This is a genomic window from Paenibacillus sp. JT22N15 (assembly GCF_059383755.1).
On the sequence record NZ_JBXENV010000024.1, the window covers coordinates 1 to 57,671 of the forward strand.

Sequence of the window (57,671 nt, forward strand, 5' to 3'; positions counted from 1 at the left end):
CCCCTTGAAGACGACGAGGTTGATAGGTTCGGGGTGGAAGCGCAGCAATGCGTGCAGCTGACGAATACTAATCGGTCGAGGGCTTATCCTAACAAACACGCTAAAGTTTCAGACTTTGTCTTTCGCATCCAGTTTTCAGTGTGCAACACACATAGGAAACTTTAGCTTCATATTACAAGCCTGCCACTAATCATGTGGCAGGCTTGTTTATTTTTACACAAAAACGAATATACCATTTGCCTAACTTTATACATAGCCGATATTGTATGAAAACACTCGTTAACGTTCAATAAATAGCTTAAACCCCCTTGAAACGGGCGTACAACAGCATTTAAGGCTGTTTTCCAAACCGTTAACGCTTTCAGGCAACGGCTGACCGTCTAGCCCTTGTGCTAAAATGAACGGGAAAGATGAAGTTCATGTAAATAGAGAGAGGCAGGGGCAGTATACATATGCGAACATGGCCGAGATTGGACTATTTTTTCAGCAGGGGAGCGGCTATTCCACCAGAGAGAAGGCTAGGCAGGGAGGCTATTATCTCGATTGTCATTCATGGTTGTTTTCAATTTGGTGCATCCATGTCTGGATTGTTTCTTAATTTGTACTTGTGGCGGTTAACGCAGGATTTAACGGTAAATGCGCTCTACAACATTATTGTATTTCTAATGACACCAATTACGTTTGCAGTTGGGGGTTGGATCGCGAAACGCAAAGACCGAATGGTGACGTACAGGATTGGCATCGTTTTAATAGCTGTCTTTTATTTAATGGTCGTTATTACGGGTGAGCAGGTCGTTAATTATTATGTTTTGTTCGCCATATGTAATGGTATTGCAGGGGGACTATATTGGACCGGATATTTAGTCATCCAATATGATGTTTCTACAGAGGCGAATCGGATTCGTTTTCTAGCGCTGAATATGATTGTGTTCAACACGGCGGGATTGCTGGGCCCGGCGCTGGCCGGATTTATTATTTCCCGTAATGAAGGGCTGCAGGGATATGTTATTATTTTTTTACTCGCCTTCGTTATGTTTGTTATAGCGGCCATCGTGAGCTTCCGGATTCCCATTGTGAAATCGCATCACCGTGCTTATTATTTAAAATTTATGGGGCTTGCGATGAATAAAAACAGGCGGTGGTTCAAGGCGCTCGTCAGCTTTTTTATACTTGGGCTTTTTCAAGGGATTATGTTGTTTTTACCGAATATTTTATTGTTTCAGACGGTGGGGCGTGAAGATCGGGTCGGTTACTTAGGCGTAGCCTTTTCAGCACTTACCGTTATGACGGGGTATGTCATATCTAGGAAAGCACAGAAGGAGCAAGTCCAGAGATATGTGCTATTTTCTACAACAGGAGTCGCCATAGGGGCTGCGCTGCTGCTAATTGCAGTTGATTTTTGGTCCGTGCTTTTGTTTATGATTTTGTTCTCCATCTGTAATCCGCTTGCTGTCAATACATTGACCTCTTATTATTATCGGCTAATTGGCACACTTCCTCTTAAAGGACAACTGCGTGTAGAATGCGTCGTTATGCGTGAGTTGTTTCTGAATGTCGGCAGAGTTGTGTCGATTGGCTGCTTGATCTTGTTTGCTGGCGATGTGACGTCTGTCTGGCTGCCGGTCGTACTGTTCGGGGCTGCACTCGCACAATATTTGCTATCTTTATTAATTAGCGAGAAGCAGCCCGATCAAGCAAAGGTATCTGAACGCGCAGGAGGCTAGACTGCCTTTCAACAACAGGCAAACGTAGCATAAGCTAATCGTCCTTTCGGCCATAGCTTTGGGCAAATCGCATAATCCGGTTGTAGGCGCGGCGATCAATCCATTTTAACGGACGGAATTGGGGATGGTTGGAATTGACCTCCAATATCCACAGGTGCGTGTTGCGGTCCAAGGCAAAATCGATGCCCATTTCAAACATGCCCGCTTTATGCTTGCTGAGGGCACGTGCTACTGTCAATGAGTGCTGTGTCAAATGGCCAATGAGCTCGCTGCTTTTGGCATCTTCATATCCTTTGCGCTGCACCAGCTTATGCATCGTCCAAATTTCGCCGCCCTGATGGTAGTTGGTGACGATTTTACCTTTGGCGCCTACTTTAATAAGGAAGCCGGTAAGATGCCATATGCCGCCCGGTTTTCGCTGAACCATGGCACGAATATCGTAGGGACGATTTTCGACTTGATCGAGGCTGACTGCTTGTTGAATAATAAGGCGGGAAGGCTTGGCAGGCAGCAAATGCTCATAAACGTCATCTAGACTGTGAAAAAATTTGGAAAGCTGCTTTTTGCTTTTTGTATAAAGGAGCTTGTAGCCGTCGTTTAGGGGCTCAAGCTTATGCACACCGACGCCAAGCGAGCCGATATTTGGCTTAATGTATAGCGCGTGATGGGCAGCAGCCATCATCTTCAGATTGGATAAGGTGAAGCTGGTGGTGCTTGGTATGAGCGGTTTAGTTGAAGCATTTTTTTGCAAAAAACGGCACACCTTCAGCTTGCCACGAATGGTCGCGCTGCGATACGTTTTCGTATACATCATTGTCACCTCGTAGCCAGTGTATGATAGCAGGAAACAACGAAATTGTACGGATAACTAGAATGTTTACGAAAAATAATGAAATCAGCAAAAGCCCTCAATCGCTTGTATCAAGCGGCGGAGGGCTTTTGCCTGAAGGGAGAAGGGCCCAAGGCTCATCCTTATATAGGCCGAATGACGAAAAGCTCACTCGAGGTTGTTGGAAATATGAGCTGCCCAGCAGTCGATTTAGGGTTGGAGATGAAAAGTTAAGCGCTTAGCTCCAAATCCACCTTAAGCATGAGCACATGGCTGACAATCGTTGCGCCGAATAGAGGAACGGAAAGTATTTCCTCGGCAATATTTTTGATTGCAAATAGTTGCTTAAATTCGGCGCTGTCTTCTGGCTGGACTAGGGAATATCAATTATGTAGCTGAGCCGTTCCTCGAAATGGAACGATTGGTTCATCACCTAGCTGCTCATGATTTCAATTTCCTCAGCAAGGGTAATAATAGGCTGCTTGAGTTTAATGGATGAGCTTAGTAGAGCACAACTATGAGAGTGATTAATATAGAAACTTGGCATATTGAAGCCTCGCAAGCATAGCGGTAAAGCACGTTTAGCCCGTAAAGCACCCTCCTAGTAATAAGTGACAATAGAGTGGAATTTAAAGGTTAATATGTAAATTAAATGAAGGTTGGAAGGGTACTAATAAAATTTGGTACTATGTCCAGCTATGCACCATCTAGTAAGATAAAGTAGCAATACACATTAAGATAGACAACAAGCTAATAGATGGCGGTGAGGGTTATGCATGCAAGAAACAAGCATAAGCAACAACGGAATGTACGAATATGGGGGACAGGCTCCTACTTGCCATCCCAAATGGTGACAGCGGAGCAGCTGGACGAAAAACTGAATAAGCCGCAAGGCTGGGTATATAAGAAATCAGGCGTGAAAATCAGGCATTATGCAGCTGGCGAAGCCGCGTCAGTCATGGGCGCAAAGGCTGCCTTTGCGGCTTTGGAGGATGCAGGACTTGAGCTTGACGACATGGACTGCATCATTTGTGCCAATGCGATTCCTGAGCAGCTTATCCCGTGCACAGCGGCGCTCATCCAAGATGAGATGTGGGCAGGCGAATCAGGTATTCCTTGTTTCGACATTAATACGACCTGCTTGTCGTTTCTAGCGGCGCTTGATATGGTGTCTTATATGATAGAAGCGGGCAGATATGACACAGTGCTGCTTGTATCGCCGGAAATTGCATCAAGCGGCCTTAATGACAAGCATCCCGAAAGCGCGACGCTGTTCGGCGACGGGGCAGCAGCGGTAGTCATTGGCAGAAGTGGTGAAGGCGAAAGCTCATCCATTATCGCCTCCCGTATGGAGACGTACGGATCGGGACGCGAGCTGTCGGAAATTCGCGGAGGCGGCTCAGGATTGCCTTCCACACAGTACGGGGCGGCAAATGCGGAGCAATATTTGTTTGCGATGCAGGGCGAGGCGCTGTTTCGCAAAACGTCTAAGCTGCTGCCCGACTTTATCCAGCGGCTGTTTCAGGAAGCGAGCATCGACATGTCCGAGCTGAAGCTCGTAGTTCCGCATCAAGGCAGCGCCCTTGCCATGCGGCTGCTTCAGAAAAAGCTTGGCATTGCGCCCGAGCAGTTCATGAACATTATTGAAAATCACGGCAATATGATTGCGGCTTCTCTGCCGATGGGCATTCATCTGGCCATCCAGCAGGGCCGCTTGCAGCGTGGTGACCGCTTTGCGCTCATTGGCATTTCAGCGGGCATTTCGTTAGGCGGGATGATTATTGAATATTAAAACAGGCCAAGAGCAGGGAATACGCACCGGGCGGCGCATCCTTATTACGGGAGGCAGAGCGCCAGCTGCGCTGGATTTAGCCCGTCAGCTGGCGGAGCAGGGTTATGAGGTTTATGCAGCGGACAGTATGGCGAGTCCGCTCATTCGCTTTTCAACCTGCATTAAGCGTTATGAGATGCTTCCAGCGCCACGAGTGGACGAGGCGGCATTTGGCACAGCGCTTGCGGTAATGGTGGAAAAGTACAGCATCGAGCTGCTTATTCCAACCTGCGAGGAAATTTATTATATTGCCAAGCTGCGCGGCAAGCTTGGAAGCTGCATGGTTTTTACCGATGAAGCGGAGAAGCTCACCGCCCTGCACAGCAAATGGGCGTTCATTGAGATGGTTCGGGAGGCGGGGCTTGCCGCCCCAGAGACAAAGCAGCTGCGTTCCTACACTGAGCTAAAACAGCTGCATAATCCCGCTTCAGAGCAAATATGGGTGCTGAAGCCGGTCTATTCCCGCTTTGCAACGAAAGTGCATATATGGCATGCAAACGAGTCGCCGCCTCCTGCTGCGGAACTGCAGCTATCCGCAGATTCCCCTTGGGTAGCCCAAGCATTCGTAGCAGGACAGGAATATTGCACGTATTCAATTGCAAAGGATGGCAAGCTGCTTGCCTATTCCGATTATGCAGTCGACTTTACTGCTGGACGGGGAGCCAGCACCTTCTTTAAGCCATGCCATCAGCCGCAGCTGCGGCAATGGGTGGAGACGTTTGCCGCACATACGCAGTTTACAGGCCAAATCGCTTTTGATTTTATAATAGACGAGAGCGGCGCGGTATGGCCGCTTGAGTGCAATCCGCGAGCGACGAGCGGATTGCATCTGTTCGACAGGCGCGACCGGCTCGGCCGCGCCTTGTGGGGGACTGGCCAGCCCAGCAGCATCATTATGCCGCAGCAATCGCGGGGCAAAATGATCGCGGCAGCGATGCTGGCCTATGGGCTTTCGCAGCAGCGGCGCCAGCGTGGGCTATGGCGCGGCTCTTGGCACTGGCTGGCGAGCATGGCAGGCGGCCGGGATGTTATTTTCAGCTGGAAGGACCCTGGTCCATTTCTGATGCAAGGTTATGTTTGGTTTGATTTATGGCGGCGGGCACGCAAGGCGGAGCAGCCGCTTATTGCTTTTACAACTGCTGATATTGAATGGAATGGATGAGAAAGGAGAAGGCGAGGATGAACATACTGGTAACAGGGGCTACCGGATTTTTAGGAGAAAATGCGGTATATCGACTGCTGAAGGAAGGCCATACGGTGACCGCGGCCGGGCGTAATCAAGAGGCAGGCGGGCGGCTCAGCGAGGCGGGGGCGGCATTTTTACAGCTGGATTTAGCCTCCAGTGCAATGAGCGAAGCGATTGCCGGTCATGACGCCGTGTTTCATTGCGGCGCCTTGTCTTCGCCTTGGGGCAAGTATCGCGACTTTTATGCATCCAATGTCAGGGGCACGCGCCATGTCATACAAGGCTGCCTTGAGCACGGCGTCCAGCGGCTGGTGCATGTGTCGACGCCTTCGATCTATTTTGACTATCGCCATCGCTTTAATATTGCAGAGCATGAGCCGCTGCCGAAAGCAGCGGTCAATCATTATGCGGCGACGAAGCTGCTTGCCGAGCAAGAGGTTGACCACGCTTATCGTGAGCAGGGGCTGCGCGTTGTGACGATCCGGCCGCGAGCGTTGTTCGGACCTGGCGATAAGGCGATTTTTCCAAGGCTGCTGCGGGCAAATGACAAACGGTTTATACCAGTGTTCGGAAGCGGTCAGCCGCTTGTCGATATTACGTATGTGGATAATGTGACGGAGGCGCTCATGCGCTGTCTGTACGCCGATCCGATTGTGCTTGGACAGAAATACAATATTACGAATGGCGAGCCTATTCAGCTGTGGGAAGCTATGGCGAGGCTGTTTGAAATGCTGAATAAACCGATCCGGACCAAGAAGATTGCATACCCCGCGGCGTATAGTGCGGCCTCTTTGCTGGAGCTGGCGGCGAAGCTGCCGGGGCTTGCCAAAGAACCGCTGCTGACCCGTTATACGGTCGGCATTCTTGCGTTCAGCCAAACGCTTTCTATTGAGAAGGCGCAGCGGGAGCTTGGTTATCGGCCTCTCGTGAGCGTCGAGGAAGGGCTTAGGAGGTTCGCGGCCTGGTGGAAAGAGCAGGAGGAGACACGATGAAAATTACCTTTCATAATACGGGCTACTGCAAGCAGTTGGAGGCGCTAGCGATTAGCGGGGGGCGCTGGCGGCAGCAAGCATTTCCAGGTATTTTTGCTATAATGGAACATCCTGTGCTAGGGCCGGTATTATTTGATACCGGCTATTCGCCGCGCTTTCTCGAAGCGACGAAGCGGCTGCCTTATGCGCTTTACCGCTGGACGACCCCCGTTACGCTTGCCGGGGAACGCTCTGCGGCGGAGCATGTGCAGGCGGCAGGCTATTCGCTGCGCGAGGTTAAGCATATTATCGTCTCGCATTTCCATGCCGACCATGTTTGCGGCTTGCGAGATTTTTCCGAGGCGACGTTTATTTGCTCGCAGCAGGCATATGAGGCTGTCCAGCCGCTGAACGGATTTGCAGCGGTGAAAAAAGCTTTTTTGCCCGAGCTGCTGCCGCCTGATTTCGCCAAGCGGGCACGCTGGATCGAGCAGTCGAACGAGGTGGACCTGCCAGCGAAATATGCCCCCTTCCATAAGGGGTACGATTTATTTAATGATGGAAGCGTAACGGCTATCCGTTTGTCTGGCCATGCGGCCGACCAATTCGGACTCCTGCTGCAGGGAGATACGGGGCAGGAGCTGCTGCTCGGCGCAGACGCTAGCTGGTCGGAGGCGGCGGTGCGGGAAAGTCGCCCTCCTCATGCGCTAGCCTCCATTGTGTTCGACAACCGGGTGGAGTTTAAGGAAACGTTCGACCGTCTCGTCGAGCTGAAGCGGAGAAATCCGGAGCTCCAGCAAGTTTTCACGCATTGCGGGGAAACGTGGAAACGCTGCACCGCGTGGCAGGGGGCGAGAGCATGAGAGTATTAAGGCTGCTGGTTTATTATGTGCTGACACGGGTGCGCGCCCGGCGCTTTCGCAGCCGGAAGGCGCTGGAAGCCTGGCAGCACCGCAAAGTTGTGGCACTTGTGAGGCGGGTACGCCAGCAATCGCCCTTTTACCGAAGCTATTATCAAGGGCTGGATGCACAAAATTGGCGCAGCTTCCCGACGATCGATAAAGCGGTAATGATGGACCATTTTGACCGGTTGAACACAGCGGGTATTACGAAGGAGGAAGCATTCCGAATCGCGCTGCGCGCCGAGCGGGAACGGGACTTCTCCGCGCAGATCGGCGATATTGCGGTCGGACTGTCGTCAGGCACATCAGGCAGCCGCGGCTTGTTTCTGGTCAGTGCCAAGGAACGCGCAGCGTGGGCGGGAACGGTACTGGCAAAGGCGCTGCCAGCCTCGCTGCTTGTGCGGCAGCGGATCGCTTTTTTTCTGCGGGCGGACAGCCATTTGTACCAAAGCGTGCGCTCCAAGCGGCTGCAATTCCGTTTTTACGACATGATCCATCCAGTAGAGGACAATGTGCGATTGTTAAGCGAGCAGCAGCCGACGCTGCTGGTTGCACCGCCGTCCATGCTGCGACTGCTCGCTGAAGCGCAGCTTGCCGGAGAGCTGTTCATTGCGCCGGGTAAAGTGATCTCGGTTGCAGAAGTGCTTGAGCCGCTGGACAAGCGGCTTATCGAGCAGGCTTTTGGGGTGCGCGTCGATCAAATTTATCAATGCACAGAAGGCTTCCTCGCTGCCACCTGCTCACAGGGTACCCTGCATCTGAACGAGGATATACTCGTCATTGAGAAGGAGTATGTGGACGAGGAGCAGCGTATCTTCTCGCCAATCATCACTGACTTTTCACGGGAAACCCAGCCTATCATGCGATATCGGCTTAATGATTTGCTGACGGAGGCGACGCAGCCTTGTGCCTGTGGCTCCACTTTTACGGCGATTGCCTCCATTGAAGGCAGGACGGATGATTTATTTTATGGACGCGATGCGGATACACAGCGGTTTGTGCCGATTTTTCCCGATTTTATAAGGCGGGCGGTCATTATGTCCTCGGAGCGTATAAAGGAATACAAGGTCGTTCAGCAATCGGATCGGCAGCTGGAAGTAGCTCTGCGCGTCGATGGAGCGCCTGAGGAGCTTCAGCCGGAGCTTGCCGCTGCGCTGTCCAAGCTGTTTACTTCACGCGGCTGCATGGCGCCGCTAATTGCATTTGTCCCGTATGAAGCGGATGAGGGGCTGCGCAAGCTGCGGCGGGTGGAGCGAAAGTGGAAGGTTTAGAACAGATGAAGGAAAGAAAGGAGGGTCAGCTTTGCCCCTATCTAAGACGGTCGTTAAAGAGCTGAACCTAACAGAAATAACAGAGCTTGCCGCAACAAAAAAGGGGGAACGAAATAAAGCGGTTGAATATATGCTTCCTTTGATGCAAAACGGGGTAAATTTATTTATCCGCAACGTGCGCACGGAGCTGCGGCTGCTGCAGGCGGGCCAAGCATGGCTGCCCATGACGGTTAATGAGCAGGAATATGACAATTCCTATGTGTGCTCCCCTTATGGAACGTATGTCAAGTATGCGGAAGAAGAGCTTTATTTGTTGGAAAATCCGCTGCTGCGCTTCCTATGCGGCTCCTTGCTTAAGGCAATTGCACCGCTGCTCCGCTGGGCTCAGATTGACCGAAACGTTCATGTGAACAACTGGCTGCTTTCAACGAATTTGTATACCGAAATAAGCTCGGATGAGCTGGAGGGGGCTATACAGACGTTAACAGCAAGCTATCCGAAGCATGCGATTATTTATCGGTCGCTTAACAGGCGAACGAATGGGGAGCTGCTTGAACAATTGCTGCAGCAGGGCTATGTGCTGGTCCCGAGCAGGCAGGTTTATTTTTTCAATGGAGCTGTTCCGTTGTACTTGAAGAAAAAAAATACGAAGTGGGACGGCAAGCTGCTCGCCCAGTCTGACTATCGTATCGTACCGCATGCTGAACTCGGCGAGCCGGACTATGAGCGTATTGCAGAGCTGTATGACCTGCTGTATGTAGGCAAATATTCGGCGCTTAATCCCCAGTTTACCGCTGAATATATTCGCCACTGCCATCAGAAAGGTCTGCTGGAAATGACCGGACTCCGCGATGAGCAAGGGGTTTTGCAAGGCGTGATGGGCTGCTTTATTCATGGCGAGGTCATATCGGTACCGCTGGTCGGATACAATACGGCGCTACCCCAGCATAACGGCCTCTACCGAATACTGATGCATTTGGCGATGCAAGCGGCAGCGAATCGCGGACAACTGCTGCATCTCAGCTCTGGCGCGGCTGATTTTAAGCGCATTCGCGGGGCGGAAGCGGAAATGGAATACAGCGCGGTTTACATCAGGCATCTTTCGGCAGGTCGGAGAGCGGTATGGCGCGGTCTTAGCAAGCTTTTATTGGCGGCCGGCGTTCCGCTTATGAGAAAATATAAGCTGTAAGAAGAAAATTTCGCTGTTTGAGGAGATAATACAATAAAATTCAAAAAAGTTTCAAACCTGTAAAGTATAATGGAAGAGTGCGTATTAATACATATTCTTCATTTGAGAGCGCAGGTGTTTGGAAGATGGACAACGGCAATCAATTGTTTTTGGGAAAGCAGCTGGCTCAGGATTTATTTAATCATAACGGGGTGCTAGTTGCTCCTGCCCATACAGTATTGGATCAGGAACAGCTGGACTTGATTTATCGTCATGCGATTGAACTGGAAGAAAGAGATATGAAGCGGGACAAGGGAAAATCGCAGGCGCAGGAAAAGATGGACAACTGTACGCAATACATGGCGGAGCTGTTTGAGCAAATTCGTTATGCCAAGCAAATTCCAGTGCTTCAGATCCGGGAAAAAATCATTCCTTCGATTAACGAGCTGACGGACCTTCCTGATTTTTACGAATTGCTGGGAGCTTTGCAATCCAAAGATGATTATTCTTACCGCCATAATATAGGGGTAGGTGTATTATCTGCATTAATTGGAAAATGGATGGATATGGATGAACGCGATCTCATGCAGCTCACGATGGCGGCCACGCTCCACGATATCGGCAAAACGAAAATTTCAAATGAAATATTGAATAAGCCGGCATTGCTTGATCCGAAAGAATTTGACCTGATGAAAAAGCATACGATCTTTGGCTATGAACTGCTCAAAGAAACCGTTGGCATTAATCATATCCAAGCTTTGGTAGCGCTTCAGCATCATGAACGGCAAGATGGTAGCGGTTACCCGCTCGGCCTGCGCTCTGAGCAAATCGCCCCGCTTAGTAAAATCGTAGCAGTAGCGGACGTTTTCCATGCGATGACTTCTGATCGGCCATATCGCAAAGCACTGCCCTTTTATGAGACGCTGATCCAAATGAACAATAATATTTTTGGTGAGTTTGATCCGCAAATCAGCAAGCTGTTTATGGACAAAATGATGCAGTCGATGCTAGGGCATCAAGTGCTGCTCACCAACAATGAGATTGGCTCCATCGTATTGATCAATCCACAAAATGCGCTTAGACCGTTAGTGAAAATGAATGACAACTTTATTGATTTAAGCAGAGATACGAGTTTGCATATTCTCAAAGTTGCGCCTTAAGGCAAGCCGCATGCTATTTCTATGGAAAACGCCGTTGCAGCAAGGCAGGTAAAGGACATTTATGATAATAATAACGATTTTATCCGTTACATTCACATTATTTTTTTTCAGCAAGCAGCTCATAAATGCTCTGCTTCGTTTGAATTTATTGCGCTTCGAAGTTAGAAAGAAACTTTTGTTTGGCGTGGTATACGGCGTTTGCGGCATCTTAATCATGTGGTTTGGAGTGCCGGTATCCGATCACGGCATCATTGATTTTAGATATTTCTTTATTATAATTGCTGCGTACTACGGGGGCCTGCATGCTTCTATGCTGGCATCTGCTCTTATTGCAGGGGGACGAATACTGCTGTTTGGCGGCTTAAATGACGCCTCCATCGCCTCCGCAGCATTTATTTTGTTGCTAGGGGTATTATCAGGCATTATTTTTGTGAACAAGCGCCTAGGTGGATTTTGGACAAAATGGAGCGTTTCTTTGCTGGTGTTAATGGCATTGCTTTATGGAAATGCTTGTTATACATATGGTATGGAATGGTCCAGCCCGACTATAAAGTTTCTATTCCCGCCGCTGCTTGCCAGCGGCCTTGTCGTCGCATATTGCGTGCGTAATTTGACGCAGCGCGACGAAATGTTCCAGCAAAAGGAACAGGAAGCGACAACGGATTTTCTTACTCAGCTGGCTAATGTCAGAGCTTTCGATGCGGCGTTTAACCGCTTGTTTATTCAGGCAGAGAGTGGAAAGGAGCCACTTGCTCTCCTGTTTCTGGATATTGATTATTTCAAAAAAATAAATGACACCTACGGCCATCCCGCAGGAGATGCTGTTTTGCGCGAGCTAGCGGCTATTGTAAGGCGCACGGTTAGGGCAGAGGATGTTGCCTCGCGCTATGGCGGTGAGGAATTTTCCATTTTGCTGCCTAATTGTTCACCGTCCGGCGCTTATGCTTTGGCTGAAAATTTACGCAGCAAAATTGAGAATTGCCAAATTGCCGTTAATGACAAGCAAAAGGTAGGCGTGACCGTCTCGATCGGCATTGCCTGCTATCCGGAGGTTGAGCAGGAGTTTCTAATTGATTATGCCGATCAGGCTTTGTATCAGGCTAAGCTCTCTGGCAGAAACAAGACGATATTGTGGCGCTCTTAAAGCAGCATGGCTCTATGCTTACCGTCTTGTTGCAAGCTTGCTTCATGGCGCCAGCCTTATGGCTTCAGCTTTTCGAGGCCAGGCTGGCGCGCAGTGCGGCTGCCAATCGTTCGATTCCTATTTCCATTTGCTCGGGCTTCGGCCGGGCATAGCTTAGACGAATGAAGCCTTCCTCCGAGCCATACACACTGCCAGGAACGAACACAAGCCCTCTCTGAATACTTTCTTCCAGCAGGCGATGATCGCTGATGTTCTCCTTGGATTTACACCATAGATTTAGCCCTCCTGGGTGCGCGGTAAAAGCAAGTTTTTCTGCAAAATAATGCTCCAGCGCACCGATCATTCGCTGTTGCTTGGCCTCGAGCGCCTTTCGCAACATTTGCAAATGCAGCGGAAATTCGTTTGAAGCAAGCAGGCGGCCAGCCAGCCACTGAGGCAAAATGCTAAGGCCAAAGTCCATTTGCTGCCTGGCATCGGCGAGGCGGCTCACGACCGTTTGCGGTGCGACCAGCCAGCCGATTCGCAGGCCCGATGCGGCGATTTTGGATAATGTGCCAATATAGAGCACGATATCCTCCGTGTCCAGCGCCTTTAGTGATGGCAAAGCCTGATTGTGAAAGGAAGTCAGGCTGAACGGGTCGTCCTCTACAATTGGAATACGCAGCTCAGCAGCTATGGCTAATACGCGCTGCCTTTTTTCCATGCTCAAAGAAGTGCCTGTCGGATTTTGATAGTTCGGATTGAGAAAAAGCATGCGAATGCGATGCTCGCGGTACAATCGCGTTATGTCATCCGGATCAATGCCGTCATGATGAACCGGAAGACGGCAAATACGCAGTCCCGCAGATTGAAACATCGGCAGCGAATAGCAGTAGGAGGGATCTTCGATCGCAACGGCATCTCCTGGGGCAAGCAAACATTGCGTTATTAAATAGAGCGATTGCTGCGAGCCGGAAGTAACGAGAATAGAAGCTTCAGGAGCAGCAATGCCCTGTTTCCGTAAAAAAGCGCTTAGCTCCACCCGCAGCTGCGGATTGCCCTGTGGATGATCATAGCCTAGCGGCTCCGTGAAAGGCTGCTCCTGCATAATGGACTGGAGCAGTCCGCTCGGAAATAGCGACTCCGCCAGTTCGCCGCTCGCCATGTCAATCATCTGGCCATGGTGGCGCATGGATGAACGAATTCGCCTCATAAAGGGCAAATTAGGCAGGAAGCTGCCTCCTTCTGCATATTGCCGCCAATTCGGCGTATGCGAAGGGGATATCCCCCATTTATTGCGGCTCACGGTTGTGCCGCTCCCAACTTTGCTTTCCACTAAACCGGCTGAGCGCAGCTCGGCATACGCCTGTACAACCGTGCTGCGATTAACGCCTAATTGCTCCGCCAGTTTTCGTTCGGAGGGCAGCGGGCTGCCTGGCGGATATTCGCCGGAGGCAATGCTGCGTTCCAGCAGCTCGGCAATTTGCAAGTAAACAGGCGTTTTTAATGTTCGATCCAGCTTCCACGTCATGCCGTACACCCCGTTCATTATCGATTTGTCTAATTGGATTATTCCATTCATTATAGTCCATTTTGGCGAATTGGATGGTCATTTTAGTGGATAAATGGATGGTTACATGATCAGCCAATCCATTTATGATGATTAATAAGAGAGGTGGCTGCCCATGTAGGGGCAGTTGTCTTAGGGCGGGGGATGAACATATGGAGCACCACAAGGTGAAAGTTGGCGTTGTGCAGGCTGCGCCTAGTTTATTGGATAAGCAGTCGGCGTTCAAGCAAATAGCCGCCTATGCCGGCGAGGCAGGCAGACAAGGAGTCAAGCTGCTGGTGTTTCCTGAAGTATTTATCTCCGGTTACCCGCGCGGCATGACGTTTGGAAATCGCGTTGGAAGCCGGACAGCGGAGGGACGGGAAGACTTTCGCCGTTATGCGGAAAGTGCAATAACGATTCCGGGCGAGGATACTGACCTGTTAGGGGAAATTGCTGCCGAAAATGGCTTATATCTAATCGTTGGTGCGCTTGAGCGCGACCAGGAATTTAGCGGTGCGACGTTGTATAATTCAATTGTATATATAGGCCCTGATGGCAGGCTGCTGGGCAAACATCGAAAGCTTATTCCTACTGCTGCGGAGCGTCTGCTCTGGGGGCAAGGCGATGGCAGCACGCTAACGGTTATCCAAACCCCTTTTGGACGAATAGGCGGCTTGATTTGCTGGGAAAACTACATGCCGCTGGCTCGGACCGCCATGTATGCGAAAGGTATAGACATTTTTATAACGCCTACTGCGGATGCCCGCGATACATGGCAATCGACGATTCGCCATATTGCCTGCGAGGGCCGCTGCTATGTGCTGTCGAGCAATCAGTTTGCTACAAAGTCTTTATATCCGAAGGATTTGGCGAGCTTTGCCGAGCTGGAGCAGATGGATGAGGTGCTGAGCAGGGGCGGCAGTGCTATCATTGGGCCTCTAGGGGAATATATAGAAGAGCCTGTTTATGGGCGGGAGGCGCTGCTCGTGGCGGAGCTGGACATGTCGAAAATCGCCGAAAGCCGATTTGACTTTGATGTGGTCGGGCATTACAGCCGGCCGGATGTGTTTCAGCTGCATGTTAATGAATCCACACAGTCTAATGTATTTTTTAAGAGCACATTATAAAGGGGAAGAGCAGCTGTACAGCAGAAGGGAGCAGAAAAATGGACGTGCCAGTTGGCGTATGGATTGCCTCGATTGTTATTGTTGGCATTTTAGCATGGATTACTTTTTGGATTACGAACAAGGCTTACTCAAGAAAATGGGATGAAAATGACGAAGACAAGCTGAAAAATTAAAGCATGGCAGCGAAAGCTTCAGCAGAACATGATTACCTATAATTCAAGTTTTTCGAACGCTTTGCCGGCTTGTAATCAGCCTGGTAAAGCGTTTTTTGCATTTATGAAATATAGGAAAGTATAGCATTGCGCGATACCTTCTCTATATTTCTCGGATTGAAACGCGCTGCGCCGCCAAAGGACGGTCACAGCCGTTTCACCTTGTAAAAGCTCTTCCCAATAAGCGGTTTTTCAGTTAATATGAGAATATATGTTCGGTATTGGGGGCGGATTGATGAATCAAGAGTCATACATTATGGATATTATTCGGGGAGACGATTGGATGATGGACATCCTGCATACGGCAAGGGGGCTCGATTTGCCGGACTGGTGGGTATGCGCCGGGTTTGTGCGTTCTAAATTGTGGGATGTGCTGCATGATTTTAAGAAACGGACGCCGCTTGCGGATGTGGATGTTATTTATTACGATGCCGCGTATCCGAGTGAGCACATCGAGAAGCAGCTGGAGCAGCAACTGCGGAGTTTGAGACCTGAAATTCCTTGGTCAGTGAAAAATCAGGCGAGAATGCATGTCGTCAGCGGCTTGCCGCCTTATTCCTGCTCGGTGGATGCGATTTCCAAATTTCCAGAAACGGCGACTTCGCTTGGGGTGGCGCTGGATGCGAATGGCCAGCTTCAGCTAGCGGCTCCATGCGGAGTAGCTGATGTCCTTCAAGCTGTGTTAAGGCCTACCGTTTATTATGAGCAGGGGACGGTCAATTACCACGTATACGAACAAAGAATCGTTAAGAAAAATTGGCAGGCGACATGGCCAAAAGTTTATAAAGCAGAGCAGCAGGAGGGATGACAACATCATATCTTAACAAAAATTAGTGCTGTAATTACGAGTATGCGCATTGACAGCCTGCCTTTTTTCTCGTTTAATTAAATAGACCGTTCTCTATAATTAAGGTGGTGAAAAGGTGGCTTCAAAGCCGAATGCCCGCCAGCAGATCATAGATACAGCAATGAAGCTGTTTTGTGTGCAAGGGTATCATGCAACGGGGTTAAATCAAATTATTAAGGAAAGCTCTTGTCCGAAGGGGTCCTTGTACTACTATTTCCCTGAAGGCAAGGAGGAACTGGCGGTTGAATGTATTTCAACGATTAAGAATTTTGTGCTGGAAAAATGGCGGATGAATTTTGAACAGACTTCTAGTCCTGTAGCAGCCATCCAGGCCCATATTTACGACATCATTCACGATGGGAAGCAATCGCAGTTTAGAGGATTTATGCCATTCAGCTTTTGGATGGCTGCTGAGACATGCCTGATTAGCGAAAGACTGAGAGCAGCGTGCCAAGTCGTTTTTATTGAATGGCAGCAGTATATTGCCCAGCAGCTCGTTGCCAATGGAGCGAATGACAACAGCGCTGCTGAAATAAGCAATGTGATTCTTTCCTTAGTGGAAGGTGCGCTTATTTTGGCCATCACTCATGGCGATGAGAAGCCGCTCGTCCATATTTCGCGTCTCGTGCCGTCAATTGTTAATGGTGGCCCAGCAAGCTAGAACAACAGGTTACAGCAAAATGAATTTTTAATTCGCAGGAGGATGACATAAGTGCAAGCAGGAACGATGCAAGAGACTTCAACTTCACCCAATAAGACTTACAAAGTAATGCCGATTATGATTTCGCTATTGCTTAGCGGATTTATCGGTTTTTTTAGTGAGACCGCTCTGAATGTAGCATTGACAGATTTAATGAGAGATTTGAGCGTTAATGAGGCCACTGTACAATGGCTTACGACTATATTTTTGCTGACGCTGGGAGTATTGGTGCCGGTATCAGGCATGCTGCTGCAATGGTTTACAACACGGCAATTGTTTGTATGGTCATTGATTTTTTCTATTATAGGAACATTCGTAGCAGCTATTGCACCGAACTTTGAAACGCTGCTTATTGCGCGTGTGCTTCAAGCAATCGGAACAGGGCTGCTGCTGCCGCTATTATTTAATACAATTCTCGTCATTATCCCGATTGAGAAGCGTGGCGCAGCGATGGGGATTATCGGCCTCATTATGATGTTCGCACCAGCAACGGGACCAACTTTTGCCGGTATTTTGATCGCGAACTTAAGCTGGCACTGGATTTTCTGGGTGTCCTTGCCGTTTTTAATTATTTCGTTATTTGTAGGGCTTGTCTATTTGCAAAATGTTTCCACCTTGACTAGGCCGCGTATCGACATATTGTCGATTTGCTTGTCTACCCTCGGCTTTGGCGGTGTTGTATACGGCTTTAGCAGCGCGGGAGAAGGCGAGGATGGATGGGGCAGCGCGAAAGTAATTATCGCGATGACCGTAGGTATCGTTGCACTCATTTTATTTGTTTTCCGCCAGCTTAAAATGAAAGAGCCAATGATTAATTTGACGACGTTTAAATACCCAATGTTTACAATCGGCTTGATTATGGTGTTTATTTGCATGATGGTTATTTTATCCTCCATGCTAATACTGCCTATGTATTTGCAGCGCGGCCTAATGATGAGTCCGTTGACTGTTGGGCTGCTTCTCCTTCCAGGTGGACTTATTAACGGCTTCCTGTCTCCTGTAATGGGAGGACTGTTTGATAAATATGGACCGAAATGGCTCGTTCTCCCAGGCCTGCTGGTCGTATCGGTTGTATTATGGTTTTTCTCTGATATTTCTACCGCGTCGACGACTGCGTTGATCATCGTGCTGCATTCTCTGCTAATGATCGGGATTTCGATGATTATGATGCCGGCGCAAACGAATGGTTTGAATCAGCTTCCGCCTGAGCTGTATCCGCATGGAACAGCGATTATGAACACCTTGCAGCAGGTTGCGGGTGCCATTGGTACTGCGCTGGCAGTAAGTATTATGACAGCAGGAATGGAAAAATTCCTTAAGACAGCAGAAGGAAATCCAGAATCGCCAGCCAACTTGATTAGCGGTTTGACCGTTGGTGTGCAAAATGCTTTTATATTTGCCATGGTGATTGCCCTTGTTGGGCTTGCCATTGCTTTCTTCATTAAGCGAGTGAAGGTGACGGCAGCAGGCAAACAAGGAGCTTAATTTCAGCTCTAAATTGAAGTGCAAATTATTGTTTTAAAACTTTTTTTGAAAAAGGCTTGCGTGATGCGATGTTTTCTGATATATTATGTTTATTCGCTGTTAGCGAACATCGCGCGCGTGTGGCGGAATTGGCAGACGCACTAGACTTAGGATCTAGCGTTTCACGACGTGGGGGTTCAAGTCCCTCCACGCGCATTATGAATGGAAGAGTAAGGACTGTTTCAAGTAGTTTTTAACTACTGAGAAACAGTCCTTTTCTTTTATGTTTTTTTAATGCTATCCGCCCCTTATTGCTCTATTAGCGGCAATGGATGTCATCCGTTACATAACATGTCCGATTTTGCTATAATGGGACGATACATGATAGCAGAAGGGAAGCGTTGGGCTTGAAACAGGTCACCATATATGATATTGCCAAAGAGGCCAAAGTATCGGTTGCCACCGTATCCAGGGTATTGAACGATACCGCCCCGGTAAAGGGATCTACACGAGCCAAGATTGAAGAGCTTATTCAAAAATACAACTTTCAGCCTAACGCAATGGCCAGAAGCTTACTAAAAAAAGAAACCGGCATTATTGGTGTCATTGTTCCTGACCTAACCAATCCCTTTTTCCCGGAAGTGTTCGCTGGAGCGGAGGAGGAGGGACAGCAGTCTGGGCATACTTTTCTGCTTAGCAATTCTATCGGGGATTACGCGAAAGAATCGGAGTATCTCAGCATTATGCGGGAGAAACGCGTCGATGGTGTTATTTTTTTAGGGGGAAGAATTAATTTAAAAAACTGCGATGAGCATTTGGTGCAGGAGCTCGTGCAGCATGCCAGCATCATTCCGACTGTGCTCGTTAACGGCGGGCTGCGCAATACGAACTTGATTAGAGTTGCTACGGACGAAGCGGTAGGTACTGCTCTCGCGGTCCGGCACCTAATCGAGCTGGGTCATACCGAAATCGGCTTCATTGGCGGGGAAAGCCATATGACGACAACTTCAATCAAGCTGCGGGCCTTCCGAAAGACGATGAAGGATGAGGGGCTTAGAATTCGGGACAATTGGCTGCTGCCGGACAGCTTCTCCATCGATTCGGGCAAGCGCCAAATGCTGAAGCTGCTCGAAATGGAAGAGAGGCCAACCGCTGTTTTCTGCGTCAACGATTATACCGCGATCGGGGCAATTAAGGCGGCGACGGAGGCTGGACTTACCATTCCAACTGACATTTCGATTGTTGGATTTGATGATATTCCGCTGGCGCATCATTTTATCCCTGAGCTCACTACCGTTTCTCAGCAGGCGCATGAGCTTGGGCGAATGGCGGTTCAAGTGCTTAAAGCGATCATGAAGAAGGAAAAGGTCAAACAGCTTACTTCTTTGGCACCACAGCTTATTGTTCGGCAAAGTACGGAAGCGCGGTGCGGCCAAAAGAAGGTCAGCTCGAATTAGAAGGCTGCATGAGGGGAGCTTTCCGCGCCTGATGCAAGAACGCCCTGAAAGAGCAGCAAGCCAGATGTTTATGGCTTGCTGCTCTTTTTTTAGGCCTAATGGAATGAGCGAGACAGCGATTATTCGCATCGATCCATATCTGGAAGATCTAAACTTTAATGTTGACCATAGTAAGGATGCGAGCTATACTGAAATGGGTTTCATGAAAGCCTTTACATTTAATTGACCATCAATTAAGGGGAGCGTGCTGAACAGTGAAACAGATGAAAAAGATGAAATCGATGTTGCTTATTTTATTAACGGCTGGATTGATGATTCTGTCTGCTTGCAGTAGCAACAATGCGGGAAATGCAATAGCTACCCAAGCGCCTGCCGCAACGGCAACGGCAACAGCTGCGGAGGAAACGATTGCTCCTAGCCAGGAGCCTGAGCCTCCAGCCGCCGATTTGGGCGGCAGAGAAATTCGCATCTCGCATTGGTGGGATGCTGCCCCTGACGGAGATTCCGAAGCGGATGAATTGGCACGTGAAAGAATCAAAAAAGTGGAAGAAAAATATAACGTGAAAATCAAATACTTAAATACGGAATATTGGTCGACTACAGAGAAGCTGTCTTCCTCTGTGATGTCCAACGATCCTTTCGCTGAAATTGTCCGACTGCCTGACGGCTTCATATGGGGCCTGATGCAAGGGGGATTTTTGACGCCATTGGAAGATTACCTTAAAGATACGCGAATTGCACCGGATGTCGTTGAAGCGATGCGCTTTGGCGGGGATCATGTATTTGGACTAGAAAGCTGGTATAACCCGAATGATACCGGGATGTTCTATAACAAAAGGATTTTCAAGGAAGCGGGCTTAAAAGATCCGCAGCAGCTAATGGACGAGGACAACTGGAATTGGACGGCGATGCTGGATGCCGCGAAGAAGCTGACCGTAGACAATAATGGTGACGGAAAAGCGGACCAATATGGCCTTGCCGGTGCGCATTATGTGTTCTCGGAGCTGCTCATTGCCAGCAACGGCGGCATTATTTACGACGAGGCGAACAAAAAAGTAGCTTTTGATTCACCCGCTTCTATGGAAGCGCTTAACTTCCTGTATAGCCTGTATAACGAGCATAAAGTTGTGAAGAAAAATGAAGGAAACGACTGGGAGGATCCGGCGAAATATTTTGCAGAAGGTACGATTGCGATGTATCCGGGCGGCTTGTGGGAAATCGAAGGACGCCTCCAGGATAAGATGAAGGATGAGTGGGGATACGTTTATCTTCCTAAGGGACCGCAGGCAGACACCTATTTAGATCCGCTTGGTCAAACGGCAGCTTACGTCATACCTAAAGGGGTCAAGGATGCCGATGTCATCGTGAAAATTTGGGAGGAGCTTCAGGATTTCGATAACTGGCAGGAAAATCGCAGGTTATGGCAGGAAAATGTGCTGCCGGATGAAAGCTCCATCGCTAACGCCATGAATGACGATGGAAAGGTACAGCGTGTGTTCGGCGGACGCTTCGGGGGGCTCGGTATTAAGGATCAGCTCGACTCCGTAACCGGCAAATTCGTCAAAGGCGAAATTACGCCGGCAACAGGCGTCGCCCAAGTCATTGGGCCTGCGCAAGCGGCTGCTGAAAAAGTGCTTAGAGGCGAGCAAGACAAGAAAGACGACAAAAAGTAAATGCCGAAAGCTTTGCCCATAAAAAAGCGGCCTGCCCGGCTTTCCGATTGGGAATACCGGGCGGTTGCCGTCAAACAAAATTTCGCCAGTTTATAAAAGGGGGGAATTAGGTGGAAATCGTATTTACCAGAAAAACGTCCGCTAGGATAATAGTTATCGCTATGCTGATTTCGATATTGGTTTTCCCTATATCTCAGTCCGGCGCAGCGAGTGTTCAAGCTGACTCAACGACAGCAGCCGATCCAAACGGCGACCAGAGCTTTTTGACAAATGAATCGGAAAACAGCTACGGCCATTACATGCAGCGCTACAAGGACGAAGAACGGCCTCAAGAGGAGATTGTCATTCAAGGGGCGGATTATACAAGCGCAAGCGAAATGGAACCTGAGATCATCCATGAGCTCGGCGGCGTATCGGGCGACTTCGTCAAGACGGGAGAAAGCGGCTCCATGGAGTGGGAGCTTGAGGTGCCGAAATCCGGCCTGTATCATATCGCCATTCGCTATTTTCCAATCGAAGGAAAAAGCTCGGCAATCGAGCGGGAGCTGTTGATCGACGGAGTGCTGCCGTTTGCCAGCGCCAGAAATTTGACCTTTCAGCGCATATGGAAAAATGAAAGTGATCAAATTTTGCAGGATAACCGGGGAAATGAGCTGCGGCCGCGCCAGGTAGAATCGCCGATGTGGCAGGAAGCGCTGCTGCGGGATACAGAGGGCTATTACGAGGAGCCGTATGTCTTTTATTTTTCGGCTGGCAAGCACACGATGACGCTGGTATCTTCCAGAGAACCGATGGCGATCGACTATTTGAAAGTATACCGCTATGATGAGCCTTCATCTTACGAGGAGGTAGAGCTGGGCTACAAGTCCAAGGGCTATGCGGAGACTAGTGGACATTTGATTAAGCTGCAAGGCGAATATGCCGCTTACAAGTCGTCTCCGACCTTATATCCAATTTCCGACCGTTCAAGCCCGTCTACAGAGCCTTATGACGTATCCAAGATTAAGATGAATACGATTGGCGGCAACAATTGGCGGGTGCCGGGCCAATGGATCGCATGGGACGTTGAAGCGCCAGAGGATGGATTATACCGGATTGCGATCAAGAATAGGCAAGAATTGCTGCGGGGCATTTATTCCACTCGCTCGCTATGGATTGATGGGGCCATTCCGTTTCAAGAAATGACGCAAATTCCGTTTTATTATGATTCGGACTGGCAGATGAATGTGCTCGGCAGCGAGGAAAAGCCCTATTTATTTTATATGACGAAAGGGAAGCATGAGCTGAAGCTTGAGGTGAGCTTAGGCGCAATGGCTCCTTTGATTCGCCAAGTAGAAGCAAGCCTGCTCGACATCAATGCGATGTATCGCAAAATCCTGATGATTACCGGCAATGTGCCGGATCCTTACAGGGATTATCAATTAGATAAACAAATACCCGACATGGTCGGCGTGTTTCAGGAACAAAGCGACATTTTGTACGCCGTGTCGAAGGAGCTAGTGCGCCTGACAGGAGAGAAGAGCGACAAGACGGCCATATTGGATAAAACTGCCTATCAATTAGCAGATTTGGCCCAAAAACCGGAAACGGTCCAGAAGCGGCTGTCTCAATTCAAAATCAATGTTGGCAGCGTCGGAGCTTGGATTTTGCAAGTGAGGGAGCAGCCGCTTGAAATCGATTACCTCGCCTTGGCTTCGTCTGATGTAGAGCTGCCCGGTGCGAATGCTTCAGCTTCTAAAAAAATCGTTCATGAGGTATCTTCCTTCTTTCATTCCTTCTTTGAAGATTACGATACGATTGGAAACATGGCGCAGGATGAGCAATCGATAACAGTATGGATCGGAACCGGCCGCGATCAGGCTCAAGTGCTGAAAGCGATGATCGACGATACCTTTACGCCGCTAACCGGTGTGGGAGTGAACCTTAAGCTTGTCAATCAGGATGTGCTGCTGCGTGCGTCTCTGGCGGGGGAAGGACCCGATGTAGCTATGCAGGTCGGCAACGATGTGCCGGTAAATTTCGGCATGCGGAACGCAGCGGAAGATTTGTCGCAATTTTCAGGCTATAGGGCGGTCGTGCAGCAGTTCAGGGACAGCGCTATAGTGCCTTACCGCTATGAGGACAAGGTGTTTGCTCTGCCTGAGCAGCAAATTTTCAATATGCTTTTTTACCGGAAGGATATACTCGAGGAGCTGAAGCTTGAGCCGCCGCAAACGTGGGATGATGTGTACGCCATGATTCCGGTGCTGCAAAAGCATCATATGGATTTCGCGCTGCCGATTGCCCAGACGACGGGTGTTCCTGTGCTGGAAGCGAATCGGGCGTTTGCCATGCTTTTGTACCAGATGGACGGCTCCTTCTATTTGAACAACGGGGCAAAAAGTGGACTCGATACAGAGGTCGGGCTAGATGCATTCAAAAAATGGACCGACTTCTATACGAGCTACAAACTGCCGCTCATCTTTGATTTTCCAATGCGCTTTCGCACAGGAGAAATGCCGGTCGGCATACAGGATTATACCTTCTACAATTATTTGAGCGTATCCGCGCCAGAAATTAAAGGCTTATGGGAGTTTATTCCCGTTCCGGGCACCGTGCAGCAGGACGGTTCCATTCGCCGGGATGTGGCTAGCGGCGGGACGGCCGCCATTATGCTTAAGCAGGCTAAAAACAAGGACGCAGCCTGGGAATTTATGAAATGGTGGGTGGGCAAGGATGCCCAGGTTCGTTTCGGCAGAGAGATGGAGGGATTGATGGGCGCTGCAGCGCGTTATCCGACCGCCAATATCGAAGCGCTCAAGGAGCTGCCATGGCCGGCTCGCAATTATCGCAGCCTCGAAGAACAATGGCAATGGGTGCAGGGCGTGCCGGAGGTGCCGGGGGGGTATTTTACAGGAAGGCACTTAGACAATGCTTTGCGGGAAGTCATTAACAATGGAACGAATACAGCCGACTCCTTATACGATTATGTCCAAGAAATCGACTATGAAATTGAGCAAAAAAGAGACGAATTTCATTTGAAATGAGGGGACTTAAGGAGGAACTCTTTTGCAGAAAACGAAAATCGCGGCTGAGATCATGCTCCAGCCGAAGGGCCGCCTTGCTAGGCCGCAGCGGAAATGGGAGCTGTTCATCAAGGATATGAAGCGGGATAAGCATTTGTTTGTTCTGCTGGCTCCTTATATGGTGCTGTTTCTGTTATTTACGGTGCTGCCGGTCGTCATTTCAATCTTTTTCAGCTTTACGCATTTTAATATGCTTGAATTTCCGCGCTGGGTCGGATGGGAAAACTATTCCAAGCTGCTTTGGAACGACGATGTATTTCTCATTGGACTTAAAAATACGCTTATTTTTGCAGTCATAACCGGCCCGGTCAGCTATATTGCTTGTTTTGTATTCGCGTGGCTTATTAATGAGCTTAATCCGAAAATTAGGGCATTTATGACGCTCGTGTTTTTTGCGCCTTCGATTTCGGGCAACGTCTTCTTTATTTGGCAAATTATTTTTTCGAGCGATTCGTATGGCATTATGAACGGCTTTCTGATGAAGATCGGGTTTATTTACGAGCCGATTCAATGGCTGCAGAATCCTGACTATATGCTCAAAATTATTATTATCGTCCAGCTGTGGCTCAGCCTTGGAACCAGCTTTCTCGCGTTTATTGCCGGCTTGCAGACGGTTGACCGCACATTGTATGAGGCAGGGGCGGTGGATGGCGTGAAAAATCGCTGGCAGGAGCTGTGGTTTATTACCCTTCCTTCCATGAGGCCGCAGCTGATGTTTGGCGCCGTCATCCAGATTACGTCTTCCCTTGCAGTAGCCGACGTGGCGATGGCTTTGGCTGGCTTTCCAAGCGTGCAGTACGGAGCACATACGGTCGTGACCCATTTGGTCGATTACGGGACAATTCGTTTTGAAATGGGCTATGCGTCTGCTATCGCAACGGTATTGTTTATGCTCATGCTGGGCACCAATCTGGCCGTTCAAAAGTTGCTGAAGAGGGTGGGGGAATAGGCGAAATGAAGCTGGCCATGCGTCTGAAAAAAAGAGTGAACCGGTCCTGGCAGGTGGATATAATGCTGCTCCTCGTACTGGGCTTGTTCGGTTCCTTTATGGCGGTTCCGTTGATCTATGTCATGAATAATGCTTTTAAGCCGCTTGATGAGTTGTTTATATTCCCGCCTACGCTGTTCGTTAGGAATGCAACGCTTGAAAATTTCGCGGATTTGTTTCAAGTTATGAAAAATTCATGGGTTCCTTTTTCCAGATATATTTTCAATACCTTTTTTATTACGGCGGCAGGAACGGCAGGACATATTTTGCTGGCATCGGCGGCGGCTTACCCGCTGGCCAAGCATAAGTTTCGCGGACATAAAGTGCTGTTCACGGTTATTGTCCTGTCGCTGATGTTTTCCCCGCATGTGACGGCGATTCCCAATTATATGATTATGTCCGTGCTGGGATGGATGGATTCGTACCAAGCGGTAATCGTTCCGGCGTTTGCTTATCCGCTTGGCCTGTACTTAATGAAGCAGTTCATGGAGCAAATTCCGGATGCTTTGCTGGAGGCTGCCAAGATCGACGGCGCCAGCGAATACCGGATATTTTGGCAGGTCGTTATGCCGCTCGTCAAGCCTGCCTGGCTGACACTGTTAATTCTAATGATGCAAATGCTTTGGGGAACGGATGGAGGCAGCTTCATTTACAGCGAACAGCTCAAGACGATGCATTATGCGATGGGGCAAATCATTCAAGGCGGTATTGCCCGCGCAGGGGTGGGCGCCGCAGTTGCGGTGATTATGATGACCGTGCCGATCGTGACGTTTGTTTTTTCACAGAGCAATGTCATTCAGACGATGGCTTCATCTGGAATGAAGGACTAAAGCGATGGGGGCGTATGGATTGAAAATAAAGCGAGCGATTCTGTTTTTGGCAGCTGTGCTGCTTTTCGCCGGCTTAAGTCCGAAGCTGGCCCACGCGTCGCCGTATGAGGGGTATACCTATTCCTATTGGGGGGAGACCGTTCATTCGCCAATTGCGTATCTTCCATCCAAGACGATAACGGGGCAAGAAATAGGGGTAGGGCCATGGAGCTCTCCCGCTGATATGTTTGTTGCGCCTGACGGCCATTTGTACGTTCTGGATTCAGGAAACGGGCGAATTGTCGTGCTTGACAGCCAGTGGAAGGCAGTCCGTCAAATTAAGAGCTTTCAGAATAACGGCAAGCAGGACGGTTTCAATAATCCGGAAGGCCTTTTCGTAACGGAGGGCGGTCATATTTTTGTGGCGGATACTGAAAATAGGCGTGTCGTCGAGCTGGACGGCAGCGGATCGTTCGTCAGAGAAATTTCCGCTCCAAAGTCGGAGGTCATCAGCAGCAATTTTGAATATTTCCCGCGAAAGGTCATCGTGGATAAAGCCGGACGTATTTACGTTGTCGCCAGAGGCGTCTTCGAGGGCATTATCGAATTTGACAGCGAGGGCGGCTTTACTGGATTTATGGGGACGAACCGGGTGCAGTTTGATCCTGTAGATTTATTCTGGAAGACGGTATCGACTAAAGAACAGCGGGAAAAGCTCATCCGGTTTGTTCCCATTGAATTTAACAATGTAGATGTTGATTTGGATGGTTTCATCTTTACGACTACAGCCGACAAGCAAACCTCGGCCCCTGTCAAAAGGCTGAACCCATCCGGCATTGACGTTATTCGGATAAACGGGAATATAGGTCCGGTAGGCGATTTGAGCAGAATGCGCTCGGCCTTCATTGACATCGATGTTAGCGGCAATGGCGTTTACCGGACGCTTGATTCGACCCGGGGACGGATTTTTACTTATAACGAAGACGGCAATTTATTATATGTATTTGGCCAGCTGGGCAATCAGCAGGGCACGTTTAAAAATCCGGTTGCGGTTGAAAGCTCCGGCAATCGGGTGTTTGTTCTAGAACGCGATCAGGGGAGAATTACCGAGTTTGCAGCGACCAAATTCGGAAGCCTCGTTAATGAGGCCAATGGATTATACAGCATAGGCAAGCACGATGATGCAGCAAAGCTGTGGAAGGAAGTGCTCCGGCTCGATGCAAATTACGAAATGGCCTATATCGGCATTGGCAAGTCGATGCTGCGCCAAGGCGAATATAAGCAAGCGATGACTTTTCTAAAACTGGGCAACGACAGGGAATATTATTCCAAAGCATTAACGAAATATCGCAGGGAATATATGCGCGAGCACTTTGGGATCTATATGACGGTACTGATCCCGCTGATTTTGGTCGTTATCGCCGTTCGCCGAAGCATGAGGCTCAGAAAGGGGGAACTGAAACAGGATGCAGTTTCTCAAGGAGGCTAGGTACTCGCTGCACGTTGCATTCCATCCCTTTGACGGGTTTTGGGATCTGAAATACGAGAATAAAGGAAAGCTCCGGATCGCGCTTGCCATTTTGCTCGCCGTGACGGTTACGATGATTCTGAAACGCCAGTATGCTGGCTATGTCGTCAACTATAATCATCCGCTGGAATTAAACAGCTTTGATGAATTAAAGTACATTGTGCTTCCTTTCCTTCTGTGGTGTGTCGCGAACTGGTCGCTCACTACGCTGATGGACGGAGAAGGGAAATTCAAAGAAATCGTCATCGCTACTGGCTATGCGCTGCTTCCTTTGATTTTGATTTATTTGCCCAATATGCTGCTCAGCAATGTGATTACGCTGCGCGAGGCTTCATTCTATTACTTGCTGGAATCGGCGGCAGCGCTATGGTTCGTTTGGCTGCTGTTTATTGGAACGATGACGGTTCATCAATATACGGTTACGAAGACGATCATGACGATGCTGTTAACGGTTGTAGTGATGGGCGTAATTATTTTTCTTGGGCTGCTCTTCTTCAGCTTGATCCAGCAAATCGTTAGTTTTGTGTACACGATTTATCAGGAACTATCATTGCGAGCCTAAGAAAGGGGGCCAAACGGTGAAGCGGAAGCTTGCGATCATCATGACGGCAGTCTTTATTGGCTGCTTGCTTATAGCTCAAGGCACCAATTTCGCGGAATATGCGTCCGAGGTCGAAGCCGAGCCAGTACCAAGCAATGGACAACATAGCGGGCTTGCAGCCGCAAGCGGCCAGTCCGGCAAGCTGCCTGCATTGCCTGAAGGGATGGAGGCGGCGGCTGAAAATGAATTTTTAGCCTTGTATGTCAATTCTGAAACGACGGAAATTGCCGTTCGGGACAAGCGAAGCCAAGCGGTCTGGTATTCCAATCCGCAAAATCGCGAGGATGATCCGGTCGCGACCGGCTATAACAAGACGAAGCTGAGCGTGCAGGTCGAGATCGCTTATTTTGACAGCGCGGGAAATGCAATGAAGTATGACAATTACACCCATAGCGTGCAGAACGGCCAATATGCGATAGAGAAGGCAAACGATGGACTTGATATCGTCTATACGCTGGGGGAGGTCAAAAGCGACATCGATGCGATCCCTAAATATATTAGCGCGGATCGCTTTCAAACCGTCATTTTGGATAAAATCGAACAGTCTGTGGACAAAAGAGAAGTTGAAAAGCGCTTTAAATTTGATGAGGAAAAGCAGCGTTATGAACGAAGGGACTCCTCCTTGAAAGGAATCGGATTAGCAAAGGTTACCGAAATCTTTAATCGGATCGGCTATGACGAGGAGCAGAAAGCAATCGATAAGGCGGCATATGGCGAAGCGTCCACTGGCAGCGCCAATGTTCGGATTCCTTTGCATTATCGGCTGGATGGTGAGCATCTGACGGTGACAGTTGCGGCGGGCGAAATCGAATATCCGGCTAGTATGAAAATTCAGACGCTGTCGCTGCTTCCGTTTTTTGGCGCAAGCGGGCGGGAGGATGAAGGTTATACGTTCGTGCCGGATGGATCGGGTTCGCTGATCCGTTTCAACAATGGCAAAACCTACGACGCGCCGTTCCGGACGGCCATTTACGGTTCCGATGCATCCATTAGCCAGCTCATTAAAATTCAGAAAGAGGAAGCTGCGCGCTTGCCTGTATTCGGAATGAAATATGAGAACCGGGCATTTGTTGCGATTATAGAAAAGGGTGACGCGGTCGCCGCGGTCGAAGCGGACGTAAGCGGCAGGCTGAACGATTACAATACCGTGTTTCCCAGCTTTACGCTGACTAATTTGGAGGAGGTTACCTTGACGAACGGGTGGCGCTCCAGCACGGTCAAAAAGTTTCAAGCGGAGCCTTTTGCCGGGGAAATGACGGTTCGTTACGGCTTTCTCGGCACGGGGGAGGCTAGCTATTCGGGCATGGCGGCGCATTACCGCCATTATTTGATCAAGCAAACGGGCCTAACGAAGCTGCCGGATGAAGGGGATGTGCCGATCTATGTCGAGCTGATTGGCGGCATACCGAAAAAGAAATTTTTCTTGGGCATTCCTTATAACGCCTATGAGCCGCTTACGACTTTCGATCAGGCGGAGTCTATTATGAGCCAAATGCTGGATAAGAAAATCAGCGGCATCAAGCTGCGTTATACGGGTTGGTTTAACGAGGGCCTAAACCATAATCTGCCGAAGTCGATTGCCGTTGACAAGCAGCTCGGCGGAAGCAAAGGTTTAAGCGAGCTAAAGGCATATGCCGATGCCAATGGCATATCGCTGTTTCCTGATGCGGCTTTTCTTGAGGCAGCTCCGCAAGCGGAAGGTTTTAAAAAGTCGAGCGAAGCTTCCCGATTCATTACGGGCAGGTTGGCGGAAATTTATCCTTACAGCGCGGCCAGCTTCAGTCAAGAGGATGAACGCGAGCCCGGTTATGTAGTCAGTCCGAAGTCGCTGCCGAAAATGACAGCAGCATTTATGGACGATTACGGGAAGCTGCAGCTATCTGGTTTGTCACTGCGGGATCTTGGCAGCGAGCTGAACTCCGATTTCAATCGTTCCGAGGTCATCGATCGGGAGGAAGCGAAAGAGATCGTAAAGCAACAGCTGAAGCAAATGAGCGGCTCCGTCCAGGAAGTGCTGGTGGAAGGCGGAAACGCCTATTCGATCCCCTATGCGCGGCATATTGTGAATGCGCCGTTAACGAGCAGCGGCTTTAATATTACCGATGAGAGCGTTCCTTTCTTTCAACTGGTTTATCACGGTTATGTGCATACCGCTGGAAGCGCCTGGAACATGGCAGATGACCAGGATTCCACCTACAACTTTCTAAAAGCGCTCGAAACGGGCTCTTCATTGCATTACACGTGGTTTTTTGCTGATTCATCCGCGATCAAAATGACGGAGTTCGACTATTTGTATTCCGCCGATTACAAGGGCTGGATCGAAGAAGCAGCGCAAAGATACGGAGAACTTAACGACGTTCTCCATGATGTGCAAGACCAAGCGATTATTGATCATCGGGCACTGGCAGATGGGGTGTACCAGACCACGTTCGAACAAGGGAAAACTATTATTGTCAATTATACCGATGCGCTAGCTCAAGTGGGCGGAATTACAGTTAAGGCAAAGGATTATTGGGTTGGGGGTGAAGCACAGCGATGAGGTTCAGGAAGCTTTCGCTTGAACAAAAAAACAGGTATTACGGACTGTATTTCATTCTTCCCTGGTTTGCAGGCTTTGTGTTCCTGTTTATGGTGCCGCTGCTGTCATCGCTCCGGTACAGCTTTAGCAATCTGCAAGTTACGAATGACGGCTTTAGCCTGGGTTTTATCGGACTGTCCAATTACCGGGAAGCTTTGTTCTCGCATGAATCGTACGTCAGAATATTGACGGAATCGGTCGTGGATATCGCCGTCAACACACCGCTCATCATCATATTCAGCTTGTTTTTTGCGGTGCTGCTTAATCAGCGGTTTAGAGGACGGGTGCTGGCCCGGGCGATCTTCTTCCTTCCCGTTATTTTGGCATCGGGCATTATCGCCAGCATCGAGAACGGAGATTTGATGCAATCCGTCGTTCGCAGCGCAAACGATACAACCGGCGGCGGCTTGTCCATTATGAAAAATCTAGAGCTCGCTGCCCTGCTCATCGAATCAGGGGTGAGCATCACCTTTGTGGAGTATTTGACAGGTGCCGTCAGCCGAATTTATGAAATCATCAGCCAATCGGGTGTCCAAATTTTGATTTTTCTGGCGGGTCTGCAGTCGATTTCTCCTTCTTTGTACGAGGCGGCTAAAATCGAAGGCTCAACTGGCTACGAGGCGTTCTGGAAAATTACATTTCCGATGATTAGCCCGTTAATTTTGACGAATCTCGTTTATACGATTATTGACAGCTTCATTAGTGATGAAACGAGCCGGCTAGTTGTAGATACGGCATTCAAAAGCTATGATTTTGGCCTCAGCGCGGCGATGGCGTGGATGTATTTTGCTGTCATTGCACTTGTGCTGTGGATTACGACATCGATTGTTTCACGCAAGGTGTTTTATCAAGATTAGCGGTTTAAGGGAGGAAGGATATGAAGAAGGAAACCGCTGCGATGCAACAGTCAACGAAAGAAAAATTGCATCATCGCATGGCATCCGCTGCCTATTGGCTAGAATTTGCGAAAAAATGGCTGTGGATGGCCGTCCGATTCGTACTCATTTTTGGCATATCGTTTGTCATCGTCTACCCGATTCTATTAAAGCTGTCGATTGCATTCAAAAGCATGGATGATTTGTATGACTCTACAGTCATTTGGGTGCCGCATACGCTGACGCTTGACAATTTCAAGCTTGTATTCCAAGCGATGAACTACCCGCAAGTGCTGCTCAATACGCTGCTGCTATCTTCTGCGGTCATGCTGCTGCAGACGGTTACATGCGTGCTTGCTGGCTATGGCTTTGCCCGGGTGAAATTCAGAGGAAGCGGCCTTTTGTTCGCAGGCGTTATTTTTACCATTTTGGTGCCGGCCCAAACGATTATGGTTCCGCTTTATTTGCAATTTAAAAATTTTGATCTTTTCGGGCTGATGAAGCTGATTCAAGGCGAGCCCGCCAATCTGATCAACACCTACTGGCCGTTTATTATTTCGGCAGCGCTAGGCATGGGCGTCAAGACCGGCTTGTATGTGTATATTTTTCGCCAATTTTTCAAAGGGATTCCACGAGAGATTGAAGAAGCCGCCTATGTGGATGGGGCTGGCTACTTTACAACCTTCAGAAGCGTCATCTTGCCTAATGCGCTCCCGTCCATGGTGACCGTCATGCTGTTCTCGTTTGTGTGGCAGTGGAACGACTCTTTTTTTACAAACATGTATTTGAATGAGCCTAAGGTGATGTCGTCGATGATGGCTTCTTCCGGCTATGCGATTGCTACTTTCCTTAGCGGAGGGGGGCAGGCGGAAACGGCTTCCTATGTTCAGGATCCGTTCTTTATGTCCATGATGATGAATACCAGCGTCCTGATGGCTATACTGCCGCTTATTATTTTGTATTTGTTTGTGCAAAGGCATTTTGTAGAGAGTGTTGAACGATCAGGCTTGGTCGGATAGGAGAGGCGGATGAAAAAGAAATTGACAGTTGTAATCGTTTTGGCGTTCACGTCAGCTGTAGGCTTGTATTTCAATTTCGCATCGAATCGTTCGGATAGCGCAGGCAGCCCGAAAAAGGAGGAAGCCCAGGTCCAGCAGCTGACGCCGCCGGATGTAAATGTATCGCTCGACGCAGCTATCCGCTATCAAACGATCGATAATTTCGGCGCGTCCGACGCATGGTCGATGGAGCCTCTGGGCAAGCATTGGACGGAAGAAAATAAAAATCGCATTGCGGATTTGCTATTTTCAAGAGAGAAAGGAATTGGCCTGTCGGCCTGGCGCTTCAATATCGGTGCAGGCTCGATTGACACGGACCAGACGCGTATTCCAGATCCATGGAGGCGGGCGGAATCGTTCAAGCTTGCGGAGGAAGGGGAATATGATTGGAGCAGCCAGTCGGGTCAGCAATGGTTTCTTCAGGCGGCAAAGGATCGGGGCGTGGACACATTAATCGCATTCGTGAACAGCCCGCCGGTCTGGATGACAAAAAATGGTCATGCCCAGCCGGATTCAGAAGTCGGCTCTACCAATCTGAAAGAGGGTTATGAGGAAAAATTTTCGGCATTTTTAATCGATGTTTTGGAGCATTTTAGAAAGGAAGGCTTGGCATTCCAATATATAAGCCCGATTAATGAGCCGACCTGGGATTGGAATTTGGCCCAGCAAGAAAGCAACCGTTATAACAACGACGATCTTAAGCGTGTCATCCTTGAATTGCACCGGCAGTTGAAAGCAAGCGGCCTTGAGGCGCAAATCAGCGCCCCAGACGGCGTAGAAATTACAGCGCTGCTGGATGATGAATATTATGGGCAGTATGCAGGGAGCGGGACCTATTCGGGCGGGGCCAATAGTCTCGGAACAGGGAAATACCGGGAATATATTAAGGAGTTGCTCGGCGATCCCGTACTCCAGGAAGCGATTGGGAATAAAATCGCTTCGCATTCCTATTGGTCTGATTACAGCAATCCGGGCGACGACCGGCTGGGCAAGCTGAGGCAATTGCTGGCTGCCAATCTGAAAAAATACGACGAAAAGGCTAAATATTGGGTAACGGAATATTGTATTCTTGGCGAATATGGTCCGGGGCGTGACCTTGGCATGGAGCCTGCATTGCATGTGGCGCGTACGATACATTTTGATTTAACGGAAGCAAATGCAGCTGCTTGGCAGTGGTGGACCGCAGTGTCCAAGGTCGATTACAAGGATGGCCTGATCTATACGGATTTTAGCGAAGCGGGTGACGAGCAAAATATTCTGACCTCCAAAATGATGTGGGCGCTCGGCAATTACAGCAAATTTATTCGTCCCGGTGCGCAGCGCATCTCGCTTGCAGGACTGGATGAAGAAGCGCGCAGCGGCTTGCTGGGATCAGCTTATGTACATGAAGGAGAGCAGACGGTTACGGCTGTATTCGTCAATGACAGCGAGGATGACAAGCGCGTTCGGGTTTCATTGAATGGCGTGGATCAGCACCATTCCATTGCATTCATGGAACCGTATATTACGTCGGCGGGTCGAGATCTTGTCCGAGGGGAGAGCATTCCTGTACAAGGCGATTATTCGTTTGAAGCGATTATTCCAGCGAAGTCTGTCGTCACGTTGACGGGAGGCGGGGCAGAAGGCACGGCCGAACATTAAGTCAAAATAATAATCAAAACAATAAGTGAAATCAATAAGCAGGAAGCAGTAGGCGTTGATGGCCGATCATCAACGCTTTTTTTTGTTGTACGCCCAGCATGATCGTCATCTCTAGGGTGGAGTTCCCGAACGGGGCTGGAAAACAGCCATTGAGTTGGTAATATGTCTCGTAGAAATCTGGGATGTATAAATTCAGCCTCCAGCTTTCATATTAACAATTATAAATGGAGAAATAACAAGGAGGAGAATTGATGATGCAGCAGCAAACTACAGCGAATAACGATACACAGAATTCAATGAACAAAAATCACGGAGGACATGAGCTTTTTGATTTGCAGGAGGTATTGAATTGCAGCATTAGCGCAATGGATCAATTTATGATTTTCAGACAATATGCACAGGATCAGGAACTGCTTAATCTTATCGACAAGCAATATCAATTTATGCAATCGCAATACAATTTGACGGCCGAATGCTTTAAGACCGGGCAGGAGCCAAGCCAAAAAACTTCAACCTATTTGATTAAAGAGGTAACACCAACCATATTCGGCATGAAGCAAAGCTCGCCGAAAAAACCGATACAATCACTAGCCGATGTCAACGATGCCGGAGTATGCGGTTTTATGCAAGGCATCGTTAAAAGCCATGCTTCGCTGTTAACGACGTCTGCTCTTGAAGCAACAAACCCGGTTGTCCGTCGTGTACTCGCTTCCCAAGTGCAAAATTTTATTGAAATGTCCTATGAGCTCTTTCTGTATCAAAATAAAAATGCTTATTATCAGGTGCCGCAATTAAATGATGCTGATATGCAGCAAATTTTGAATACATTTTCACCAACCTCCGAAACACCGCAAATGCCAGAGCCTAATAAAGGAACAGCCCTTCATTAACAGCAACATTTAGAAAAAATAAAAGTTTACTGTTGAATTAAGTACCCCTATGCAACTAAAAAGACGCCCGGTCCCCATTCCGGGCGTCTTTCTACTAAATAGAACTGGAGGCTGATTGTGGTGAAAGAGCGGAATAAACTATCGGTTGCTGCATTAGGCGGGGTTAATGAGATCGGCAAAAATATGTACATTTTACAATACGCGGACGATATCATCGTTATTGACTGTGGATCTAAATTTCCTGATGAGAGTTTTTTGGGTATTGACCTCATTATTCCGGATGTAACCTATTTGTTAAATAATACAGAAAAGGTAAAGGCTCTACTCATAACACATGGACATGAGGATCATATTGGCGGCATTCCTTATTTTTTGAAACAACTGAATATCCCGATTTATGCCTCAAGATTAACCATTGGCCTGATTGAAATAAAGCTGAAGGAGCATGGCCTTCTTCGTACAACGCAGCTAAATTTAATTGATTCGAATTCGCGTATCGCCTTTGGTCCGATTCAGGTGTCATTTTTCAGCACTAACCATAGTATTCCGGATTGCTTGGGAATTGCCCTGCATACACCTGAAGGAACAGTTGTACATACAGGCGATTTTAAATTTGATATGTCACCTGTCAATCATCAATATCCTGATCTTCATCGAATGGCTGATATTGGTAAAAGTGGCGTGCTGCTGCTGCTGTCAGAAAGCACGAATGCCGAACGGCCTGGTTTTACGCCATCGGAACGGCTTGTTGGGGATCACATTACAGAAGCATTCAGCAAAGCTCAGCAGAAGGTGTTTATTTCAACTTTCGCGTCTAACGTCCATCGGGTTCAGCAAATCGTTGACGCGGCCGCTAAAACGGGCCGAAAGCTTGTCCTGCTTGGCCGAAGCATGGTGAATGTAACTTCTGTAGCCAAGGAGTTAGGCTATTTAACCATTCCAGAGGATATGCTTATAGATGCCGGAGATACGGATCGTTATGCCCCTGAAAATATTGCTGTCCTATGTACAGGAAGCCAGGGAGAGCCTATGGCTGTACTCTCACGTTTGGCAAGCTCGAATCATCGGCAAATCGAAATTATGCCGGGAGATACGGTTATTATTGCCGCAACCGCTATTCCGGGTAATGAGCGCAATGTTGCGCGCATCATTGACAATCTTTATTTGCTTGGCGCGAATGTTATATATGGCTCGGGAAGCGCAACAGGTATGCACGTATCCGGTCACGGTAACCAAGAAGAGCTGAAATTAATGCTTACCTTAATGAAGCCCAAATATTTTATTCCGGTTCATGGCGAATTCCGCATGCTTTATCAACACCAGCAGCTTGCGAGGTCGGTGGGAGTTGCCGAGGAGAACATTTTTATCGTGAACAATGGAGAGACCGTGGAAATCGAAAACCAAATTGCACGTAAAGGTAGTAAAATCCCTGTGGGCAATATGTTGGTGGACGGATTAGGGATTGGAGATATTGGGAATGTTGTACTCCGCGACCGCAAACAGCTCTCGGCTGACGGCATTCTTGTTATTGTCATCACACTTAGTAAAACGGAAGGGCATATTCTTTCTGGTCCGGACATCATTTCCCGGGGATTTGTTTATGTTCGGGACTCCGAAGCGCTCATGCGAGAGATCAATCAACTTGTGGAATCGACAGTTGATAAACTGCTGGAGGAGCACGGAAGCCAGTGGAATATGATGAAGAAGACGTTAAGAGACACCTTGGGACGGTTCTTATTTGCCCAAACCAAAAGAAGGCCAATGATTCTCCCGATCATTATAGAGGTGTGAATAATAATGCTTGTTTTGTAAATCATATAGGGATGTTTTTCGAAAGGAGGGATATGAATTGGCTAAGCAGCAAGGGCATGGCGCACAAAATACAACTACTCGCACCTCGGACAAGCAAGGCAGTAAAGCGAGCAAGGGCGGAAATAAATCATAGTAAAAAAGAGTTTAGTTGCTATCGACCATTAATCCACAATTGCAGCCTTTAGATCAGCGATGATCTAAGGGCTAATTTGTATTTCATAACACAGGTGCGTAAGGGCAAGAGATTGGTGGCCATCGAAAGCTTTATCTCTGTGATGCATCATATAGCGGTATTCCCTGATTAATTCGACATATATGTGACAATTAAAGGTGATAAAAATTTATTTAGTGCGTCATAAAAATATTTATGTTGTATTATAAAAGTGTAATGATGTATGCTATTAGCAAATAAGCGAAGGGGGAATGAGGAAATGCACCGCGGGGTTGGCATTAGCGGAATGGGGAGAATCGGACGGCTGCTCGTTAGGAAAATGTTGTCTGAGCCGAATCCGGCAGTTGTGTTGAGGGCGATTAACAGCGTTTATCCTGTGGAGACCATTGCTCATCTATTGAAATACGATTCGGTACATGGGAGCTGGAAGGCAGATATACGGACTCGCGATCAGCAGCTGGTCATTAACGGACATCCCATACAGGTCGTATATGAAAGAGCGCCGGAAAACATTAAGTGGCATCGTTATGGCGTCGAGCTGGCCATTGACGCAACCGGGAAATTCAATGATCGGCAAGGTGCGCTGAAGCATATTGCTTCAGGGGCTGATCGGGTGCTGATTACAGCGCCTGGCAAGCAAATGGACTTGACGATTGTGATGGGTGTTAATGAGCACCTTTATCGCCCGGAGGAGCATCAGCTGTTATCAGCCGCCTCCTGTACGACAAACTGTGTGGCTCCGGTCCTTCATGTACTGGATCAAGCGTTCCGTGTCCAGTCTGGCTGGATGACGACGGTGCATTCCTATACTTCTGATCAAAATCATTTGGACAATCCGCACGAGGATTTGCGCAGAGCTAGATCCTGCACCCAGTCTATTGTGCCTACGACGACAGGAGTCGGCAAGGCGCTTGCAGATGTGCTGCCGCATTTGTCCTCGCGCATTCAGGGCATGTCGCTGCGTGTTCCGACGCAGGATGTATCGTTAATTGACCTCACCGTTCAAACGGAGCGCCATACGACAGCCGCGGAAGTAAATGCAGTTTTGAAAGCGGCTGCAGAAGGCAGCAAGTCTTCTTATATCGGCTTTGCACAGGAGCCGCTCGTATCGGCCGACTATATTGGCTGTTCGAAATCGGCTATGGTAGACGGGCTTTCGACGATGGTCATGGACAATCAGATTAAAGTAATTGCTTGGTATGACAATGAATGGGCATATGCATGCCGCGTAATGGATGTAGCCAATCTAATGATGGAAAGGGTGAAGGATTCATGCGAAATCACGGTATAGAAATGGGAGCCATTTATTGCAAGCACTGCATGACGCTGATTGATACACAACCAACGAAGAAGGTAACTAATTATTATTCGGAATGCAAGGAAGAGGCATGTGTGGTGTCGAGGTCTGGGGGCGGACTAGTCAGCTCGGGGCACATGCAAGTAAGTGGAAATGGGGCAGGCGGATACACACAGACGGGAGGAAGTCAGGCATGAGCATCATGGAGTCGAGACTGCGTCAGCAAGGCGTACATTATCAAATGACGACAGAGCAGCTAATGGAACAAGCGATTAAACGCGGCGAAGGAACGAAGCTGGAATCGGGAGCGCTTCGGGTGCTGACAGGGCAATATACAGGCCGTTCGCCCAAAGACAAGTTTATTGTATGCGAGCCGTCTTCGCTGCCGCAAGTGGCTTGGGGCAAAGTGAACCAGCCGCTTTCGCCGGAGCATTTTAACCAATTGTATGAAAAAGCAAAGCGTTATATGGAGCAGCAAGAGCTGTTCATCTTTGACGGCTATGCTGGTGCGGATGAAGCGTACCGCCTGCCGATTCGCGTTATTAATGAATATGCCTGGCATAATCTATTTGCCCGCCAGCTGTTCATTCGTCCAAGCGAGGAGCAGCTTGCCTCCCATAAGCCTGAATTTACCGTCATCGCCCTTCCGGGGCTCAAGGCAGATCCTGCATGTGACGGTACAGCGTCCGAAACGTTTATTTGCATCTCTTTTGAGCAAAAAATCGTGCTGATTGGCGGAACGGAATATGCGGGCGAGATGAAAAAGTCGATTTTCAGCGTGCTTAACTACTTGCTGCCTCTGCAGGGCGTCCTGTCGATGCATTGCTCGGCGAATGTAGGCGAGCAGGGCGATACGGCGCTGTTCTTCGGCCTATCGGGCACGGGCAAGACGACGCTTTCTGCCGATCCTTCGCGCCGCCTCATCGGAGATGACGAGCATGGCTGGTCGGAGGATGGCGTGTTCAACTTCGAAGGCGGCTGCTATGCGAAATGCATTGGGCTGAGCGAAGAGAAGGAGCCGCAAATTTGGCAGGCCATCCGCAGCGGCGCTGTGCTGGAAAATGTAGCGCTAGATGCGCAGACAGGGCAGCCTGATTATAACAGCAATATTCTGACGGAAAATACGCGTGCTGCTTATCCATTGGAGCATATTCCAGGGGCGGTGCTGGCCGGAAAAGCAGGCCATCCGAACGTTATTTTGTTTTTGACCGCTGACGCTTGCGGCGTATTGCCGCCGATTTCCAGGCTGACGAAGGAGCAGGCTATGTATCATTTTCTATCGGGCTATACGTCCAAGCTTGCGGGTACGGAGCGTGGAGTAACGGAGCCGGAAGCGACGTTTTCCGCTTGCTTCGGAGCGCCGTTCCTGCCGCTTGAGCCAAGTGTATATGCAGAAATGCTCGGTGAAAAAATCGCCCAGCATGATGCCAAAGTGTATTTGGTAAATACGGGCTGGTCCGGTGGGCCGCACGGCATAGGGCAGCGGATGAACCTGCGATATACGCGGGCGATGGTAACGGCCGCGATTAATGGCAGCATTGAGCAGGCTGAATTTATCGCCGATCCGGTGTTTGGCCTGAGCTGCCCGCTCACGGTAGAAGGCGTGCCGGATGCGGTGCTCCTGCCCCGTGAAGCATGGCAGGATAAGGCGGCCTATGATCAGCAGGCGGCCAAGCTTGCCGCACAATTTGAGAATAATTTCCGCAAATTCGTTGGCGTAAGCGCGGAAATTGCCGCCGCTGGTCCAGTGGGACTGCCAGACGAGCGCTGATAGAAGAACGGGATAGTAGTGAAACAAGGGACTGCTTTTAGGCTGTAGAAGCCTTGAAGCAGTCCCTTGTTATTTTTCAGTTAAGTTCTACCCTAGCATGGCGGCTTGCCGCTTGTACTGATCCTCTAATACGAGGCAGACCATCGCTTCCACAACGGGGACAATTCTCGGACAAATGCAAGGGTCGTGCCGCCCCTCGGTTCTAATTTCCTGCTCCTCGCCGTGAATGTTGACCGTTTGCTGCGGGACCGAAATGGAGGAGGTCGGCTTAACGCTTATACGAAAAATAATATCCTGTCCCGTGCTGATGCCCCCTATGATGCCGCCCGAATGATTGCTGAGAAATCCGTCGCCGCTCATCCCGTCATTATGCTCGCTGCCGAGCATGGAGGCGGCAGCGAAGCCAGCGCCAAATTCAATGCCTTTCACGGCGCCAATCGATAGCATCGCTTTCGCAAGCTCCGCATCCAATTTGTCAAATACCGGCTCTCCAAGACCAGGCACTACGCCACGAATCCGGCATTCTACAATGCCGCCGCAGCTGTCGCCAATGGCTGCGAGCTGTTCAATCTTGCTGATCATTTTCGCTCCGGCGGTGGCGTCACAGGCACGCACGGCATTTTGTTCTATGATGCTCTCATCGAAGGTTTCGCATTCAATGCCTCCGATAGCCTGCGTATAGGCAAGCACCTGCACGCCCCTTTGCTCCAGCAGCTTGCGGGCAATGGCGCCGCCCGCTACTCTTCCCGCCGTTTCTCTGCCAGAAGCCCGTCCACTTCCTCTGTGATCGCGAATGCCATACTTTTGCAAATAAGTGAAATCGGCATGGCCCGGGCGAAAGGAATGCTGGATATCGCTATACGCATCCGGCCTCATATCCTGATTATGCAAAATAACGAAGAGCGGCGTTCCAGTCGTTTTTCCCTCGAACATGCCCGACAAAATATGAACGATATCATATTCCTTGCGCGGGGAAGTGACGGACGATTGCCCGGGCTTGCGCCGGTCCATTTGCCGCTGAATGTAGGCTTCATCAAGTTCGATGCCCGGCGTTACGCCATCGACAATGACACCAACCGCCTCGCCATGGGACTCGCCAAAGGTTGTGATTTTAAAAGCTTCTCCGAATGTGTTTCCTGCCATAATGGATCATCCTCTGCGTCTATTCGTTTATTTGAAAGCCTAGTGCAGCCAATTGCTCAAAATAATTCGGGTTTGTTTTGGAGACACAGCCCGGATCGGAAATTTGTAGATTAGAAACTTTCGAAGCCATTAAGGAAAGGGCCATAGCCATGCGATGGTCATCATGGCTATTTAATAAAGCGGCTTGCGGCTTGCCGGGAAAAACGGTTAGGCCATCTTCATATTCCAATACGCGAATGCCTAGTTTACCCAATTCCGTGCAAATAGCAGCTATCCGGTCACATTCGTGATGTCTAATATGAGCGGCATCTTTAAGTGTAATGGGGCCATCTGTAAAAATAGCAAGGACAGCGAGCGTCAGCGTTTGATCCGACCATTTTTGCATGCTGACGGTAAAGCCGCCCTTCAAACGCTCTGGTCCTTGGACTTCAATAAAGCTTGCGCCGCGGACAATCGTACAACCCATCTGCTCCAGCACGCCGAGCATTGCAATATCTGGCTGGCTTGTACGGCTGGCGTCAATGCCTTCCGTTCTTATGCGCCCTGCGGAAAGCGCGGCGAGAGCCCAGAAATAACAGCAGGTCGATACATCAGGCTCCAGAAGGACGGAGCGCGCTTCATATTTTCCCGTAGGTATCGTAATGCAGGGGGCGTCTGTGTCCAGAGATGCAACAGGTGCTGCACCAAACAAAGCCATCATCGCAAGGGTCATTTCGACATAATCTTTTTGCACGACTTCCCCATCTATGCGCACTGTAATCGGAGCTTTCGCATAAGGGGCGGCTAACAGCAAACCGCTTATGAATTGACTTGATGTAGAGCCAGGCAGCAGCACCGTCCCGCCCTGCAATCCGTTTGCCCGAAGGACGAAGGGGAGTGAACGCTCGGCTTGCTCGTATTCAAACGCTGCTCCTAAATGCGTCAGTGCATCCAGCAAGGGAGCCAGCGGCCGCTCGTGCAACCGTCTAGTGCCTTTGATCGCCCAAACGCCGTCTCCAATGGCTAAAGCTCCGGGCAAAAAACGCGCAATCGTGCCGGCAGCTCCGACGTACAGCTCGCCAGATGAGATAGGCCAGTTTCCTCCGCAGCCATCCACATAAGCGGTGTCTCCTTCGATAGTGATCTTTACTCCGAGCTGCTTTAATGCGGCAATGCACCAGTAGGAATCATCGCTTAATAATAAACCGTCAATTTGCGATTTTCCTACGGCAAGCGCGGCTATAATGAGGGCACGGTTAGTTAAGCTTTTGCTTCCCGGTATGCGCACCGTTCCTTCCAATGCTCCGCTTGGAGGATTCAGGGTCACCTGCTGTTTATCGCTATGGGCCGACCATGGGGAGCGTGCAGCTAGATCGGGCTGGAATCCGTCCATATTTCCACCTCTTTTGTTTTCTTGTCTAAACCCGATTATAATGAAGAAAATGAAATAAGTGAAATTGGATTTTATCAAAAATGATATAGAGGTGGTCTATACCAAATGTTCAATCTGGAATGGTATCGCATTTTTCTGCATACAGCACGCTGCAAAAATTTAACAAGAGCGGCGCAGGAGCTGCATATTACGCAGCCATCGGTCAGCTATGCGATTAAGCAGATGGAGGAGGCTTTGCAGCTCAAGCTTTTTCATCGGCTGTCGAAGGGTGTCGAGCTTACCGAAGAAGGGCAAGCTCTGCTGGGCTATGTAGAGCAATCCTTTTCCATGCTGGATTCTGCGCAAAAGCATTTGCAAAATATGAAGCTGCTGAACGAGGGTGAAATTCGCATCGGGGCGAGCGATTCGCTGATTAAGCATCTTTTGCTGCCGCAATTAAATACCTTTCATCGCGATTATCCGGGTATTCGAATCCGGCTTTCGCATGGGAAAACGCCTGATATTACGCAGCGCTTAAGGGAAGGCGAAATCGATTGTGCCATCATCCATCTGCCCATAAACGATTCACAGCTGAATATTCAGACGCTTGCGGTGCTGGAGGATTGTTTTGTAGTTGGGGAGGCTTATGCGGAGCTAGCCCGCCGTTCGGCAGCGAATGGAGCTTTGTCGATGCAGCAGCTGGCTGAGCTGCCGCTCCTGTTATTATCTCCGGGCAGCAGCACGAGGGAGTTTATTGAACAATGGTTTGCGGGCAAGGGACAGGTGGTAAAGCCGGATATCGAGCTTGGCAGCATTGATTTGCTCGCCCAGTTCGCCAGGCTCGGTTACGGGGCCGCCTTCATTAGCCGTTCTTTTGTGCAGGAAGAATTAAATAATGGCATGTTGTTTGAATTATTAGTAGAAGACCCGCTTCCACCGCGCAGCATCGGACTTGCCGTACGTCAGGACAGAAAGCTGTCGGTTGCGGCTGAACGCTTCGTCGAGCTGTTTATGCCAGCTGGCGATGAGGGAAATTAAATAAGTTCTGATCAGATTAGACTTGCCAAGCTTACTCGGTACATCACTCGGTAAATCCGAATATGTTCCATCAGCATCCGTACATTGTTCATGGCGCCTGCTGGTGTGAACCATGTACCATAAAGAAAAAGCGTTCTCTGCACAACCTAGTGTGGTAGCGGATGATGAGATGATCACCCTATCCATAGAGGACAGAAAAGGTGGCCATATGAGCACAGCGAGCAGGCAGCTGCCCCGTAAACTGACAATTACAATGTGGGATTTCTCTTGGTATACGATGACGACGCCGGGGGAGCCTTACAGCGATTTAGCTGCAAGATATAAAGAAGCGGTAGAGCGGGGCTACAATACGATTCGCATTTGTGCAATGCCACTCATGCTGTTTACGGAATCGGGCGTTCGCCCTGGACCGCTGCGCTTCGGCAATTTGGGCGAGGTGGGGCAGCGGACGCGCTGGTACAATTGCAAAGGCGGAGCAGAGCTGGACGGGCATGCGCAGCTATTGGAGCTATTCAAGCAAGCGAAGGCTCACAACTGCTATATTATTCTTTCCTCGTGGGAATACCAGCAAAGTCCGAGCTTTCTGGCGGAGCCCTATTTGCGCGATTTGCTGGCGGATATTCCGCCGGACCAGCGGTTTATGGCACTGGCGAAGTCGATGGATCAGCTCATTTCATATGTGAAGGCAGCGGGCTATGGCGAGCAAATCGCTTATGCCGAGCTGCATAATGAGGTCGAATTTGGACAATTGACCGACATTGCAACTGAGCAGGGCGTTGCTGGCTCCAATACGCCGGGCCTTGTGCAAATTATGCAGCCCTACATCGAAGAAGCGGTTGCGTTTTTGCGCGAGCAGCATCCTGAGCTGTTAATGACGGCAAGCTATACGCTGAATGAGGCTTACCCGAAAGCTTATGTGGCGCGAAATATGCAGGTGGCCCATTTTCATCTGTACATTAAAGGCGTGCTGCAGGAGCTGATGGATCAGGCAGGCATCGACAATGAAGCGGTGCCGTTTCCAAATGAGCTGGTGCAATCGCTGCTGCGGGAGGACGCGCCGCCGTTCGAGAGCTGGCAGCTTCCGGCAGGGCAGGAATGGCGGATGCAGGGCAATCCGGTCGGCATGAAGCTGCTTTATCTGCATGATTGGGCTGATCCGGATCAATGGGATTTGTATTTGTACGACCATTATGGCAGCCACAAGCTGGCGATGCTCCAGAAGGCGGATTTTCGTTTTGAGGAGCTGCATGAATGGGCGGGGCAAACGGAGCTGCCTATTGTCATTGGCGAAGGTTATGTGGGCTACACGCCGCTGCATGCGGGCTTTGAGGAAGGGCCGATCGGCAAATTTATTGCCGAATATGCGATTCGCAAAGGGATGAAGCTGGGCTTCTGGGGGATGGTGCTCTGCTCCAATTGCGCGCCCCATCATCCGTTCTGGGACGATATAGCGTGGCAGCAAAAGTGGAACCGGTTTATTATGGAATCGTAAATAAATTCATGAGGCAATGATAGCGCAAGCGAAAATCACATAGAGACGAGATAAAGCTTCTTTTTCGAGCATGCCGATGGCGTGCGGGGAAAGAGGCTTTTTCTCTCCATTCGCCCGCCCTATTTGCTATAATCGGTATAGATGATCTTATTTACCAATCTAATAGGCGAGAGGAAGATACATATATGCCATTGCTGAAAGGGCAAAAAGCGGACGTGACCAAGGGGAAAAGCTTCGGCAAGCTGGCTGTGCAGTTTGGCTGGATAGCTGGAAAAAGCGAGCTTGGCATCGATGCTGCGGCGTTTCTGCTGTCAGAGCGCGGCCGCTGTGAGCGGGATGAGGATTTTATTTTTTATGGCAATCCATTGGCGGCGAATGGCGCGGCCGAGCATAAATCAAGCAGCCAGCAGCATGGCATGGAAGCGGGCGATCAAGAAGGAATCGAGCTAGTGCTTGGGCGCCTGCCAGAGCAAATAGCGAAAGCGGCCTTTACGGTGACGATCTATGATGGCGAGCAGCTCGGACATGCTTTTCAGGATGTAACGGGGCTTTATGTGCGGCTGGTTAACCTGGACACGGGGGAAGAGCTGCTGCGCTACGAATACGGTGCGGATTTGGTGAAGGAGACGGCGGTCGTAGCTGGGGAGCTGTATCGTCACAATGGCGAGTGGAAGTTTAGCGCGATTGGCAGCGGGTTTTACGGCGGACTTGCTGCATTATGCTTGAATTATGGGCTGGAGCTGGAAGGAAATGCGTCGGCGGGCGAGAATGAGTCATCCCAAGCTCTAGCTCATGACCAAGCTCGGGCAGAGGCAGCTGCGTCGGCGACATTGGAAGCACCTGTACAAACCGCCTCCCTTAGCAAAATTGATTTCCGCAAAAAGCTCGTGCAATACACACTGGAGAAAAAGCAGCTGACGAACGTCGTGGCCAGAGTAGGCATCGTGCTGGATATTTCCGGGTCTATGCAGACGCTGTATAAAAACGGCACCGTTCAGGAAGTCGTGGAGCGGATTTTGGCCGTTGCCAGCAAGTTCGATGATAACGGCACGCTCGACGTGTGGGTATACGATAATGAATACAGCCGTTTGCCGTCGGTAACGGAGCGCGATTTTGGCCAATATGTCGATAAAAATATTTTAAACAATGACCTTATTCATAAGTTTGGACGCAATAATGAGCCTCCGGTGATGGAGGATGTCATTCGCAAATATACGGTAGAGGAAAATGATCCTACACCTGTGTTCATTATTTTTATTAACGATGGCGGGGTAGTCAAGTCGATTAAGCATACGATTACCCATTCGGCGGTGCAGCCGATTTTCTGGCAGTTTGTCGGCATCGGAAACTCCAATTTCGAAGTATTAAAGCGGCTGGATACGATGGAGGGGCGAATCGTAGATAATGCGAGCTTCTTCCATTTGGACGATATTGCGGCCGTGTCGGATGAGAATTTGTATGATCAGCTGCTGAATGAGTTCCCGATGTGGATAAAAGCGGCGAAGGAACAACGCATTATTCGGCCATAACCAAAAGGGAATTATGCACTGCTCTGAACCAGGACGAAGCGACTCAAAGGCTATTGCAGCTGGCTAGAGCGCCCGGGTTCAGAGCTTTTTTTGCGTGCGGCGAGTTTCAAATAACTGATTTTCATATGAAAATATATCCATTTTATATAGTGCTTGGCTTAAAATTTATGTGCTAAAATGAAAGCGTATACATTTGGGAGAGAGTGGGTGCTCATCCATATTTATATTTTAGGTGTTTGCGTTATATCATTCCAATTGAGGAGGGTATTCATTTGATCAAACATTCAATGCGCAAGCTGGGCACGCTGGCCCTAGCGATCACAGTTGTCGCCGGCACCGTAATAATCGGCAACCCGCTAGAGGCGCAAGCGGCACCAAGTGAAGCGTACACGTGGAAAAATGTAGTGACTGGCGGGGGCGGAGGTTTCGTTCCGGGATTTGTTTTTAATAAAAAAGAGCCTGGGCTGCTGTATGCCCGTACGGATGTGGGCGGTGCTTATCGTTACAACGCAGCAACTGGCAGCTGGAAGGCGCTGCTGGACCACGTGAGCTGGGATGAGTGGAATAAGACCGGCGTGGATGCGCTGGCAACCGATCCGATTGATCCGAATCGCCTGTATATTGCGGCTGGCTCCTATACGAATGAATGGGACCCGCATAACGGCTATATTATGCGTTCCACGGATAAAGGAGACACTTGGCAGGAAACGCAGCTGCCTTTCAAGGTTGGCGGCAATATGCCAGGGCGATCCATGGGCGAGCGGCTGATGGTAGACCCGAATAAAAACAATATTTTGTATTTTGGCGCACGCAGCGGCAACGGCCTGTGGAAAAGTACCGACTATGGCGTAACGTGGAGCAAAGTAACGGCATTCCCGAATCCGGGCAATTTTGTGGAGGACCCGACGTATCCTTATTTGGCGGATAAAATGGGGCTCGCCTGGATTACGTTTGACGAATCGACGGGCTCGCCTGGAACGGCGACGCAAACGATTTATGTCGGTGTAGCAGATACAGCGAGCAGCATTTACCGCAGTACGAATGGCGGCACAACCTGGTCTGCCGTGGCAGGACAGCCGACGGGCTATTTGCCGCATCATGGCGAGCTGGATTCAAATGGACAGCTGTATGTTACATATAGCAACGGCACAGGTCCATATAACGGTTCGAAGGGCGATGTTTGGAGGTTGAATACAGCCACTGGCGTATGGACGAACATTAGCCCAGTCCCTTCAAGCAGCGCGGATAATTATTTCGGCTATGGCGGCCTTGCGGTTGATGCCCAACAACCTGGCACGCTGATCGTCGCAACGCTAAATTCATGGTACCCGGACGCCAACCTTTATCGCAGTACGGATAGCGGCGCAACGTGGAAGCCGATTTGGCAGTATGGCTCTTACCCGAACCGCACTTTCTCCTACACGCAGGATATTTCGGCTGCTCCATGGCTCGATTGGGGCGTAAGTTCTGCGCCGCCGGAGGTATCGCCTAAGCTTGGCTGGATGATTGGCGATATTGAAATTGATCCTTTCAACTCTGACCGCATGCTATATGGCACAGGCGCTACGGTGTACGGCACGACGAACTTGACGGCTTGGGATAGCGGCGGCAAAGTGGCATTGTCTGTTATGGCCAAGGGCATTGAGGAAACGTCAATCAAAGAATTGATTAGCCCGCCGACTGGCGCTCACCTGTTAAGCGCCATGCTTGATGTATCAGGCTACCGACATAATGATTTAACGGCGGCACCTGCAAAAATGTTCATCAGTCCAAGCAGCTCCACGAGCATAGACTTCGCTGAACTAAACCCTGGATTCATTGCGCGCGTTGGAAATGCAGATAAGGCGAAATATCCTAATGAAAAATCGATTGCTCTGTCCTACGATGGCGGAACGAACTGGTATAGCCCGAATGCAGAGCCATCCAATACAACGGGCGGCGGTTTTATAGCCGTTGCGGCTGATAACAGCTCGCTCGTATGGAGCACCTCTGATGTCGGCGTTTATTATTCCAAAACGACCGGTAACTCATGGACAGCAAGCACAGGCGTTCCAGCCGGTGCGAGAGTGGTTTCAGACCGCGTCAACAAAAACAAATTTTATGCGGCAGCGGCAGGCAAGTTCTATGTCAGCACCGACGGCGGCGCGACGTTCACGATGTCGGCAGCAGCAGGGCTTCCAGCTGAAGGCAATATGAAATTTAAAGCGCTTCCAGGCGTGGAAGGCGATATTTGGCTGGCTGGCGGCAACGAGGACAGCGGCGTGTATGGATTGTGGCATTCGACGAACTCGGGCGCATCGTTTACGAAGCTTAGCAACGTCGAGGAAGCAGATGTAGTTGGCTTCGGTATGGCAGCGCCGGGCCAGACGTATCCTGCACTTTATGTATCCGCGCAAATCGATCAGGTCAGAGGATTTTTCCGCTCCGATAATGGCGGGGCAAATTGGGTGAGAATTAATGATGACCAGCATCAATATGCGTTTACTGGCGAAACGATCACGGGCGATCCGCGCATCTTCGGACGCGTATATATCGGCACGAATGGCCGTGGTATTGTCTACGGCGATACGGTGAATGGTCCAACGCCAACACCTACGCCGACAGCTACACCAACACCAACAGTGACACCAACGCCAACACCAACGCCGACAGCGACACCAACAGCGACGCCAACACCAACAGTGACACCGACGCCGACGCCGACGTCAACGCCAACACCGTCCCCAGCAGGCAGCTTTAAAGTGCAGCTGTTTAACGGCGGTACAGCGGCAACGACAAACACGCTAAGTCCAAAAATCAAACTGGTGAACACAGGCACAAGTTCACTCAATCTGGCTGATGTAAAGCTCCGTTATTATTACACGATTGACGGCGAGCAAGCCCAAAGCTTCTGGTGCGACTGGTCGACCGTTGGCAGCGCCAACGTTCTCGCTTCCTTCGTCAAGCTGCCGACGGCCGTAACGGGAGCAGACTATTATGTAGAAATTAGCTTTGCCAGCGCTGCGGGCTCAGTGGCAGCAGGCCAAAGCATCGAGCTGCAAACGCGGATTTCGAAGGACAATTGGAGCAACTATACACAAACAGGCGATTATTCGTTCAATTCCAGCGCGACAAGCTATGTAGACTGGAACAAAACAACCGGCTATGCAGCGGGCAGCCTGCAATGGGGCGTAGAGCCATCTTAATTTAAAAAAGAGTAAAAGGCTCATGCACCAGTTTGTAAGGTGCATGGGCCTTTTATGCTGGCGCTGCCGTCGTTTTTGGTCACCAAAGTGATATTAAAGAGGTAACGATTCGACTAGTTTCGAGGCGGCTCCTTGCTTGATAATTTAAGTAAGCGTTTCCATTGCAGATAAAAAAACGAAAAGGAGGCTATTACGCATGAAGCAGCAGCTCAAACGGTTCATGATTTTTTCACTGTTGCTAGCTATCGTTTGCGGGTGGATGACAGCCGATATGAAGGCCAGCGCCGCAGATAGCAATGCTTTCGTTACGACATCAGGAAGCAAGTTTCAGCTGGACGGCGAGGACTTTTATTTTGCCGGAACGAACAACTATTATTTCCACTATAAGTCGCAAAAAATGGTCGATGACGTGTTTGCGGACATGGTGGCGATGAATCTCAAGGTGATCCGAATTTGGGGCTTCCATAATGGACAGCCGCAGGATAATGCCGTCCTGCAGCCGACTCCCGGCGTATATGACGAATTGGGATTTACCAAGCTGGATTATGCGATTTATAAGGCTGGACAGTCGGGCGTTAAGCTGGTTATTCCATTCGTAAACAACTGGGATGATTTTGGCGGCATGAATCAGTATGTTGCATGGTTTAATGCTGGCTCGCATGATGCTTTTTATACGAATGCTTCTATTAAACAAGCTTATAAAAACTATGTAAACTACATGCTCAACCGGGTGAATACGTACACAGGCGTTAAATATAAAGATGATCCTGCCATTATGGCATGGGAGCTGGCGAATGAGCCGCGGGCCCAATCCGACACAACGGGCAACAAGCTTGTTAATTGGGCGGATGAGATGAGCACCTACGTCAAATCGCTCGATGCGAATCATTTGGTCGCTGTAGGGGATGAAGGCTTTTATAACATTCCGGGGCATTCGGATTGGATGTATGGCGGCGGGGAAGGCGTTGATTGGGAAAGGCTGATTGCGCTGCCGAATATTGATTACGGCACGTTTCACCTATATCCGGATCATTGGAACCGTACAGCGCAGTGGGGCACGCAGTGGATTATCGACCATATCGAGGACGGCAATGCGGCGCAGAAGCCAGTCGTGCTGGAGGAATTCGGCTATCAAAATCAAGCGACCCGCAATCAGGTTTATGCTGCTTGGCTCGGTGCGGTTGAGCAATATGGCGGTGCGGGCAGCCAGTTTTGGATTTTAACAGGCATTCAGGATGATAATACGCTGTATCCCGATTATGACGGCTTCCGCATCATATATCCAAGCGCGACGGCTACGCTGCTGACTAATCACGCAAATGTGATGAATGCCAAATCGGGCGGGGGTACTGGGCCGATACCGACAGTGCCGGCAGCGCCGCAAGGCGTAACAGCTACGGCAGGCAATAGCCAGGCGGCGCTGTCCTGGCAGGCGGTCAGCGGAGCGACCAGCTACAACATTAAGCGCGCAGCTTCAAGTGCGGGCCCCTTTGCCACAGTAGGCACGACAAGCAGCACCAGCTATGTGAACACGGGGCTGGTCAATGGGACGACTTATTATTATGCCGTTAGCGCGGTGAACACCGTGGGCGAATCGGTAAATTCCTTGCAGGCAAGTGCAACGCCAGCCCTCCCGAATACAGGCCCAAGCGAGCTTAAGGTCCAATACAAGAACGGCGATTCTGCCGCTCTGGACAATCAATTAAAGCCGCAATTCCGCATCATCAATTCGGGTACATCAGCGGTGCCGCTTCATGAGCTCACTATTCGTTATTGGTATTCGGCAGATGGCTCGCAGCCGCAAATTTTCGATTGTGACTATGCAACCGTAGGCTGCTCCAATCTTAGTGGCAGCATTGCCGCGTCAGGCAAGACGAGCGCAAATGCCGACACTTATTTGGAAATCAGCTTTGGTACGGGAGCTGGGAATATTTCAGCTGGCGGCGGCCATACCGGCGAAATGCAGAACCGCATCCATAAAAATAGCTGGACCAACTATGATGAGACCAATGACTATTCGTATAATGCGGCGAATACAGCTTTTGCCGATGCCAGCCGTGTCACCTTGTATCGCAGCGGGGTGCTCGTATGGGGGGAAGAGCCGTCGTAATGACGGCTCTTTCTTTTCTATTTTTTCTTCGAAATATGTTCAGAAAAGGTTCAGAATAGAAGTTATAATAGGAGATAGAAACGAAAACGATAGCTTGCACGAATAAGCAGTGCCTGGTGAGTACGACTCAGCAGGCTTTTATATTGTATAGACGATACATAAGAGGCATCGTAACGCTGCGGGGAGAGACTATGAATGCTTAATCGAAAGAACATCGGCATGTTCCTGATGATTTTAGGAATTACGGGCACGATTTTTGTGCTTATGTTCCTTAAGCTGGCGGATAAACAGGATGTACGTGCTGTAAATGGCGTATTGGACTTGAGTAATTGGAGTTTTGTAGAAAATGGGGCAGTCAAGCTGGATGGCGAGTGGGAGTTTTATCCGAACCAGCTGCTGACGCCGAAAGATTTTGCGATTGCTAGCCAGCTGCCAGCGGAGCAGGCTCTACCGAGCAAGCTGGTGAATGTACCGGGGAAATGGAATGCTTATTTGTCTGGAGAAGGCAGCAGGGCGGGCATTGGCTACGGCACTTATCGTTTGAAAATTCAGCTCCCCAGCCATTTGCGCGAAATATATGGAATCTACACCTCGAACATTCGCATGGCCAATCGCATTTATTTAAACAATCAAATGATTGGTGCCAGCGGTGCCCCAGCTGCCAATGAATACGATGGCGTTCAAAACAATGTGCCTTATATTGCTCTTGGCACCGTTGCGGGCGATTCGGTCGAGCTTATTGTGCAGGTAGCCAATTACAGCTATGCTACAGGCGGCATCATTTATTCCATTACCTTCGGAGATCAGCATACGATTATTAAAAACCGGGAAATGGATATTTTACGTGGGGCGTTGATTATTTCCGGATTTCTAATCCCTGGCCTCTTTTGCCTGCTGTTATACGTGCTTAGAAGGCAAGAGAGGGGGCTGATGTTTCTCGGGCTTTTTTGCCTCTCGTCAATGATTTTTATGATGACTCAAGGGGAACGAATCATTGTCCAGCTGTTGCCTGATCTGCCTTATTCCTTCGTGCTGAAGCTGCAGCCCATCTCATCGGTGTTTGTGTATTATTTTTTATTATGCATCGTGAATGAAATGCTGCCAGGCATCGTGCATTCCAAAGTGATGCGGTTTTTAAAATGGTTTGCGGGATTTACGATTGTGCTGGAGCTCGTGGCAACGCCGTTATTTATTTCGAAGCTGGAAATTTTAATTATGGCTCAAGGCCTTGTGATGATTGTTTATTATATTTATGTTATTATCCGGGGTGTCGGACGCAAGGTGTATGCGGACCCTTACTGGTTTTTGAGTCTTCAGAGCATCGTCATGATGATGCTGGCTTCCATGATGCGGGCATACGGATTTATGGAAAGCGCAATGTTGATTTCTTTCGAAATGCTGCTGTTTGTGTTCGCCCATGCGGGCTTGTTCGCGAAACGCTTTACAAAATCGATCCGCGAGGTGGAGCAGCTGTCGGAGAAGCTGCTGACGCTTGATGGGCTCAAGGATGAATTTATGACGATGACCTCGCACGAGCTGAGGACGCCGCTGCATGGCATTATTAATATGGCAGCCTCCATGCTGGAAGGCGCTGCCGGACCGCTCAACAATACGAAGCAGGCGGAGCATTTATCAATGATTGTTTCGACCGGAAAGCAGCTGTCCGCCCTTATTCAGGATATTTTGGAGTTTGCTGAGCTGCGGGGCGGTGTAATGAAGCTTGCGAAGCGAAAGATTTATTTTCAGCCCGTGCTTCATGCGGTTGTAGAGGTTGTGGAGCATTTGCTCATCGACAAACAAGTTCAGATACAACAGCGGCTGCCTGCCAATTTGCCTTTGCTTGATGCGGATGAAGATCGGCTGCGGCAAATATTGTACAATTTGCTTGGCAATGCGGCAAAGGCGACCATTCAGGGGAAAATAACCATCAGTGCGGTGACGCAAGGAAATAAGGTGAGGGTGGACATTGCGGATACGGGTATCGGTATGCCACCCGAGCAGCTCGAAACGATTTTTTTATCTGAACGAAAAGCAAAGGCGGGGCAGGCGATCTTTCAAGGCTCGGGCTTCGGACTGCGTATTACAAAGCAGCTTGTGGAGCTGGGTGGTGGAACCATCAGCGTCCATTCTATTGCGGGACAAGGGACAACGTTCAGCTTTACCATTCCGATCGCCCAAGGCCAGCAAATAGACGAAGCTGATATCGCCTACCAGGAGCAGGCCGCCGCAATCGAGCTTACCGCTATGCTGAATGTGCCGCCGCCAGCAGCTGAATTCCGCGTGCTCGTCGTTGACGATGATCCGATTAATTTGCAGGTGCTCATTAATTTGCTTTCCATTGAGCGCTGCGAGGTAACGGCGGTAAGAAGTGGAGATGAAGCGCTGGAAGAGGCGTTTGCTGCTCCGGCCAGTTACGATTTGGTCATTACGGATTGGATGATGCCGAAAATGTCGGGTATTGAGCTTTGCCGCAAAATTCGCGAACGCTTCCTGCTGTCGGAGCTTCCGGTGCTGCTGCTCACGGCCAGAACGAAGCCGGAGGACATTAAGCTCGGCTTTGAGGCAGGGGTCAACGATTATATAGGCAAGCCCGTTGATGCCGGCGAGCTGCGTGCCCGCGTTCAGACGCTGCTGGCACTGCGCAAGTCAGTTAAGCTGGCCGTACAGGCGGAAATGGCGTTTTTGCAGGCGCAAATCAAGCCCCATTTTTTATACAATGCCTTGAATACGATTATAGCTATTTGTCCGGTAGATCCGTATAAAGCGATGGAGCTGCTCATTGAATTAAGCCAGTTTTTGCGCAGCAGCTTTGATTTCCATAATCGCGACAAAATGACGACGATCGAGCGCGAGCTGGAACTGGTCAAGTCATATTTGACGCTGGAAAAAGCGCGTTTTGATGAAAGGCTGAAAATTGAATACGAAATTAGCTGCGATGCGCTTGCGCTTATTCCTCCGCTGACCATTCAGCCAATAGTGGAAAATGCAGTTAATCACGGCGTCATGAAAAAAGAAGAAGGCGGCACGATTAAGCTGAAAATTTCTGAAATAGACAACTGTATTATGGTTCTTGTAGAGGACGATGGTGTAGGCTTTACTCCAGAACGATTATCGCAGGTGCTCTCGGACAAAGGGACAGGCCGTGTAGGCTTGAGCAACATTCATCAGAGGCTGGTTAATTTGTACGGCAGCGGCTTGGTCATTGATGGGCAGAGGCAGCTCGGGGCAGAGGTAAGCTTCCGCTATCCGAAGGAGCTGCGGGCAGGCACGTATAACGAAGCATAAAAGGGAGTCGGTGGCGATGAGAGTCATTTTAATTGATGATGAAAAGCCGGCGCTCGCTCACATTGAATGGTTGTTCGAGCGGGACGGACGCTTGCAGGTGGCAGAAAAATTTACTTCGGCCAGAGATGGCATTCAAAGTGTACGGGCCACACCCGCACACATCGTTTTTCTGGACATTAATATGCCGGGGCTCAACGGTCTTGAGGCGGCGGAGCATATCCGCAGCATTAACCCTGACATACGCATCGTATACATAACGGCCTACTCGGAATACGCGATTGAAGCGTTTGAGCTCAATGCACTCGATTATTTGCTGAAGCCGGTTCATCCGGAACGGTTTAAAAAGACAATTACTCGAATTATAGAAGATTACAGCCGGGGCAAGCCGGAGCAGCAGAAGCTGCCCGGCAGGCAGGTGCTCTGCTTCAAGCGGCTGGCATTTCATGACGATGGAAAAACGAATACGAGCCTCCGGCTGCGGACGCTGAAAGCGCAGGAGCTGTTTGCTTTTTTACTGCATTATAAAGATCAATGGGTCGCCAAGCAGCAGCTTCTGGACACGTTATGGCCTGATTCGGATTATGAGAAAGCGATGATGCTGCTGCATACGTCCGTCTATCAAATTCGCAAGCTGATGAAAGATTGGAAAGTAGTGGCGCTCGTTGAGTTTGCGCTCGACAGCTATCGTCTGACAAGCAATGGATTAAAGCTGGATGTCGAGCAGTTTGAGCAGGGAGCTGCCGCGATCCGCGCCATTGAGACGGAGCAGCAGCGTATTGCGGCGGAACAGACGCTCAGCCTGTATGCGGGAGACTATTTTGAAGAGCATGATTTTCTGTGGGCGAGGCAGCGCCGGGATGAGCTTAGAGCGAAATATGTGCGGCTTGTCCGCAGCCTTATCCATTATGAGATGAATGCTGGTCACGAGCAGGAGGCGCTCAAAAGGCTGCTGCTGCTGCATGAGCAGGAGCCATATTCGGATGAGCTGTGCCGGCAAATATTAAATCTGCTAGGCCAGATGGGCGACCAGGAGGCACTTGTTCTCTATTACGATGATTTTGCAAGATTGCTTCATGAAGAATTAAATTGCGAGCCGGAGCCGGAGACACAGCTTGTGATGAAGCATTTTAAAGGCACTATATAAAAGAAAACGGTGGTTCAGCTGGATTTGCCTTTCCTTTTTTTGGAGGGCAGTGCGGCTGGGCCGATTTTTTTAATTTGAACTAGGAGGTGTATGCAAACGGGAGCCCTTCCTGATGCTGCACCTAGCTTGGCGCTAATTCGAGGCGACTTTCAACTGTTTATTTAAGTCATAAGACACAAGTTCATGCAATTGTTACGGAGTTCGTTGTGGCTGGGAAGACTGCTGCTGATACTGTCGTTGTTGATACTGCCGTTGCAGAAACTGTCGTTTCTGAAGCTGCTGTTGCTGATACTGCCGTTGCTGAGCCTGCTGTTACTGAGACTGCCGTTGCAGAAACTGTCGTTGCTGAAACTGCTGTTACTGATACTGCCGTTGCTGATACTGCTGTTGTTGAGACTGCCGTTGCTCAGAGTACTGTTGGCTGAGTCCACAGTTGCTGAGAACACGCAGCTTGGGACGCACAACTCCATTTTTTAGGACAGAGATTCCGCTATTTTGGCTTTTGCTTCGATTTTGGGCCTTAAGCGGACAGGAGATCCGCTATTGCCTTCGTAATCCCTTCAAAATGACGACTTTCAGCACATTAGCGGCTCCTGAGTCCGCAGCCTGTGCAAAACCCTCGATTCTGTTGAAATAGCGGCTGCTGTGTCCGCCGAATTGTGTCCACGAAGTCTACCTTTCGTCTTGGTCTTCGTCTTTGTGTTTTGTGTCTTTCTGTTTTTGTGTCCTAGGTGCAGGGAGCGAACCATTGAACGAAGAGCATGAAGCAGACCTTCGGTAGATAGTTTTAGATTCATAAGTTGTGACATTCCCGGTAGTAGAAGGAGAATGTTTGACGCAGGCATCTATCGGGTTCAGGTTCGGGCGCGGACTCGCTTACGTTTGCATACACGCCCTAGGACGGAGTTGGAATCGGTACAATCCAGATAAAAATTTAAATGCAATTGGATAAAATGTCTAGTTTTTAATCAAACAGCTCTGTTTTTTGGCGTGGTTTATTTCGGGAAATTCCCTATAATTGGAGAAGTATTCTCCAGACAGGCAATGGTGGGTAGCTTTGCCGCCAGATGACGGCGAAAGCCGTTTACGCTTGGCAGGTTTGCCTATTTTGG

44 protein-coding genes, 1 tRNA gene, 1 rRNA gene and 2 pseudogenes (1 of these 48 running past the window's edge) are annotated in these 57,671 nt (G+C 49.5%); 43 read left to right on the forward strand and 5 right to left on the reverse strand.

Features of this window, described 5'->3' with window-relative positions; all coding sequences use genetic code 11:
* Both AC50X8_RS30590 and AC50X8_RS30595 read left to right on the forward strand, forming a co-directional pair.
* Positions 1–91: ribosomal RNA gene (locus AC50X8_RS30590) — 23S ribosomal RNA — on the forward strand; the annotation flags it as partial.
* A 361-nt stretch (positions 92–452) separates the two neighbouring features.
* Entirely contained in the window at positions 453–1,724 is a 1,272-nt protein-coding gene (locus AC50X8_RS30595; protein ID WP_056037532.1) for an MFS transporter, read from the forward strand.
* A 34-nt stretch (positions 1,725–1,758) separates the two neighbouring features.
* Here the strand turns inward: AC50X8_RS30595 and AC50X8_RS30600 are convergent, their stop codons facing one another.
* Positions 1,759–2,535: a YheC/YheD family protein gene (locus tag AC50X8_RS30600; RefSeq protein ID WP_494883351.1), complete on the reverse strand. Its 777-nt coding sequence runs from the start codon at positions 2,533–2,535 to the stop codon at positions 1,759–1,761.
* Between the two features lie 790 nt (positions 2,536–3,325).
* Between AC50X8_RS30600 and AC50X8_RS30605 the strand changes: the two genes are divergently transcribed.
* The 8 genes from AC50X8_RS30605 (at position 3,326) to AC50X8_RS30640 (ending at position 12,186) form a co-directional block, all read left to right on the forward strand.
* Complete coding sequence (locus AC50X8_RS30605; RefSeq protein WP_494883355.1) at positions 3,326–4,345, forward strand: beta-ketoacyl-ACP synthase III; 1,020 nt, start codon at positions 3,326–3,328, stop codon at positions 4,343–4,345.
* Positions 4,335–5,546 carry an ATP-grasp domain-containing protein gene (locus tag AC50X8_RS30610; protein ID WP_494883360.1) on the forward strand — a complete coding sequence of 404 codons (1,212 nt, stop codon included), beginning with the start codon at positions 4,335–4,337 and terminating at the stop codon, positions 5,544–5,546. Before AC50X8_RS30605 ends, AC50X8_RS30610 begins: the two co-directional genes overlap by 11 nt.
* 17 nt (positions 5,547–5,563) lie before the next feature.
* Entirely contained in the window at positions 5,564–6,562 is a 999-nt protein-coding gene (locus AC50X8_RS30615; protein WP_081418895.1) for an NAD-dependent epimerase/dehydratase family protein, read from the forward strand.
* Positions 6,559–7,404, forward strand: a complete 846-nt coding sequence (locus tag AC50X8_RS30620; RefSeq protein WP_494883362.1) for an MBL fold metallo-hydrolase — start codon at positions 6,559–6,561, stop codon at positions 7,402–7,404. The genes AC50X8_RS30615 and AC50X8_RS30620 overlap by 4 nt, the downstream gene beginning before the upstream one ends.
* On the forward strand, positions 7,401–8,714 hold the full coding sequence (locus AC50X8_RS30625) for a F390 synthetase-related protein (RefSeq protein WP_494883364.1): 1,314 nt from the start codon (positions 7,401–7,403) through the stop codon (positions 8,712–8,714). The genes AC50X8_RS30620 and AC50X8_RS30625 overlap by 4 nt, the downstream gene beginning before the upstream one ends.
* Positions 8,715–8,745: 31 nt before the next feature.
* Positions 8,746–9,903: a GNAT family N-acetyltransferase gene (locus tag AC50X8_RS30630; protein WP_494883366.1), complete on the forward strand. Its 1,158-nt coding sequence runs from the start codon at positions 8,746–8,748 to the stop codon at positions 9,901–9,903.
* 125 nt (positions 9,904–10,028) lie between these two features.
* Positions 10,029–11,042 carry an HD-GYP domain-containing protein gene (locus tag AC50X8_RS30635; RefSeq protein ID WP_494883368.1) on the forward strand — a complete coding sequence of 338 codons (1,014 nt, stop codon included), beginning with the start codon at positions 10,029–10,031 and terminating at the stop codon, positions 11,040–11,042.
* A 61-nt stretch (positions 11,043–11,103) separates the two neighbouring features.
* Positions 11,104–12,186, forward strand: coding sequence for a GGDEF domain-containing protein (locus AC50X8_RS30640; protein WP_494883370.1), 1,083 nt, complete (start codon positions 11,104–11,106; stop codon positions 12,184–12,186).
* A 64-nt stretch (positions 12,187–12,250) separates the two neighbouring features.
* Here the strand turns inward: AC50X8_RS30640 and pdxR are convergent, their stop codons facing one another.
* Positions 12,251–13,714, reverse strand: a complete 1,464-nt coding sequence (gene pdxR, locus AC50X8_RS30645) for a MocR-like pyridoxine biosynthesis transcription factor PdxR (RefSeq protein WP_494883374.1) — start codon at positions 13,712–13,714, stop codon at positions 12,251–12,253.
* Between the two features lie 173 nt (positions 13,715–13,887).
* Here pdxR and AC50X8_RS30650 point away from each other — a divergent pair, with 173 nt between their 5' ends.
* From AC50X8_RS30650 to pckA, 23 genes are all read left to right on the forward strand, one after another.
* Positions 13,888–14,844 (forward strand): carbon-nitrogen hydrolase family protein, encoded by a 957-nt coding sequence (locus AC50X8_RS30650; RefSeq protein WP_494883376.1) that lies wholly within the window; start codon positions 13,888–13,890, stop codon positions 14,842–14,844.
* Positions 14,845–14,882: 38 nt separating this feature from the next.
* The gene (locus tag AC50X8_RS30655) at positions 14,883–15,017 is read left to right on the forward strand and encodes a hypothetical protein (RefSeq protein ID WP_494883379.1); all 135 of its coding nucleotides are present in this window, start codon (positions 14,883–14,885) and stop codon (positions 15,015–15,017) included.
* A 274-nt stretch (positions 15,018–15,291) separates the two neighbouring features.
* Positions 15,292–15,864 (forward strand): nucleotidyltransferase family protein, encoded by a 573-nt coding sequence (locus AC50X8_RS30660; RefSeq protein WP_494883381.1) that lies wholly within the window; start codon positions 15,292–15,294, stop codon positions 15,862–15,864.
* A gap of 115 nt (positions 15,865–15,979) precedes the next feature.
* Entirely contained in the window at positions 15,980–16,564 is a 585-nt protein-coding gene (locus tag AC50X8_RS30665) for a TetR/AcrR family transcriptional regulator (RefSeq protein ID WP_494883383.1), read from the forward strand.
* A 66-nt stretch (positions 16,565–16,630) separates the two neighbouring features.
* Positions 16,631–18,088, forward strand: a complete 1,458-nt coding sequence (locus tag AC50X8_RS30670) for a DHA2 family efflux MFS transporter permease subunit (RefSeq protein WP_494883421.1) — start codon at positions 16,631–16,633, stop codon at positions 18,086–18,088.
* 113 nt (positions 18,089–18,201) lie between these two features.
* Positions 18,202–18,283 (forward strand) — tRNA-Leu (locus AC50X8_RS30675).
* Positions 18,284–18,474: 191 nt separating this feature from the next.
* Positions 18,475–19,524 carry a LacI family DNA-binding transcriptional regulator gene (locus AC50X8_RS30680; protein ID WP_494883385.1) on the forward strand — a complete coding sequence of 350 codons (1,050 nt, stop codon included), beginning with the start codon at positions 18,475–18,477 and terminating at the stop codon, positions 19,522–19,524.
* Positions 19,525–19,555: 31 nt separating this feature from the next.
* Positions 19,556–19,750, forward strand: coding sequence for a hypothetical protein (locus AC50X8_RS30685; RefSeq protein ID WP_056037493.1), 195 nt, complete (start codon positions 19,556–19,558; stop codon positions 19,748–19,750).
* A gap of 46 nt (positions 19,751–19,796) precedes the next feature.
* Positions 19,797–21,197, forward strand: a complete 1,401-nt coding sequence (locus AC50X8_RS30690; RefSeq protein WP_494883387.1) for an ABC transporter substrate-binding protein — start codon at positions 19,797–19,799, stop codon at positions 21,195–21,197.
* Positions 21,198–21,358: 161 nt separating this feature from the next.
* Positions 21,359–24,223, forward strand: coding sequence for an extracellular solute-binding protein (locus AC50X8_RS30695; RefSeq protein WP_494883423.1), 2,865 nt, complete (start codon positions 21,359–21,361; stop codon positions 24,221–24,223).
* A gap of 115 nt (positions 24,224–24,338) precedes the next feature.
* Positions 24,339–25,211 (forward strand): carbohydrate ABC transporter permease, encoded by an 873-nt coding sequence (locus AC50X8_RS30700; protein ID WP_442952539.1) that lies wholly within the window; start codon positions 24,339–24,341, stop codon positions 25,209–25,211.
* 5 nt (positions 25,212–25,216) lie between these two features.
* Positions 25,217–26,080 carry a carbohydrate ABC transporter permease gene (locus AC50X8_RS30705; protein WP_494883389.1) on the forward strand — a complete coding sequence of 288 codons (864 nt, stop codon included), beginning with the start codon at positions 25,217–25,219 and terminating at the stop codon, positions 26,078–26,080.
* A 19-nt stretch (positions 26,081–26,099) separates the two neighbouring features.
* A complete protein-coding gene (locus AC50X8_RS30710) occupies positions 26,100–27,548 on the forward strand; it encodes an SMP-30/gluconolactonase/LRE family protein (protein ID WP_494883391.1) in 1,449 nt (482 codons plus the stop codon).
* The gene (locus tag AC50X8_RS30715; RefSeq protein ID WP_494862273.1) at positions 27,526–28,149 is read left to right on the forward strand and encodes a YIP1 family protein; all 624 of its coding nucleotides are present in this window, start codon (positions 27,526–27,528) and stop codon (positions 28,147–28,149) included. The genes AC50X8_RS30710 and AC50X8_RS30715 overlap by 23 nt, the downstream gene beginning before the upstream one ends.
* Positions 28,150–28,165: 16 nt before the next feature.
* Entirely contained in the window at positions 28,166–30,727 is a 2,562-nt protein-coding gene (locus AC50X8_RS30720; protein WP_494883393.1) for a DUF5696 domain-containing protein, read from the forward strand.
* The gene (locus AC50X8_RS30725) at positions 30,724–31,623 is read left to right on the forward strand and encodes a carbohydrate ABC transporter permease (RefSeq protein WP_494883395.1); all 900 of its coding nucleotides are present in this window, start codon (positions 30,724–30,726) and stop codon (positions 31,621–31,623) included. Before AC50X8_RS30720 ends, AC50X8_RS30725 begins: the two co-directional genes overlap by 4 nt.
* A gap of 20 nt (positions 31,624–31,643) precedes the next feature.
* Positions 31,644–32,660 (forward strand): carbohydrate ABC transporter permease, encoded by a 1,017-nt coding sequence (locus tag AC50X8_RS30730; RefSeq protein WP_494883397.1) that lies wholly within the window; start codon positions 31,644–31,646, stop codon positions 32,658–32,660.
* A 9-nt stretch (positions 32,661–32,669) separates the two neighbouring features.
* Positions 32,670–34,340: a glycoside hydrolase gene (locus tag AC50X8_RS30735; RefSeq protein WP_494883399.1), complete on the forward strand. Its 1,671-nt coding sequence runs from the start codon at positions 32,670–32,672 to the stop codon at positions 34,338–34,340.
* A 254-nt stretch (positions 34,341–34,594) separates the two neighbouring features.
* Positions 34,595–35,230 (forward strand): spore coat protein, encoded by a 636-nt coding sequence (locus AC50X8_RS30740; protein WP_056037540.1) that lies wholly within the window; start codon positions 34,595–34,597, stop codon positions 35,228–35,230.
* A 117-nt stretch (positions 35,231–35,347) separates the two neighbouring features.
* Positions 35,348–37,021 (forward strand): ribonuclease J, encoded by a 1,674-nt coding sequence (locus AC50X8_RS30745; RefSeq protein ID WP_442952538.1) that lies wholly within the window; start codon positions 35,348–35,350, stop codon positions 37,019–37,021.
* A gap of 452 nt (positions 37,022–37,473) precedes the next feature.
* On the forward strand, positions 37,474–38,505 hold the full coding sequence (gap, locus tag AC50X8_RS30750) for a type I glyceraldehyde-3-phosphate dehydrogenase (protein ID WP_494883402.1): 1,032 nt from the start codon (positions 37,474–37,476) through the stop codon (positions 38,503–38,505).
* Positions 38,487–38,708 (forward strand): hypothetical protein, encoded by a 222-nt coding sequence (locus AC50X8_RS30755; RefSeq protein ID WP_494862255.1) that lies wholly within the window; start codon positions 38,487–38,489, stop codon positions 38,706–38,708. Before gap ends, AC50X8_RS30755 begins: the two co-directional genes overlap by 19 nt.
* Positions 38,705–40,282 carry a phosphoenolpyruvate carboxykinase (ATP) gene (pckA, locus tag AC50X8_RS30760; RefSeq protein WP_056037460.1) on the forward strand — a complete coding sequence of 526 codons (1,578 nt, stop codon included), beginning with the start codon at positions 38,705–38,707 and terminating at the stop codon, positions 40,280–40,282. Before AC50X8_RS30755 ends, pckA begins: the two co-directional genes overlap by 4 nt.
* Before the next feature lie 87 nt (positions 40,283–40,369).
* Here the strand turns inward: pckA and aroC are convergent, their stop codons facing one another.
* Together aroC and aroA are read right to left on the reverse strand one after the other, a co-directional pair.
* A complete protein-coding gene (aroC, locus tag AC50X8_RS30765; RefSeq protein ID WP_056037458.1) occupies positions 40,370–41,425 on the reverse strand; it encodes a chorismate synthase in 1,056 nt (351 codons plus the stop codon).
* A 19-nt stretch (positions 41,426–41,444) separates the two neighbouring features.
* Positions 41,445–42,797 (reverse strand): 3-phosphoshikimate 1-carboxyvinyltransferase, encoded by a 1,353-nt coding sequence (gene aroA / locus AC50X8_RS30770; protein WP_056037455.1) that lies wholly within the window; start codon positions 42,795–42,797, stop codon positions 41,445–41,447.
* Positions 42,798–42,902: 105 nt separating this feature from the next.
* Here aroA and AC50X8_RS30775 point away from each other — a divergent pair, with 105 nt between their 5' ends.
* The 10 genes and pseudogenes from AC50X8_RS30775 (at position 42,903) to AC50X8_RS30820 (ending at position 56,984) form a co-directional block, all read left to right on the forward strand.
* Complete coding sequence (locus AC50X8_RS30775) at positions 42,903–43,814, forward strand: LysR family transcriptional regulator (RefSeq protein WP_056037452.1); 912 nt, start codon at positions 42,903–42,905, stop codon at positions 43,812–43,814.
* A 208-nt stretch (positions 43,815–44,022) separates the two neighbouring features.
* Positions 44,023–45,306, forward strand: a complete 1,284-nt coding sequence (locus AC50X8_RS30780; RefSeq protein ID WP_056037449.1) for a cellulase-like family protein — start codon at positions 44,023–44,025, stop codon at positions 45,304–45,306.
* 185 nt (positions 45,307–45,491) lie between these two features.
* Positions 45,492–46,025 (forward strand): annotated as a pseudogene (locus AC50X8_RS30785) (TerD family protein); the annotation flags it as partial.
* A gap of 147 nt (positions 46,026–46,172) precedes the next feature.
* Positions 46,173–46,835 (forward strand): vWA domain-containing protein, encoded by a 663-nt coding sequence (locus AC50X8_RS30790; RefSeq protein WP_494862337.1) that lies wholly within the window; start codon positions 46,173–46,175, stop codon positions 46,833–46,835.
* Between the two features lie 287 nt (positions 46,836–47,122).
* Positions 47,123–50,020 carry a cellulose binding domain-containing protein gene (locus AC50X8_RS30795; RefSeq protein WP_494883426.1) on the forward strand — a complete coding sequence of 966 codons (2,898 nt, stop codon included), beginning with the start codon at positions 47,123–47,125 and terminating at the stop codon, positions 50,018–50,020.
* A gap of 196 nt (positions 50,021–50,216) precedes the next feature.
* A pseudogene (locus AC50X8_RS30800) lies at positions 50,217–51,359 on the forward strand (glycoside hydrolase 5 family protein); the annotation flags it as partial.
* Complete coding sequence (locus AC50X8_RS30805) at positions 51,345–52,130, forward strand: cellulose binding domain-containing protein (protein WP_494883428.1); 786 nt, start codon at positions 51,345–51,347, stop codon at positions 52,128–52,130. The pseudogene AC50X8_RS30800 and the gene AC50X8_RS30805, both read left to right, overlap by 15 nt.
* Positions 52,131–52,325: 195 nt before the next feature.
* Positions 52,326–55,415: a hybrid sensor histidine kinase/response regulator gene (locus AC50X8_RS30810; RefSeq protein WP_494883404.1), complete on the forward strand. Its 3,090-nt coding sequence runs from the start codon at positions 52,326–52,328 to the stop codon at positions 55,413–55,415.
* Positions 55,416–55,431: 16 nt separating this feature from the next.
* The gene (locus tag AC50X8_RS30815; RefSeq protein ID WP_056037443.1) at positions 55,432–56,559 is read left to right on the forward strand and encodes a response regulator; all 1,128 of its coding nucleotides are present in this window, start codon (positions 55,432–55,434) and stop codon (positions 56,557–56,559) included.
* A 206-nt stretch (positions 56,560–56,765) separates the two neighbouring features.
* Positions 56,766–56,984, forward strand: coding sequence for a hypothetical protein (locus AC50X8_RS30820; RefSeq protein WP_155973258.1), 219 nt, complete (start codon positions 56,766–56,768; stop codon positions 56,982–56,984).
* 532 nt (positions 56,985–57,516) lie between these two features.
* On the opposite strand, the gene AC50X8_RS30825 is transcribed toward AC50X8_RS30820, so the two are convergent.
* On the reverse strand, positions 57,517–57,671 hold the 3' portion of the coding sequence (locus tag AC50X8_RS30825; protein WP_494883407.1) for a hypothetical protein. 94 nt of this gene lie beyond the right edge of the window; the window shows 155 of its 249 coding nt (coding positions 95–249); its start codon lies off the right edge, out of view; its stop codon occupies positions 57,517–57,519.

What these genes read in the sequence shown, in the direction of transcription:
- AC50X8_RS30695 (WP_494883423.1), top strand. Translation starts at nt 21,359, where the DNA reads ATGCTGATTTCGATATTGGTTTTCCCTATATCTCAGTCCGGCGCAGCG.
- AC50X8_RS30705 (WP_494883389.1), top strand. Translation starts at nt 25,217, where the DNA reads ATGAAGCTGGCCATGCGTCTGAAAAAAAGAGTGAACCGGTCCTGGCAG.
- AC50X8_RS30730 (WP_494883397.1), top strand. Translation starts at nt 31,644, where the DNA reads ATGAAGAAGGAAACCGCTGCGATGCAACAGTCAACGAAAGAAAAATTG.
- AC50X8_RS30595 (WP_056037532.1), top strand. Translation starts at nt 453, where the DNA reads ATGCGAACATGGCCGAGATTGGACTATTTTTTCAGCAGGGGAGCGGCT.
- AC50X8_RS30635 (WP_494883368.1), top strand. Translation starts at nt 10,029, where the DNA reads ATGGACAACGGCAATCAATTGTTTTTGGGAAAGCAGCTGGCTCAGGAT.
- AC50X8_RS30620 (WP_494883362.1), top strand. Translation starts at nt 6,559, where the DNA reads ATGAAAATTACCTTTCATAATACGGGCTACTGCAAGCAGTTGGAGGCG.
- AC50X8_RS30690 (WP_494883387.1), top strand. Translation starts at nt 19,797, where the DNA reads ATGAAATCGATGTTGCTTATTTTATTAACGGCTGGATTGATGATTCTG.
- AC50X8_RS30805 (WP_494883428.1), top strand. Translation starts at nt 51,345, where the DNA reads ATGAATGCCAAATCGGGCGGGGGTACTGGGCCGATACCGACAGTGCCG.
- AC50X8_RS30700 (WP_442952539.1), top strand. Translation starts at nt 24,339, where the DNA reads ATGAAGCGGGATAAGCATTTGTTTGTTCTGCTGGCTCCTTATATGGTG.
- AC50X8_RS30795 (WP_494883426.1), top strand. Translation starts at nt 47,123, where the DNA reads ATGCGCAAGCTGGGCACGCTGGCCCTAGCGATCACAGTTGTCGCCGGC.
- AC50X8_RS30735 (WP_494883399.1), top strand. Translation starts at nt 32,670, where the DNA reads ATGAAAAAGAAATTGACAGTTGTAATCGTTTTGGCGTTCACGTCAGCT.
- AC50X8_RS30815 (WP_056037443.1), top strand. Translation starts at nt 55,432, where the DNA reads ATGAGAGTCATTTTAATTGATGATGAAAAGCCGGCGCTCGCTCACATT.
- AC50X8_RS30625 (WP_494883364.1), top strand. Translation starts at nt 7,401, where the DNA reads ATGAGAGTATTAAGGCTGCTGGTTTATTATGTGCTGACACGGGTGCGC.
- AC50X8_RS30685 (WP_056037493.1), top strand. Translation starts at nt 19,556, where the DNA reads ATGCAAGAACGCCCTGAAAGAGCAGCAAGCCAGATGTTTATGGCTTGC.
- AC50X8_RS30755 (WP_494862255.1), top strand. Translation starts at nt 38,487, where the DNA reads ATGCGAAATCACGGTATAGAAATGGGAGCCATTTATTGCAAGCACTGC.
- pckA (WP_056037460.1), top strand. Translation starts at nt 38,705, where the DNA reads ATGAGCATCATGGAGTCGAGACTGCGTCAGCAAGGCGTACATTATCAA.
- AC50X8_RS30715 (WP_494862273.1), top strand. Translation starts at nt 27,526, where the DNA reads ATGCAGTTTCTCAAGGAGGCTAGGTACTCGCTGCACGTTGCATTCCAT.
- AC50X8_RS30740 (WP_056037540.1), top strand. Translation starts at nt 34,595, where the DNA reads ATGCAGCAGCAAACTACAGCGAATAACGATACACAGAATTCAATGAAC.
- AC50X8_RS30775 (WP_056037452.1), top strand. Translation starts at nt 42,903, where the DNA reads ATGTTCAATCTGGAATGGTATCGCATTTTTCTGCATACAGCACGCTGC.
- AC50X8_RS30605 (WP_494883355.1), top strand. Translation starts at nt 3,326, where the DNA reads ATGCATGCAAGAAACAAGCATAAGCAACAACGGAATGTACGAATATGG.
- pdxR (WP_494883374.1), bottom strand. Translation starts at nt 13,714, where the DNA reads ATGAACGGGGTGTACGGCATGACGTGGAAGCTGGATCGAACATTAAAA.
- AC50X8_RS30725 (WP_494883395.1), top strand. Translation starts at nt 30,724, where the DNA reads ATGAGGTTCAGGAAGCTTTCGCTTGAACAAAAAAACAGGTATTACGGA.
- AC50X8_RS30600 (WP_494883351.1), bottom strand. Translation starts at nt 2,535, where the DNA reads ATGTATACGAAAACGTATCGCAGCGCGACCATTCGTGGCAAGCTGAAG.
- aroC (WP_056037458.1), bottom strand. Translation starts at nt 41,425, where the DNA reads ATGGCAGGAAACACATTCGGAGAAGCTTTTAAAATCACAACCTTTGGC.
- AC50X8_RS30640 (WP_494883370.1), top strand. Translation starts at nt 11,104, where the DNA reads ATGATAATAATAACGATTTTATCCGTTACATTCACATTATTTTTTTTC.
- AC50X8_RS30615 (WP_081418895.1), top strand. Translation starts at nt 5,564, where the DNA reads ATGAACATACTGGTAACAGGGGCTACCGGATTTTTAGGAGAAAATGCG.
- AC50X8_RS30655 (WP_494883379.1), top strand. Translation starts at nt 14,883, where the DNA reads ATGGACGTGCCAGTTGGCGTATGGATTGCCTCGATTGTTATTGTTGGC.
- AC50X8_RS30780 (WP_056037449.1), top strand. Translation starts at nt 44,023, where the DNA reads ATGAGCACAGCGAGCAGGCAGCTGCCCCGTAAACTGACAATTACAATG.
- AC50X8_RS30650 (WP_494883376.1), top strand. Translation starts at nt 13,888, where the DNA reads ATGGAGCACCACAAGGTGAAAGTTGGCGTTGTGCAGGCTGCGCCTAGT.
- aroA (WP_056037455.1), bottom strand. Translation starts at nt 42,797, where the DNA reads ATGGACGGATTCCAGCCCGATCTAGCTGCACGCTCCCCATGGTCGGCC.
- AC50X8_RS30670 (WP_494883421.1), top strand. Translation starts at nt 16,631, where the DNA reads ATGCAAGAGACTTCAACTTCACCCAATAAGACTTACAAAGTAATGCCG.
- AC50X8_RS30660 (WP_494883381.1), top strand. Translation starts at nt 15,292, where the DNA reads ATGAATCAAGAGTCATACATTATGGATATTATTCGGGGAGACGATTGG.
- AC50X8_RS30810 (WP_494883404.1), top strand. Translation starts at nt 52,326, where the DNA reads ATGCTTAATCGAAAGAACATCGGCATGTTCCTGATGATTTTAGGAATT.
- gap (WP_494883402.1), top strand. Translation starts at nt 37,474, where the DNA reads ATGCACCGCGGGGTTGGCATTAGCGGAATGGGGAGAATCGGACGGCTG.